Source organism: Vibrio sp. E150_018, assembly GCF_053544035.1.
This window is the reverse complement of the sequence record NZ_JBHGNY010000009.1, coordinates 1-57671: the sequence shown is the minus strand read 5'-3', so window position 1 is coordinate 57671 and position 57671 is coordinate 1. Positions and strand designations below refer to the sequence as shown.

Here is a 57671-nt window from a genome sequence, read left to right as displayed (position 1 = left end):
CCAGTCCTAAAATCTCACCGAGAATACCTTGTTGTTTTGATAGTGCATTAATTGCCGTTTTGTTCAGTGGCAAGGTCCCGACTAGTTGGCAAAGTGGTTGTTGAAGGAGCTTATCGATTTGAGAAAACATTCCAACGAAGTAAGCGTGTTCGGCATTTATTTTGAATTGTTCTAAGGCGGCGACTTGTTCACAGAAATGGGCTCGATGCATGGAGCTTAAATAATAATCCGATGGCGTCCATTTATGGGCCGCGGTAAGAGATAACTCAATAAAGAATTTGATTTTATCAAGGCCGAGAATATTAAAAGCATCTTCAAACGAGGTAAAGGTTTTGGATGAATGAGCATTGATAAATCGCATTAGCTTATAGGACATTGTAATGTCATAACGAATCAGTCTTTCGATTAACTGGTAATCAATAGGAGATTGATGAATGGCAATTTTTAGTTGCTCAACGGTGAATGACGATGATTCAATTCTTCGGTGTTTGATTATTTCTGGCTCATATAATGCGTAACCTTGGAAAAAATCAAAACCGGCTTTTTTTGCTTCTTCTAGTTCTTGTTGGCTTTCAATTTTCTCAGCTAAATAATAAAGATCATAGACTTTATGAGTTTCGATAAATTTGGCTGCATCGGAGATGCTTATTTGCTTAATATCGAATTTAATCGTGCTAATGTAAGGTAGGAAACGCTCCCAGTTAGGTGATGGGATAAAGTCATCAAGGGCCATTTTGTAACCTTGTTGATGCATGGCGGCTATCGCTGAGAATAATTCGTCACTAGGTTGACAATCTTCGAGAATTTCGATCATCAATAAATCCACAGGAAAAAGTGTTGGGACTTGCTCTATTAAACTTTGATAGGGAAAATTGACGAAAAATGTTTTTTCATGTCCTTGAACATTAGTAAGAAAAAAGTGCTCAATTAATAATCGGCTGGTCGCCAACTGTGGGTCTACCGAAGGGAATTCATTTTTAAATCCTTCACGAAACAATAACTCGTAAGCCACAATCTGCTTATCGGTATTTACAATGGGCTGGCGTGCAATAAAAGAATGCATCCTTGAATCTCTTTGCTTATTAACCAGAGTAACCTCGTATTTATTAGAGTCTCAGGTTTATTATTAATTAACCTAGTAACAATATAGAAAAGCTTTCGAGGCTTCCAGCTACAAAGTAACAAGTTTGTTCGTTGACTCATAAATTCACAATAAAAAATACGATATTCAAATAACTTACTATCAGAGTCACTATCTTCGTATTCCAATTATAAGAATAGGTGAAAAGTCTGTGAGTGGATTAAATTTGTGAAGATTTTCTAAAGATTAAAGTTTTTATCCAAGGGAGCGCTGCTGTAATTCGCAACCATTGTCATCACACACTAATATCGAGCCCTGAGTATACCAGTCACCAAGTACGATTCTGGTTGCACAGCCTTGATTAGTTTGATGTTTATGAGTGTTAGGACGATGTGTATGACCGTGGATCATATGAGTGACTTGGTTAACTTCAAGGACATTGACTACTTCTTCAGGCGTCACATCCATGATTTCCATTTGCTTAGAGTTTTTTTGTTGTTTGATTTTATTTTGTACGTTGGAAACGATCTTTTTTCGTATAAACAATGGGATACAGTTAAATAGGCGCTGTAGCCATTTTTGATGAACGGTTTTACGAAATTCTTGGTATTTCTCATCTTTGGTGCACAAGGTATCACCGTGCAAGATAACAGTAGGTGTTCCGTAAAGATCGATCACTGCAGTTTCTGGTAGTAACGTCATTCCGGTTTCTTTACAAAAACGGTGCCCGAGTAAAAAGTCACGATTACCTTGTATGAAATAACAGTCAACGCCTTTCGCCGTTAACGCTTTAAAGGCGTCTTTAATGGTGACATTAAAGGGGGAGTTGTCATCATCGCCAATCCAAAATTCAAATAAATCACCGAGTACATACAGTTTTTCTGCTTCTGGTGCTTCTTCTTGCATAAAACGAAGAAAACAGGCCGTAATATCTGGACGTAAGGGAGATAAGTGGAGATCAGCAATAAATAAGGTGGTCATGAATTATCAAATTGTGTGGGGAGAAATAAAAGGGGGACAGTGCCCCCTACAAACTCGATGCTTTTATATACTTCATACTTGAAATTGCAGTTTTGTTGACGACGTTCATTCACTTGTTGCCTCGCTGCAAATCTAATTACTTTGAGTATATTATGCTTCGATTGTTGTACCAGTAATCACAACATCTTCTAGTGGTACGTCTTGGTGCATACCGTAAGAACCGGTGCTTACTGTTTTGATTTTTTCTACTACGTCCATGCCTTCAACCACTTCAGCAAACACACAGTAACCCCAACCATTCATTGTTTCAGATTTGAAATCAAGGAAAGTGTTGTCATTAACGTTGATGAAGAACTGAGAGCTTGCAGAGTGCGGTTCCATTGTACGAGCCATTGCTAATGTACCTACTTTGTTACTTAGGCCATTATTTGCTTCGTTTTTAATGGTTGCGCGAGTTGCCTTCTCTTTCAAACCAGAAGTCATGCCGCCGCCTTGAATCATAAACCCATCGATAACACGGTGGAAAAGAGTGTTGTCGTAGAAGCCATCTTGGCAATACTGTAGGAAGTTAGCCGCTGTTTCAGGTGCTTTTTCTTCGTTAAGTTGAATTTTAATATCGCCGAAGTTGGTGTGAAGGATGATCATGGTTAGGTCCTTTATCATTGGATTTAATTGGTATTGCTTATTGAGAGTTAGATTTTATAGCAACTTATCTCTAAAGCAACTTTAAACGTTATTATACCCAAGGATAGCTTATTAAAGTTAGGCTTAATGTCGACTTAATTAGCTGATTCGGTATAATCAAAAAATTATAATTTTCATCAGACGCAGAAAGAGATCATGTTAAAAATATATAACACCTTGACCCGCCAAAAAGAGGAATTTAAACCTATTCATGCTGGAAAAATTGGCATGTATGTTTGTGGTGTGACCATCTACGATCTCTGCCATATTGGCCATGGGCGTACTTTTGTATCGTTTGATGTGGTGTCTCGCTACCTACGCTTTGTTGGTTATGATCTAACTTTTGTGCGAAATATTACGGATATTGACGACAAGATCATTAAACGTGCAGCAGAAAACAATGAAAGCTGCGATTCGTTAACGGAACGCTTAATTGAAGAAATGTACGCAGATTTCGATGCGCTCAATATTAAGCGCCCGGATGTAGAGCCTCGAGCAACCCATTATATTAAAGAAATCATCGAATTAGTGGAGCGCTTAATCGAGCGTGGATTTGCCTACGTTGCTGCTAATGGCGATGTGATGTTTGAAGTGAAAAAGTTCGAACAATACGGCAAACTATCTGGGCAGGATTTAGAACAATTGCAAGCTGGTGCTCGCGTAGATGTTGAAAGCGCGAAACGTAGCCCGATGGATTTTGTGGTTTGGAAAATGTCAAAGCCAGGTGAACCGACATGGGAGTCGCCTTGGGGCCCGGGTCGTCCTGGCTGGCATATCGAATGTTCAGCAATGAATTCATCGATTCTAGGTAACCATTTTGATATTCATGGAGGTGGTTCAGATCTGCAATTTCCACACCATGAAAATGAAATTGCACAATCTTGCTGTGCTCACGATACGCCATACGTAAACACTTGGATGCACAGTGGTATGGTGATGGTTGATCGTGAAAAAATGTCTAAATCTTTGGGCAACTTCTTTACGATTCGTGATGTGTTAAAGCACTACGACTCTGAAACTGTTCGTTATTTCTTAATGTCTGGTCACTACCGTAGCCAGTTAAATTACAGCGAAGAGAACTTAAACCAAGCGCGTGCTTCATTAGAGCGATTATACACTTCATTACGTGGCCTGGATTTATCTGTTGCACCAGCTGGTGGCGAAGAATTTGTTGCTCGTTTTAGCACCGCAATGAATGATGACTTTAATACGCCAGAAGCTTACTCAGTGCTATTTGATATGGCTCGTGAAGTAAATCGCTTGAAAACTCTTGATATGGGTAAAGCTTCGGCACTTGGCGCATTAATGCGAGAACTAGCCGATGTGATTGGTATTTTACATCAAGATCCAGAAGCTTTCTTACAGGGCGAAGCGGGTAGTGATGATGAAGTGGCTGAAATTGAAGCGTTAATTAAACTACGTAATGACTCTCGCGCTGCGAAAGATTGGGTAAATGCTGATCTAGCTCGTGATAAGTTAAACGAGCTTGGTATTGAGTTAGAAGATGGTCCAGACGGTACTACTTGGCGTCGTAAGTAAATAGACCTAAATAAAGGCAATTGATTAGATAGGGCTTGTGGTGTCACCAATATACTGCAAGCCTTTTTCTCGAAACTCGAAACTCGAAACTCGAAACTCGAAACTCGAAACTCGAAACTCGAAACTGACAACTAGAAAGGTTTTTTTCTTTGGCACAGATGTATTTTTATTACTCAGCGATGAACGCGGGTAAATCAACCACACTGCTTCAATCTTCTTTTAACTATTGTGAACGTGGCATGAACCCTGTGATTTTCACAGCTGAAATCGATAACCGTGATGGCATTGGTAAAGTGAGTTCTCGTATTGGTTTACAGTCAGATGCGCACTTGTACAATGACACCACCGATATGTTTAGTGCAATTAAATTATTATGTGAAAAGGAAAAAATTCACTGCGTCATGATTGATGAATGTCAGTTCTTAAATAAAGAACAAGTGTATCAATTAACCGAAGTGGTGGATAAATTACACATTCCCGTATTATGTTATGGGTTACGTAGTGATTTTTTAGGTGAGTTGTTTGAAGGCAGTCAATACTTGCTTGCTTGGGCTGATAAGTTGGTTGAGTTAAAAACCATTTGTCACTGCGGACGTAAAGCTAACATGGTGATTCGTATGGATGAATATGGTAAAGCGATTGCAGAAGGTGACCAAGTGGCGATTGGCGGTAATGATCGTTATGAATCAGTATGTCGCCTCCATTATAAAGAAGCACTAGGTAAATAATCTCAATTGAGGTTGAGTGATCGCCAATGCTAGGGATATAAAGCATAAAATTAGGGCCTATGACTCGCATTGAGTGATAGGCCCTTTTGTTATCTATACGCTGTAAAGCTATTCGTTGTACAACTAGTCTCAGAAAACTATTCTTTATAGGACTATTCTCTGAACAAACAAAAGCTTAGAACTGTGGTTTTGAGGCGAATTGTTTTGCTGCATAAGCCACACGTTCTTCTGGTGTTGGGTAATTTAACGGCGTACCTAGGTTTTCGATATGTTGCAGACGGGGCAGTAAACCGGCGCCATTAGCAATTTGGATTGCAAGGCCAGGGCGAGCATTAAGCTCTAATACCATCGGGCCTTCTTCCTTATCCAATACCATATCAGTACCCATATAACCTAATCCAGTCATTTCCCATGCGCTGGATGCTAACACTAATAGCTTTTCCCAGTTTGGTACGACTAATCCACTAAGCGGTTTGTCGGTATCTGGGTGATGGGTGATAGGGAGGTCAAACTGAACGGCTCGCACAGCACATCCCGTTGCAATATCTAAACCTACGCCAACCGCACCTTGGTGCAAGTTCGCTTTACCATCCGATGCAGCAGTAGAACAACGCATCATTGCCATAACAGGGTAACCTTTAAACACGATAACGCGAATATCAGGCACACCTTCGTAGCTGTAACCATCAAATGAAACATCATCGAATTTAATGAGGTTCTCAACAACCGCAACATCATTTTTGCCACCGAGTGAGAATAAACCTGCCAATGCATTACTAATATGGCGTTCCACATCTTGCTCATTTATCGCTTGACCTGATGGTTTAATGTAAACCCCATCTTTATGCGAAATAATGACCAAAATGCCTTTACCACCAGAGCCACGAGCCGGTTTAATCACAAAACCCGGCCAATCTTTAACCATGGCATGAATACGCTTTACTTCAGCTTGCTGGCCAATAACACCAATCAACTTAGGCACCGTTGCGCCGTGCTCTTGAGCAATAATTTTAGTCTTTAGTTTATCATCCACTAGTGGATATTTAGAACGGTCGTTATAGCGCCCAATGTAGGCGCCATTACGTTTGTTCATGCCCATAATGCCTTTAGCATGTAGCTTTTGGGGAGACGTAAACATTGAAAACATCGTTTAGTCCTCCGCTAATGGTTTGAATCTTTTCAGTTCTAATAGGCGATATCCTGTGTAGTTACCTAGCGATAAGATACACGCTAAAACGATGAACTGAGTACCGATGAAATTGAAAGTAATATGCTGAACATATGGGTTAGTCATGGCTAGATAGATAAGTACTGCAGTGAGTAGTGAGCCACTACCTTGCATAAATACTTCTTTAGCGCCTTCTTCTTCCCATAGGATAGACATACGTTCAATCGTCCAAGATAAAATGATCATTGGGAAGAATGTAATGGTTAAGCCTTGTGTCAACCCAATATTGAACGACACGATGGTGAAGATGGAAATAATTAAGATTACGGTAATAATCACCGCCGATATTCGTGACACCAGCAATAAGTTAAGTTTGGATAGGTAACCCCTGATGATTAAACCCGTACCGACAATAAGCAAGAAGCCAATGATGCCTGGTAGTAATTGAGTTTGAACAAAGGCGACAGCAATTAGTACTGGCATGAAAGTACCAGACGTTTTTAAACCGATAAGCACACGTAAGAATACAACGATTAACGCACCGATAGGGATTAACATGATGGTTTTAAACATCGCTTGTTCTTCTAACGGTAGGCTATGAATCGAGAAGTTCAATAAATTATCAGCAACCACTTTTTGCTTCGTTGCACTACTTGGTGATATATCTTGAGCTAGCATTGAGAAGAATACTTTACTGTTTTTACCACCAATAACATCGAGTAGTGAAACGTTCGATTCATCCCAAATTAGCATGTTACTTTGTTTACCCTGTTCAGTGCTGTCTGGGTTAAACAGTTGCCATACCTTACCATCCCATATTTCAATCATAGGAATGATCGATTGGCGACGACGACCATCTTCTAGTTCAATAACACCAACGGTTTTACTATAGATTTTAGATGACGATAAAATTTTACCAATCGCTTCAACTTTGCTGAAATCATCCAGAAGTAAAGAGGCGTTTTGGTTGTCAGGATCGTTGAATTGTTTGATTAACTCACGAGCAAATGTCGTGTTATCTGCCGAACGCTCAGAAGCTTGAGTAGTAATGGCATCAACTGCTGCTTGTTGTGGGCCAGTAAAGGTAGGAGCCACTAAGTCAGTTTCTAATGGTGGTAAAATTTCTGCTTGAGATTGAGGATCCACTAAGAACTGAGTTTTGTAGTAAATGGTTTGTGGACCTTTTGCATCACGTATTGACCATTCAGCACGGCGACCAGTATCAGTATTGATGTAAGATAAACCATAGCCAGGTGATGAAGCACTTTCATCAATCAGGGTAAATCCATCTTGAGTATGTGGGGCGGCTAGAGATAATTTAGCGGGACCTCCTGATGCTGTGAACTCTACACGAGCTTCAATATCCCATACTTGTCGAGATTCACCTGGCCCCCAAGGAACACCATAGTCTTGATGACGCATGACGCTCAAAGTGACCCCAGCGATAACAAGTATGGCAATGAGAAAATAAAATGGCACTCTAGACGTCATAACTTTTCCTTAACCAGTCTAAATTAATTGTTATTAAAATTATTTTTTTGAAGTATTCGATACTGCTTTAGATTCGATAAACTCTCTGCTTACATCGACATAAGCAATATCTTGAATAAATTCACGGCCCAATAAAATAGGATAATCCATTTGAGAGCGATCAGCTAAAGTGAACTGAGCTTTTTCATGTACACTACCAATCTTGATCCATAGTTCAACAACAGGTCTTCGTTCTAAAGAATTCGTGCTTGATTGTCGAATCTTTACATGGCGAACGATTGGTGCTTCTACCCATTTACGATCTTCGGGCGCAGTTTTATCGGATATATGAAATTTAACCCATTTTTTCCCATTACGTTCAAATTCTTGTAAATCAATGGCATTAATTGAAGAAGTTGTGGCACCGGTATCAACTCTGGCAATAAAAGAGCTTTTAACGATATCGATATTAACACTCTCTAATGACCCTAACGTTACCATGCCAGGGCGAGTTTGTGGTTCAAGGTTGGTTACAACAATATTTGACGTTGCCGATGGTGAAGAAGTCGTTTGTGTTTTACGCGCCGTAGTAATAAAACGTTGTTGATTGTGCTTTAAAACTTCAACTTCATTACTTAAGTTAATAACTTCTGACTCTAAGCTTGCAATATAGTCAGTCTGTTTATCAAGATTAGAATCGAGTTCTTCAATTCGATTGGAAAGCTTTTCTCCGTTTTTATTAATGGCTGCAATAGTTTGCTCAGAATAATGTTCTCCGGTCATGTATGCACAACCTGAAAGCGAACCTAGGGCAAAAACTGCAAGACCTAATGATTTTTTGAGCATATTAAACCGTTATCATCTATGTTAAGTGTTTGTTGTACAAAGTTTAGCGTATCTCGATCTGGCCGTGAAGCGCTTTCATTTCATGTAAGAAGATTCTCTGCTTATTTAAAGAACCATTTTTATTTTTTGTGATGAACTATCTTTTCATTATGAATTCTTGGCGATCAAAATAGCACGACGTGGGGCAGGATGGCCTTCAACTGTTTTGCTTGGATCGTTTGGATCAAGATAATCCGGTAATGAGTTATGGGTCATCCAATTGGTGCTTCTTTGTTCTTCGGTGGAAGTGACGTTTTCATCGACAATTTTTACATCAATAAAGCCGCACTTTTCTAACCACACTTTTAGTGCCTTGGCTGAAGGGAAAAAGTAAACATTACGCATTTGTGCGTAGCGATCTTCCGGTACTAATACCGCATTTTCGTCACCTTCAATCACTAAAGTTTCAAGTACTAATTCACCACCAGACACCAATTGGTTTTTTAGTTGAAGTAGATGATCAAGAGGCGAACGACGATGGTAAAGTACGCCCATGCTAAAGACAGTATCAAAAGCCTTTAGTTCAGGGAGTTGTTCAATCCCAAGCGGTAATAGATGAGCACGTTGGTCGCCGCCCATTAATTTACGGATCGCTTCAAATTGAATTAAGAATAAATGAGAAGGGTCGATACCAACGCATAAGCGAGCACCGGCACCAAGCATGCGCCACATGTGATAACCATTTCCACAACCAACATCTAAAACTGAACGATGCTTTAAATCAGAGATATGAGGTAGCACGCGATCCCATTTCCAATCTGATCGCCACTCGGTTTCAATATCTAAACCATGAACATGATAAGGACCTTTACGCCAAGGGTGGAAGGTACGCAGTAAGCTCTCAAGTTTCTTTTGTTCGCCTAATGCAAAAGGCTGGTTGTTAGTAATTCTAACTTGAGAAGTAATATCAATATTATCTGGTTTAATATCGGTGATTTTATTGAGAGCTTTCACCCAACGTTCAAAGTCGCCATGCTCAGCATTCTGCCAATCAGTCAGTTGTTGCGGTAAGGTATTCAACCAAGGTTGCAGACGAACATCTTGAGCAATCAGTTGATAAAAATTGGCAAAATTAAACATAATACTCTTTCTATTTTAAATATGGATATCGGGTATAGCTGAATCTTAAAGGCAGAAACAAGCTATTTGATGGCAAACATAGAACCAAAATTAAAGCATTGGAACCATACTTCGTAGCTACTGAAACCAATTTTGTTAAACCGTTTCTTATGGCTTTCAATTGAGTCTGGCCGCATCACATTTTCAATCGCACTACGCTTTTGGCTAATTTCTAATTCACTATAACCATTGGCACGTTTAAAATCATGATGCAGGTCAATCAATAATTCGTGCGCGGCTTGGTTGTCGAAAATGTACTTCTCCGACAAAATTAAAATGCCACCTGGACGTAGCCCAGCATAGATATTTTCGAGTAAAGAATAGCGGTCTTCTGGTGATAAAAATTGCAACGTAAAGTTCAACACCACAACGGAAGCATTTTCGATTTCAATGTCGCGAATATCGGCTTCAACGACATTAACCGGGGTATCTGAACGGTAAGCATTAATGTGTAATTTACAGCGTTCAATCATGGCTGGTGAATTATCGACAGCAATAATTTGGCAGTTTTCTTGTTCAATATGACGACGCATCGATAAAGTTGCCGCACCCAAAGAACAGCCTAGGTCATAAACATTCGAGTTTGGTTTGGCAAAGCGTTCCGCTAACATGCCAATAGCTGAAATAATATTGCTGTAACCCGGAACCGAGCGTTGGATCATATCGGGAAACACTTCGGCCACTTTTTCATCAAATGTAAAATCGCCCATTTTGTCTATCGGGGCTGAAAAAATCACATCACGCTGGCTCATGGCAACTCACTTACAATTGGTTTACTAGCCACTAGGTTAAGAGATCCTAATTAGTCATTGGCTAGGTGAAGATATGGTCTTATTTTAAGGGAAGTTGGCCTATATCGCTATTGCGTTTGTGGGTTATTTGATTTTATTTCAATTTACTGACCTAACCGAGTAACTTTTAACCATATTCGGCTTTTTTATTCGGCGTTGATTCGTGAATTAATGTTTTTGTTATACGTAAGCTTACTGATTCAATTGGATAACTTATGAGCGGTTAACACACCATTCACTCCTTTACTTGCGAAAAGCGAATAAATTGTGCTTCCGGTGGTCGATTTTTATCTGTTTTCCAAGTATAAATAGGAAAAGTTTTTTATACGGTGTCTCTGAGCAATCTGCTCCACCGGAAATCATTAATTATTTAAATAAGAGATTGGGAAATTCATTATGCGCACCCAGTATTGTGGTCACCTGAACAAGTCCCTAACAGGACAAACTGTCGAACTATGCGGATGGGTTAATCGCCGTCGTGATCTAGGCGGTCTGATTTTTATCGATATGCGTGACCGTGAAGGTATTGTTCAAGTTGTTATCGATCCAGATATGACCGAAATTTTTGCAGAAGCAAACCAACTGCGTAATGAATTCTGTCTCAAATTAACTGGTGAAGTACGTGCTCGTCCTGATAGCCAAATTAATAAAGATATGGCAACAGGTGAAGTTGAAGTTTACGCAACAGGCCTTGAAATCATCAATCGTTCTGAAGCGTTACCTTTAGATTTCAATCAAACTAACTCGGAAGAGCAACGTCTAAAATATCGTTATATTGATCTACGTCGCCCAGAGATGAGTGACCGTATTAAGCTACGTGCTAAAGCTTCAAGCTTTGTTCGTCGCTTCCTAGATGACAACGGTTTCCTAGATATCGAAACACCAGTACTGACTAAGGCAACGCCAGAAGGTGCGCGCGATTACTTAGTACCAAGCCGTGTTCATAAAGGCAGCTTCTACGCACTTCCTCAATCGCCTCAGTTGTTTAAGCAATTGTTGATGATGTCAGGTTTCGACCGTTACTACCAAATTGTAAAATGCTTCCGTGATGAAGATTTACGTGCTGACCGTCAGCCTGAATTTACTCAAATCGATATCGAAACATCATTCATGACGGCGGACCAAGTTCGTGGTGTGACTGAAACAATGGTTCGTGACATGTGGCAAGAACTACTGAACGTTGACCTAGGTGATTTCCCAGTAATGCCATTTTCTGAAGCGATTCGTCGTTTTGGTTCTGATAAGCCAGATCTACGTAATCCACTTGAGCTAGTAGATGTTGCAGACTTAGTAAAAGACGTTGAGTTCAAAGTGTTCTCTGGCCCTGCAAATGACGCAAAAGGCCGTGTTGCGGTTATTCGTGTTCCAGGTGGTGCAGCATTATCTCGTAAGCAAATTGATGAGTATGGTAGTTTCGTTAGCATTTATGGCGCGAAAGGTCTTGCTTGGATGAAAGTGAATGACCTTTCAGTAGGTGTTGAAGGTATTCAATCTCCAGTGGCTAAGTTCCTAAATGAAGACGTGATTAACGGCATTCTTGAGCGCACGGGTGCTCAAACAGGCGACATCATTTTATTCGGTGCAGATAAGGCAAATGTAGTCTCTGAAGCAATGGGTGCTTTGCGTATCAAACTTGGTCTAGATCTTGAACTTACTGATCTGCAAGCATGGAAACCACTTTGGGTTGTTGATTTCCCAATGTTTGAAGAAGATGATGAAGGGAACCTGCATGCAATGCACCACCCATTCACCTCTCCATTAGGCGTAACAGCAGAAGAGCTAAAAGCGAACCCAGCGGCAGCGAATTCGAATGCTTATGATATGGTATTAAATGGTTATGAAGTTGGTGGTGGTTCAGTTCGTATCCACAACGCAGAAATGCAATCAACGGTATTTGATATTCTAGGCATTGATGAAACAGAACAACGTTTGAAGTTTGGCTTTTTACTGGATGCTCTAAAATACGGTACGCCACCACACGCAGGTCTAGCATTTGGTCTAGATCGTTTGGTTATGCTACTTTGTGGTACTGATAATATTCGTGATGTGATTGCGTTCCCGAAAACAACCGCAGCGGCTTGTCCGTTAACCAATGCGCCAAGCTTAGCGAACCCAGCAGCGTTAGAAGAATTATCGATTGCGATAACCGCAGCTAAAGAAAAAGAATAATCGAGCAAGTTAAATTGAGCGATAAATAACGCAAATAAAACACCCACATTTAATGATGTGGGTGTTTTTGTTTTTATCGCTGGTTATACTTCCAACACTTACAAATATAAATAAAGAGAGAGTATGTCCATCATACTTGGAATTGATCCCGGCTCACGTATTACAGGTTATGGTGTAATTCGCCAAGAAGGTCGACATTTACATTATTTAGGCAGTGGTTGTATCCGCATGTCAGAAGAGACGCTACCTAGCCGTTTAAAGCAAATTTATGCGGGGGTGTCAGAAATTATTACCCAGTTTCAACCGGATGTCTTCGCGATAGAACAAGTCTTCATGGCAAAAAATGCAGATTCTGCGTTGAAGCTAGGCCAAGCGCGTGGCAGTGCTATCGTTGCAGCAGTGAATGCCGATTTACCGGTTTATGAATATGCCGCAAGGTTGATTAAACAAGCGGTGACCGGAACAGGTGGCGCAGATAAAGCGCAAGTTCAACATATGGTGAAAAGTATGCTCAAATTACCAGCAAAGCCTCAAGCCGATGCAGCGGATGCACTCGGTGTGGCGATTTGTCATGCCAACACCAATAAAACGCTTATTGCGTTAGCCGGTAAGGCCAGTGGTGCGAGGCGTGGTCGTTATCGATAACGCCATATTTTTTATCTGCACAATATACTGGATGTTTATCCAGTTAATTATTATCATATCAACATAAGACAAAATAAACCCTAAGCTTTGCTTAATTTTAGCTGAGCCATATTGAAAACGAGGAACATAAAGTGATTGGTCGCTTACGTGGAATATTAATAGAAAAACAACCACCAGAAGTTTTAATTGAAGTCTCTGGGGTAGGCTATGAAGTTCAAATGCCGATGAGTTGTTTTTATGAATTGCCGAATGTAAACGAAGAAGCGATTATCTATACTCACTTTGTGGTTCGTGAAGATGCTCAACTACTTTATGGATTTAATACCGTTAAAGAGCGTGCATTATTCCGTGAAGTGATTAAAGCCAATGGTGTTGGCCCGAAACTAGGTTTGGCAATTTTATCTGGCATGACAGCGTCTCAGTTTGTTACTTGTGTTGAACATGAAGATGTCAGCACTTTAGTGAAATTACCGGGTGTTGGTAAAAAAACTGCAGAGCGCCTTGTCGTTGAAATGAAAGATCGTTTGAAAGGTTGGGTGACGCACGATTTATTTACCCCAGCGACTGATGCAGCACCAATGGACTCAATGGCAGACTCACGCACTACGCATAATGCACAAGATGAAGCGGTTAGCGCATTGATTTCACTTGGTTACAAACCCCCAATGGCTTCAAAAGTGGTTTCTCAAGTGGCAAGTGCCGACATGACGAGCGAAATGATCATTCGTGAAGCTTTAAAATCAATGGTATAGGCTATTAGCCTGAGGTTAATTTAATGATAGAAGCGGATCGCTTAATTGCAGCAGATAGCCCGGTTTTTAAAGATGAAGATATCATCGATCGTGCGATTCGACCAAAACGCTTAGAAGATTATCAAGGGCAAGATCATGTCCGCGATCAAATGGAAATCTTTATTAAAGCGGCTCAATTACGTCATGAGCCACTTGATCACTTGTTGGTTTTTGGTCCTCCGGGCTTAGGGAAAACGACTTTGGCTAATATCGTTGCCAATGAAATGGAAGTGAATATTCGAACGACCTCTGGCCCTGTACTAGAAAAAGCTGGCGATCTGGCCGCATTGTTGACCAACCTAGAAGAAAACGACATCTTATTTATTGATGAAATTCACCGTCTAAGCCCTGTTGTTGAAGAAATCTTATATCCAGCGATGGAAGACTATCAATTGGATATTATGATCGGTGAAGGTCCAGCTGCTCGCTCAATTAAGATCGACTTACCACCTTTTACTTTAATTGGTGCGACAACACGTGCTGGTTCACTGACTTCACCATTACGTGATCGTTTCGGCATCGTGCAGCGTTTAGAATATTATAAGGTGAAAGACTTACAACATATCGTAAAACGCAGTGCTGATTGTCTAGGTTTATCGATGGAAGAAGAGGGTGCGCTAGAAGTTGCCAAGCGTTCTCGTGGTACGCCTCGTATTGCCAACCGCTTATTACGCCGTGTGCGAGATTATGCAGAAGTGAAAGGCAATGGCCATATTTGTCCTGATACGGCAGACAAAGCGTTGAACATGTTGGATGTCGATAATCAGGGGTTTGATTACATGGATAGAAAGCTTTTATTAGCCATAATGGAAAAATTCTCCGGTGGCCCTGTTGGGTTAGATAACCTAGCCGCTGCTATTGGTGAAGAGAAAGATACTATTGAAGATGTAATTGAACCTTACCTCATTCAACAAGGTTATCTGCAAAGAACGCCAAGAGGCCGGATCGCCAGTGATAGAGCCTACCTGCATTTTGGCTTAGATAGACCAGATCGCTAGATACAGAATGAATATCCTAAAGTCATTGGAATCATCGTGAGGCGATAAGAGAATGCAACCTCATGAGCATAGTTCGATGATGGCTTTCTTTATAAAGAGATGGGGTGAATGAATGTTGCTAACAAAACGGCTTCTTCAAGCGAGAAGACTATAAAGTACAAAAGGGTAACAAGTTGTTTGTTACCCTTTTTTTATCCTTGCAAGCCAACCTGACTACTCTAGAATCCACATTAATAACGTGTCACAAAAATTTCTACACTAAAAGCCAAATAAGAATATTTAAAATTTTTTCGATTTCAGTCACATTTATATGAACGCGAACTAAACTTTATAAGTTGGTATGTTTGATTTTTTGTTTTGTTCCAAAATTGTTTAGAAACCTTTTGAAACATCTGTATTTAATGCGTAATATTAGCACTAGCTATATTAGATAGTGCTTAACAAAATGATAACCATTTAGGCACATTTTTGTAACAAACCAAAGCGGTTTTTCTGAGTGTGTTTACTTTAACCATCCTAATCGTTGTATGAAGCTTGTTTTAGGCTCGGATAGCGACATAAAAAGGAGTTACCATGATTGATGTTGTTGATCTATCGCGGTTGCAGTTTGCAATGACAGCGATGTATCACTTCCTATTTGTTCCTTTGACTCTTGGTATGGCATTTTTACTTGCCATTATGGAGTCAGTTTATGTAATGACAGGAAAGCAAATCTACAAGGACATGACTAAGTTCTGGGGTAAGCTTTTCGGTATTAACTTTGCTCTAGGGGTTGCCACTGGCTTAACCATGGAGTTTCAGTTTGGTACTAACTGGTCATACTATTCACATTATGTAGGTGATATTTTTGGTGCGCCTTTAGCTATCGAAGCGTTGATTGCATTCTTCTTAGAATCGACAATGGTTGGCTTGTTCTTTTTCGGGTGGGACCGTTTATCAAAACGTCAACACTTAGTGGTCACTTGGCTCGTTGCGATTGGCTCTAACTTCTCTGCACTTTGGATTTTGATCGCGAATGGTTGGATGCAGAACCCAGTAGGCTCTGAGTTCAACTATGAAACCATGCGTATGGAAATGGTGAGCTTCTCTGAAGTGATCTTTAACCCAGTTGCACAAGTTAAGTTCGTTCACACCGTTTCATCTGGCTACACTTGTGGCGCGATGTTTATTTTGGGTATTAGTGCATACTACTTACTTAAAGGTCGTGATATTGCCTTTGCTCGTCGTTCGTTTGCTATTGCCGCTTCGTTCGGGATGGCTGCGATTCTATCAACGATAGTACTAGGTGATGACTCTGGTTACGAGCTTGGTGATGTACAACAAGCAAAATTAGCAGCAATTGAAGCAGAATGGCACACAGAGCCTGCTCCTGCGGCATTTACGGCATTTGCATTACCAAACCAAGATGAGATGAAGAATGATTATGCCATTCAAATCCCATATGCACTTGGTATTATCGCCACTCGTTCTTTAGATAAAGAAGTGAAAGGTATTACTGATCTTGAAGAAGAACACGAAGCTCGTATCCGTAATGGTATGATTGCTTATGATCTACTTGAGAAATTGCGTTCTGGTGATAAATCAGATGCAAACCTTACTGCTTTTGATGAAGTAAAAGACGACCTTGGTTATGGTTTATTGCTTAAGCGTTACACCGATGATGTTTCTCAAGCATCAGAAGAGCAAATTCAAAAAGCGGTAAAAGATTCGATTCCGCAAGTTTGGCCACTATTTTGGTCATTCCGTATCATGGTTGCCGCTGGTGTCATTATGTTAGGTGTGTTTGCATTCTCATTTGTTCAAACATGTCGTCAACACATCGAGAAAAACCGATTCTTGCTTAAAGCTGCCCTGTTCAGCATTCCATTACCATGGATTGCAATTGAAGCCGGTTGGTTTGTAGCTGAGTATGGTCGTCAGCCATGGGCAGTCGGTGAAATTCTACCTACAAACGTTGCAGTATCTGCATTATCGCGCGGCGAAATCTTAACTTCAATTTTTGCAATCATTGCATTTTATACTTGTCTGTTAATCGCAGAAGTATACTTGATGGTTAAATTTGCACGTAAAGGTCCTAGTAGCTTAAAAACAGGACGTTATCACTTCGAGCAAAATGACACTTCTTTAGAAGGTAAAGTTTCTCGTGAAGTTGAAGCATAAGCAGGGGATAATTCATGATTGATTACGAAGCATTACGATTTATTTGGTGGGTACTGATCGGCGTATTATTCGTCGGTTTCACTATCGCTGATGGGTTTGATATGGGGGTAGGTGCATTAGTGCCTATCATAGGCAAAACCGACACTCAGCGTCGTGTGATGATTAACTCTATTGCACCGCACTGGGATGGTAACCAAGTTTGGTTGATCACAGCGGGCGGCGCATTATTTGCTGCATGGCCTATGGTTTACGCAACATCATTTTCAGGTTTCTACCTAGCGATGATCGTAACATTGGCAGCGCTTTGGTTACGTCCAGTAGCGTTAGATTACCGTTCAAAAATTGAAACAACAAAGTGGCGTAATAACTGGGATATCTGTATCTCAATCAGTGGTTTCGTTCCACCGCTTATCTTTGGTGTAGCATTCGGTAACTTATTGCAAGGTGTACCATTTGAACTGAATGAGTTCATGATGTCTCAATACCACGGTAATTTCTTTGGTCTATTGAATCCGTTTGCACTCTTATGTGGTTTAGTTAGTGTATCTATGTTTGTTCTTCAAGGTTCAACATGGTTACAAATGAAAACCTCTGGTGATGTTTACAACCGTGCACGTACGGTTTCAACTATCACCGGTTTATTAGTGGCAATATTATTTGTTGCGGCTGGTTTTTGGGTTCAAAACATTGACGGTTATGTTCTTAAAAGTGTTATCGATCACAACGGTCCTTCAAATCCTCTTCTAAAAGAAGTTGCGCGTGAACCTGGTGCTTGGATGACTAACTTTGCGACTTACCCATTAATGTGGATTGCTCCAGTGCTTGGCGTTGTAATGGCATTGCTTGCAGTTGTTGCAACAAAAGTACAAAAAGGCGCGTTAGCATTCCTTGCTTCAAGTTTAACTTGTGCTGGTGTGATCTTAACTTCTGGTTTTGCAATGTTTCCATTCGTGATGCCATCTAGCTTAGATCCAAACGTAAGTTTCACATTATGGGATTCAACATCGAGCTTGTTGACTCTAGAAATCATGACAGGCATTGCTTTTGTTATGGTTCCTGTGATTCTTGGTTATACGACATGGACTTACTACAAGATGTTTGGTCGTCTTGATGATAAGTACATTGAAGATAATAAAAACTCACTATACTAAGGAGCAATCATTATGTGGTATTTTGCTTGGATTCTCGGCGTATTGCTTGCCTGTGCATTCGGTATTATCAATGCTCTTTGGTTAGAGCATTCAGAAATGATGGATGAGGATCGTGAATAATATTAGTCAAAAAATGACTGATATACACTCACCAATGGATAGGGCTCTTTTAAGGGCCCTGTTTTTTATCGTGGCCGTGTTTCATATCAGTTTGTTTATGTGGGAACCGCGTGTTTATGCTGAGCAAATCGGTGGTTTTCATTCTCTGCTAACGGTTTTGTTTATTTGGTCGTTATGTAGTTCATTAATCTATTGCGTTGGTTTCAAACCGATTTTATGGGTGTGGCAGATACTGTTTAGTCCGTATTTTTCTGGCGTGATTTTAGTCTACTTTACGGCGCTTTATTTTTTATAGGACTCTCCCTATTTTTGACATAGCGAGACTTTGTCAAAAATAGTGATGCAACAAAGAGAGCAATCTGTATTAATATTTTAAGTCACCATTATACACTTTGATAATGGTGGCTTTTTTATGTTCGAAAAACACCAATTAATACATATTTAAACAAAAAAATGCTGGAAGGTTATTATTCAACGTATTAAGTTGCTGTATAGTAATTTGAGTACTTTTTTAAACAGAACAACCGTTTTGGATAAAATCAGCCATAAATAGGTAACAACAGATAGGTAACAACGTGACAGAACAAACACCGATGACTTTCAAATGGCCTATCACCATTTACTATGAAGATACCGATGCAGGTGGTGTGGTATACCATTCGAACTATTTAAAGTTTTTTGAACGTGCCCGTACTGAATTATTACGCGCACAAGGGATTTCACAAAATACACTACTTGATCAAGAAATTGGTTTTGTTGTGAAACATATGGACATCGATTATATCCAAGGTGCGAAACTTGATGAGCATCTTGAGGTCTTAACCTCGATTGTCAATTTAAAAAGGGCTTCTATCTCATTCTGTCAGGAGTTAGTCAATCTTGAAGGGAGAATCTTGTGTAAAGCAACGGTTAAGGTAGCCTGTGTTAACATTAAACAGATGAAACCCCAAGCCATCCCAAGCACTATTATGTCGGAGTTTTCCCGTGTCAGCTGATATTTCAATTTTTGATCTTTTTTTACAAGCCAGCCTACTGGTTAAGATTGTAATGCTAATTCTACTTGGAATGTCAGTACTGTCTTGGGCCGTCATTCTAAAAAGAAGTAAAATCCTGAATAAAGCCGCTAAAAATGCAGCTTCATTTGAAGAGAAGTTTTGGTCGGGTGTCGATTTATCACAGCTGTACCATGAAGTAAAAGCACGTAAAAATACCCTTCTTGGCTCTGAACAAATTTTTTATGCAGGTTTTACTGAGTTTGCTCGTTTGCGACGGACTAATGGCGCATCGGCTGAATACGTAATGGAAGGGGCAGGCCGTTCTATGCGTGTGACGCTATCTAAAGAAATGGATGAACTTGAAAATCAATTACCATTTCTTGCAACGGTTGGCTCAATTAGTCCGTATATTGGTTTATTCGGTACAGTATGGGGTATTATGACAGCCTTTATTGCACTAAGTGAAGTTAAGCAAGCGACATTGGCAATGGTGGCACCAGGTATAGCCGAAGCATTGGTGGCAACGGCAATGGGTTTATTTGCAGCTATTCCAGCGGTCATGGCGTTTAATCGTCTAAGTAACCAAGTTTCTAAGCTCGAGCATAACTACGCAACGTTTGCCGAAGAGTTCCACAGCATTTTGCATCGTCAAGTAATGGCGGAGCATAAGGACTAAATTATGGCGGGTTATGTTCGTAAAAAACGCCAATTAAAAGCTGAGATCAACGTTGTTCCTTATATTGACGTTATGCTGGTATTGCTGATTATCTTTATGGTGACTTCACCTTTTGTTACTCAAGGGGTAGAAGTGGAGTTGCCTAAAACAGAAACTGCAAAACCAGCGTCTGATATCGCAGGAGACTCAGATGCAAGCTTTATCATCGTTGAAATTGATAAACAAGGTAACTTGGGTATCAGTGTGAATGATGAAGACATGGAACGTGGTTTATCGATGAGTGAAGTGATCACCCGAGTTAAAGCTGAGCGTTCGCTTTCTCCTAACTCACCAGTTGCGGTAGGTGGAGATCAACAAACCGCTTATGCTGATGTGGTCTTAGTGCTTGATCAGTTAAATAAAGCGGGCATCGAAAAAGTAGGTTTGCTCACAGATATTAAAGAGAATCGCTAATTTGTTAATGCTTAATAAAGAATACAAATCGGCTATATTGATCTCGGTTGTACTGCATATTATTTTGTTTGTACTACTTTTAGGGGGAGCATGGTTTTCTGATGACGATAAAAAGCCAAAGCATCAAATGGTTGAGGCCGTAGTCATCGATCCTAAAGCGATTGAAAAGCAAGCGAAAAGTATTCGAGACCAACGTGATGCGGCTAAGAAGGCGGAGCAGCAACGGGTTGAAAAGCTTCGTCAACAAGCGGAACTATTAGAAAAGAATCGCAAAAAAGAAGAAGAGAGGCTGCGTAAGCTTCAAGAGCAAAAAGTGCAGCAAGAAAAGCAAGCACGAGAAGCGGAAAAGCAGAAACAGCTAGCGGAAAAACAAAGGCAAGAAGCACAAGAAAAAGCTCGAATAGAAAAGCAACGTGCGGCGAAAGCGGAAGCAGAACGTAAAGCGAAAGAAGCGGCGGCAGCCAAAGTAGCTGCAGAGAAAAAAGCGGCTGAACAGGCGAAAGCTGCAGCAGAAGCCAAAGCCGCTGCACAAGCTAAGGCCAAAGCGGATGCAAAAGCGAAAGCGGAAGCAGAAAAACGAGCGAAAGAAAAAGCACAAAAAGAAGCGGCAGAAAAAGCTCGCTTAGCAAGAGAGAAAGAAGCACAGGAAGCGGCGCTCAATGATATTTTCTCTGGCTTAGAAGCAGAAAGTGCACAAATATCATCGGCACGACAAAAATACGTTGCTTCTGAGCTCGATCGTTATGGTGCGATTTATAAACAAATGATTCAGGAAAAACTACTGACGGAAGACTCTTTTAGAGGTAAGTCATGTAAAATTAACATCCGTTTAGTACAAACAGGTAGCGATGCTATTGTCAGTAAGGTGACACCTATTAATGGTGAGTCGGCTGTATGTTCAGCGGCAAAACGCGCAATAGCACAAGTGGGTAATTTCCCCATGTCGAAAGAACAAGATGTCGCCGACCAATTGAAAGACATCAATTTGGTTGTTGATCTGTAAATAAGGAATATTCAGTGATTAAACGATTTTTATTAGGATTATTTTGTATCACCATGGCTGTGAGTCAAACGGCCAATGCAGCATTGGAACTGGTGATCACAGAAGGGACCAATTCGGCCCGTCCTATTGGTGTTGTGCCATTTAAATGGGAAGGCTCAGGCAAGTTACCACAAGATGTGTCTGCGGTTATCGCATCGGATCTACAACGAAGTGGTAAGTTCAATCCAGTGGCGACGTCTAAGATGCCACAAACGCCGTACAATGATTCTGATATTGATTTCTCAGCGTGGAATAACCTAGGTGTTGATTCACTCGTGACAGGTAGTATTACACCAGCAGAAGATGGTCAATATGTGATTGAATATCAATTATCTGACATTGTGCGCGGCCAATTAACCAAGGGGCAAAATAAAGCGTTAAACGATAAAGGCCAATTAGTCTTATCGAAAGATTACTTATTATTTAGCAAGCGCGCAGTGGTTCCCGCTAAACGTTTACGTGAATATGCACACAGAATATCAGATCTCGTTTATGAAGAGTTAACTGGAGATAAAGGGGCGTTTTTAACTCGTATCGCTTATGTTGTGGTGAATAATAGCAGCAACTACCCATACGAATTAAGAATTGCAGACTACGATGGTTATAACGAGCGTTTAGTCCTTCGTTCTAAGCAACCATTAATGTCTCCAGCTTGGTCGCCAGATTCACGTAAACTTGCGTATGTGAGCTTCCAAACGGGTCGTGCACAGCTTTATATGATGGATATTTATACGGGGAAAACCGAGGTATTAACCGCTTTTCCTCGTCATAATGGCGCGCCAGAGTTTTCACCTGATGGTAAGAAACTAGCATTGGTTCTTTCTAAGACTGGTACGCTACAAGTGTATATCTTAGATTTAGAAACGCGTAAGTTGACTCAAGTTACTCACGATCGTGCTAATAATACTGAACCATTCTGGATGCCAGATGGTAAATCACTTATTTTTACATCGGATAGAGGTGGCTTGCCACAAATCTACAAGGTGGACTTGTCTAATAAATCGACCACTCGATTAACATGGCAAGGCAGTCAAAATCTTGGTGGGCAAATTACCCCTGATGGCCGATTCTTAATTATGGTGAATCGTGGTCAAGGTGGATTTAACATTGCAAAACAAGATTTAGAAACAGGAGCGGTTCAAGTGTTAACAAAAACACAGCTGGATGAGTCTCCAAGTATTGCACCAAATGGTAGTATGGTGATATATAGCTCTATGTATAATCGACAAAATGTTCTATCAATGGTTTCTATTGATGGTCGTTTTAAAGCTAGACTACCGGCAACCAATGGACGAGTGAAAGCTCCTGCTTGGTCACCATTTTTATAATAAAAGCAGTATTTAATCTAATAGATAGTTATTGACAATATAAGGAAGAAAAATATGCAACTTAATAAAATTCTAAAAGGGCTAGCAATTGCTCTACCTCTACTAACGGTAGCAGCTTGTAGTTCTAGTGATGATGCGGCAAATGCCTCTGATTCTCAAACAACTGCACAAGAAACAGCAGTTGCAACTCCAGTGGATGAGAGCACAGCACTATCTGAACAAGAGCAAATGGAACAACAACTTCGTGAAAACTCAACCGTTTTCTTCAAGTTCGATACGTCTGAAATTTCTTCTGAATACGAAGATATCCTAGCAGCTCACGCTAAATTCCTAAGCAGCATGCCTGATGTTAACGTGACTATCGAAGGTTATGCTGATGAGCGTGGTACACCTGAATACAACATCGCACTTGGCGAGCGTCGTGCTGAAGCAGTATCTAAGTACCTACAAGCACTAGGTGTTCAAGCTAGCCAAATCTCTATCGTGAGCTACGGTGAAGAGAAGCCTCTAGAAATGGGTCAAACTGAAGCGGCTTACTCTAAAAACCGTCGTGCAGTTGTCGTTTACTAATAGGCGATAATTATGTTTGGTAACTTAAAGCGAGTTATTACGCTTTCGTTACTAGTAAGTGCAGCAGGCCCAGTGCTTGCTGCATCTGCTCCAGTATCTGATCTCAATGACTCTCACATTTCATCTTCTGGCTCTTCAGAAACCAATGCTGAACGCCTGCAACGTTTGCTAGATAACAGCAACCGAGTACAAGCTCGCCTTCAACAACAAGTTGATAGCCAAGCGGCTGATCTTAGTAATCTACGCGGGACCATCGAACGTAATAATTACGATATGAAGCAAATGGTCGATCGCCAACGCCAATTATTTATTGAGCTTGATAAGCTTCGTACTGAAGTTAATGAGCTTAAAAAAAGTGGTGTATCAACCTCTACCACTGTTAAAACAAGTGGTGTTGCTGCATCTTCTGAAGTGATTAAAGCATCCGGTGATGAGCAAAGCGCTTATCAAGATGCCGTTGATATGATCTTAAAAGATCGTAACTACGATGGCGCAATTGTTGCGTTAAAAGATTTTCAAACCAAGTATCCAAATTCAGGCTATGCGGCCAACGCACATTATTGGTTAGGGCAACTGTATTTTGCGAAAAAGCAGGATGTAGACTCAGCGAAAAGCTTTGCCGCAGTTGTGAGTTATAAAGACTCCTCAAAACGTGCTGATGCTCTAGTGAAGTTGGGTGATATTGCCAAGCGTAATAATAACAATACCGCAGCGAATAAATATTACCAGCAAGTGATAAGTGAATATCCGAACTCATCAGCTGCAAAACTCGCGCAAAAGAATTTATAGCCTAAATTAAGCTTTCATATCGCTGATGACACTTAAGCCACCATGCTGTTTATAGTAACCAGAGTTATTATAATCAACAGGTGGCTTGATTATTTCTATCATGTGCCAATGTAATACCCAAGTCACTAGGGTATCGATACGCAGAAAAAGTCCGGTTTTAGTATTCCCCTTAATAGGTGTACAATAATCGAATTATTAAAACTGCGTAGAGTAAGAGCAATGGCGCATATCAACGATACAATCGATACCGTATATCCATTTCCCCCAAAACCGGTCGCTTTGACTGCAGAGCAACGTGAAAATTATATTCAAAAAATCAAAGCACTTCTGATAGAAAAAGACGCGGTACTGATCGCACACTATTACACCGATCCAGAGATCCAAGCACTCGCAGAAGAAACCGGTGGCTTTGTTGGTGATTCATTAGAAATGGCGAAATTTGGTAACCGTCATTCCGCTTCTACACTTATTATTGCCGGTGTTCGTTTTATGGGGGAATCAGCCAAGATCCTTACGCCAGAAAAACGCATTCTTATGCCAACACTTGAAGCAGAGTGTTCATTAGATCTAGGCTGCCCTGTTGATAAATTTACCGAATTTTGCGATGCCCACCCAGATCACACCGTAGTGGTTTATGCCAATACTTCAGCAGCAGTAAAAGCTCGCGCAGATTGGGTGGTGACCTCAAGTATTGCCAATGAAATCGTTGAGCACCTAGACTCAGAAGATAAGAAAATCATTTGGGGTCCAGATCGTCACCTAGGCTCATATATCAAAAAGAAAACCGGTGCTGATATGTTGTTATGGCAAGGGGAGTGCATCGTACATGATGAGTTCTCAGCCAAAGCACTGAAAGATATGAAAGCGCTGTATCCAGAAGCTGCGGTACTGGTTCACCCAGAATCACCAGCGAGCGTTGTAGAACTTGCTGACGCAGTAGGTTCAACCAGCCAATTGATTAAAGCTGCCAAAGAATTACCACATCAGAAAATGATCGTGGCAACCGACAAAGGTATTTTCTTCAAGATGCAGCAACTCGTGCCAGAAAAAGAACTAGTAGAAGCCCCAACAGCAGGTAATGGTGCAACATGTCGTAGCTGTGCACATTGTCCGTGGATGGCAATGAATGGCCTAAAAGCGATTGAAAGCGCATTATCAGAAGGTGGCAAAGATCATGAAATCTTTGTCGATGAAGACATTCGATTGAAGTCACTTATTCCGCTAAACCGCATGCTAGATTTTGCAGAGTCGCTAAATCTGAAAGTGAAAGGGAATGCGTAAGTAAACGGGACTCGTTGTTCGGGCGCGTTGCTTCTCGTGGCTTGGAATAGAGCCGAGGAGCGGGGACGCTGCGCTCGAGAGCCGAAAAGCAAGGAAAGGTCGCATTTAGATTTTCCGGCAGAGGTTTAATGAGTAATGAGCGGTAGGAGATTCCGTATCTTCTTCGCTTAGGCTCATGTACGGAATGACGGTGTTTTTCTGTTTCGAGTTGAGTGTGTCGTGAACGCTTCGCTACGTGTAAAAGCCAAATGAAATTAAACGTCATCCTGAAAAACGACGTAAGAGCGTAATTTAGGATCTCAGGCGGGTATCTGATGAGTAGTGTGGTAGGAGATTCTTTATCTTCTTCGTTTAGGCTCATGTACGGAATGACGATGTTTGGATTTTGAGTGGTGTGTAGCGTGAGCGCTTCGCTAAGTGTAAAAGCTAAAACTAATCAACCGTCATCCTGAAAAGCGACGTAGGAGCGCAGTTCAGGATCTCCTAACGTTTTCCCTATAACATTATAACGCACACAAATAAGGCCGATATAATCCAATATATCGGCCTTTCTTTGTTTTTTGCTCTAACACGTAACCCGAAGCGAAGCGTTCTCGGCTCTCGCAACAATCTTCTTCTATCCGAGCCACGAGAAGCGAAGCGCCCGAGACTCGAGACCCGCAATATTAATGATTCGTATCTTGCGCCAACTGATTACCACGTAGCGTTAAACCACACAGCATGACAGGCATTGCATTATAGATCTCAGCAAACTCATCCAAGCCCGTTAACCCTTGGTCAGATAGCGTCATAATAGCCGTTTCTGGATCATAAAGCATACTTACAGACAGCAATACGCCACCTAGTAATGCGTTATCTTCACTGTCTTCAGGCATCAAGTTTTCCCAATCATCACGGCTAAGCTGCCAGCCTTGTAATAAGCCTTCAGCAAAGTCACGAACCGATTCAGTTACCACTTCTTCTTCATCCAACGCGTAGCCTTCAGGCCAGCTCCAGGTGCCTTCAAGCAAAGCAGGATGAATACGGTTCCATTCCGCAATAACAAGTTCAGCATATTGCTCAAACTGATCAGCAGTCTCAAAAGGAGCCGTTTCTTCACCCCCCCATAAGAACGGAAGCCATTCAGAAGGATCAAGCAAATGTGGTGCAGCCGCCATGGCAGTGATAAAGCCTTGTGTTTGTGCGGCATTTAATAATTTGTTTTCAAGCTCAGGTTGGTTTAACAGTTCATCTAACGTCACGGTATTTACCTATTCACAAATGATGAGGTAATGATAGCAAGCTCATAGATGAGAACATACCGTTATTAGAAAAGTTTAAAACTCTTTGATAAAAACCCAACAAAAAGGCTAGTGAATCCGTTTGTATTTATTGGAATATATAGTTTTATATACTGGTTTTAACTTTAAAATATAACAATAAAAACCACTAAATAAATATTAAATAGTTTTTAATGCTTTGATTTAACTGGGTAGGTGTGAATATAATCTTCCTAAAGTGAGAAGGGGAGTGAATCACGACTTAACTCATCAATTTTATTAGATTTTTACTCTTGATAGGTAGGTAAGCAAATGTCGTTTTCAGGTTCAGCCCGCTTTCGCCAAGCCGCAGCCGATATGTTTGCAATGGTAGTGTTTAGCTTTATTGCCGGCATGGCGATAGAGATCTTTGTATCAGGCATGTCTTTTCAACAATCACTAGCCTCAAGAACCTTATCGATTCCAGTAAATATTATCATCGCCATTCCTTATGGTTTATTTCGAGATTGGGTGCTACGTAAAAGCCAATATATCTCTATAAGTCGCTGGATGAAGAAACTGGCCGATATGTGTGCTTATGTGACGTTTCAGTCACCAGTTTATGCCATGATTTTATTAGTCGTCGGAGCAACTCCAAATCAAATCCTAACCGCAGTGATCAGCAACGCCGTCGTCGCGGGTGGAATGGGGGTAGTGTATGGCGTGTTCTTAGATGCGTGTCGTAAGTGGTTTAGAGTACCGATGTACACATAAGGTCAGTGGTTGGATAACGAAATAAGTTAAATATTGACCACTTAACCACAAAACACCGGAAAAAGCCCCAAAGCGCTTGACCTTACCCAGCATAATCATTAAATTAGCGCCTCGTTAAGCAAAGCCTTAACAACAAAATTCGGTGAGTTGTCCGAGTGGCTGAAGGAGCACGCCTGGAAAGTGTGTGTACGGCAACGTACCGAGAGTTCGAATCTCTCACTCACCGCCACATTATAAAGGTCTGATTATTCAGGCCTTTTTTCATTTCTAGGCAGTGTGCTATTACCTCTAGGGGACAAAGTAGCAGACAATGAAGCCAAAAATATTACCTTATCAATCTTCTCGCCAATGTATTCATCGTATTTTAGAAGCATATCCTCAAAGCATTTACCAATTTAGCCCTAACTTCATTCGAGTTGTCATTCCATTTGCTAAAGGGTTTATTGACTCTCAAGAGACATTAAAACAAGCTACCCCGGAAGCTACCCCGGAAGCTACCCCGGAAGCTACCCCGGAAGCTACCCCGGAAGCTAACGATAAAGAACAAAGCGTACTCGAATTTTGCCAAACCCCTAAAAGTAGGCAAGAAATACAACAATATTTAGGTTTAAGTGACAATGAGTACTACGTGAGGAAGTCGATTGTAAAACCATTGATTGACGCTGCTAAGTTGGCTTTAACTATTCCTGAGAAACCAACCAGTCCAAAGCAAAAGTTTATTACTGTGCATACGGGACAATGATTTAGGCTTTATTTAAATCGTGTTTATTAATCACCCAGTGGTCTTGTTAGACAATAAAATAACCGGTTAAAAAACTGGCAACCATTATGACTGGGACAATGATGTTAAATTTCGTTTCACAGCTCATAAACCTTCCCGTTGTATAATTGATGATTAGCTAAATAGTTCTTATGATTCTAGCGTCTCATAGTAGAAATGTCATCTCTTAGGAAAGGTTTAGAGCTTTAATGCTATGCTAAAGGTGATTGTTAGAATGAACATATTTGTTAAGTAATAGGAGTCTATTATCATTATTAACTTATCAAGTAATAACAAACACTTAAAATCTCAAGTCGAAGACCTCACTCACTGCTACATTTAGAGCCTTAGCAGAAATGTTGGGGCTTTTTTGTATCGCAATTATAGAAATGAAAAATCAATTTAGATCACATAATAGTTTTATAGTGCAATTTATCCTAATTCTCAGAGTGTTAGCTCTCGACTCTAATCTGTTAACTTATTAGTATGTGAATTGTCATTAACTAATTAGGTGTAAAAGCATTGAAACTTGAGCAAGCTATAAGCATTTTTTCTAAATCTTCACCATACGCAGTGAGTACAGAAAGAGAGCATGATATCGATATGCTCAATAGTTACAAAAATTATATATATATAAAAACTGATATCGAAGAAGACTTTAGAAAGAAATTGTTATCAGCCAAAAGCAATGAAGTGATTTTTTTATGTGGTAGCAGCGGTGATGGTAAGTCTGAAATACTGACTAGATATAGTAAGTTGCACAAGTCTACACATGATTTTCATCTTGATGCGACACATAGCTTTACCCCAAGCCAGACGGCTATTCACGCATTAGATGAGCGATTCACACAATTCAAAGCAAATGAAAAGCCTCTTGTCGTTGGTATTAATATTGGGATGTTGGGTAACTATGCTGAGGAAGGTGCTCATCAGCATAACGATGTAAAAGCGTCGATAAAGGCTTTCCTAGAAAATAAAACGCACGTAATTCCAGCCAATCATACATTTCTAGACTTTGAACAGTATCCTAAATTTACCCTTGACCACGAAGAAAATACATCTGATTTTGCTGCTAAATTCCTTGCTCGCCTTACAGAGCCGACTTTGGATAATCCTTTTTTTGCACTCTACGATAGTGAAGTAAAAAAGTCTGGTCACAGCATGCTAACAACCAATTACGCTTTGTTAGGTTTGGGCTCAGTTCAAAAGAACATTATTGCTTTGCTACTAAAAACTCGTCTTATCAAAGATCAATTTTTAACCGCGCGTGCTTTACTGGATTTTATTTTCCAGATTTTATCAATGGACGGTTATCTATTTAATAATCTGTTTTCTGGTGCGGATAACGAGTTGTTAGAACATATTCAAAGCTTCGACCCAAGTAACATTCATACTCGCAAGATTGATGAGTTCGTTTTGCAATTTGGTTTAGGCATTGAAGATGGAGGTTTTACTCAGTTGAAAGAACAAGTGAAGCGCCTGGGTGTATTTGATGTATCAAATGCCGCTTCTTACCTTCGTATGGTTTACTTGCTTAAAGATGAAGAGCAGTTTGCAAATAGTTATATCAACAAACTGAAAGTCGACTTTGATAATTCTTTAGTGAATCAGTACGCGAATACTTGGCTGCTTCATCGTGAGTTTGATGGTTCGGGTAAACAGAAAAAAGAGCTAAACAAGTTCTATAAAGACATCCTAATTTCGGCGATTCATCGTTATTGTAATCGTCACTCCCCAACGCTCGATAAAGACCAATTTTTTATCTCAGAATACAACGGTTTTAAAACCGCAGCAGAGCTTGAGGTGAAACCTGATTTTACAGCGATAAAAACTCAAGGTGTTGGCAAAATTGGTTCTTTCAATGCGCACATCCGTGCTGATGATAACGCTCTGCTTCCAATGCCAATCAGTATTAACTTACTTGAGTTGCTAGAAAAGATTAATCAGGGGTATCGACCTAACAAGCACGATAAAAATGCGGTGCTTTTGTTGGATGAGGTGATTGAACAGCTCATCACTGTTGCAAACGAGAAGAACACCCTGTTTATCCTGAAAAATGATAAGCGCTACAAGATCGTTAATGAAGATGACGAGTATTTCGAAGTGAGTGGTATTTAAGATGACAATGGATAAATACATCAAACCGTTTAATCCGAAGTTGCCACAAACTGCGGAAGAAGTACCAAATAAAAATAGCCTTAATAGCTATTTACCTATTCGTACCAAAGGCAATGACTTTGATTTTAATGTGGTAATTGGGCTAGTACTGCGCGGGCTATTGCGTAAGAAGATTGAAGGTTATAAATACGAAAATTTTGTTTCTGATTGTCAGTCTGCGTTTGAAGAAAAGTTAGGTGAAGAAGAGTTCTGGGAAGTATTAAGAGAGATGTATTTTGATAACAAAGGTATTTTCTCTGTGAGCCCTGAACTATTGCTATTTCGAGCACAGAAAGGTGAATTTTCTGCAGGTGACGCTCGTGTTGCTTCTATGTTCAACAACTTACTTCAGAATATGCGCGTCGAAGAGTTCGATACAAAACTTAATTTTATCGAACGAGAAATGCTTTCGACTTTGTGTGACAAGATGAAAGCGGATTCATCAATGCAAGCAACTGAACACCCATACCTGCCATTCTTATCTAAAGCATTTCGTGATGATTTGAAATTCTTGTCAAGTCGACCTAAGTACTTATTGAGCGAAATTGAATCCTTCTTGTCTTTTTACGGTTTTGCTTACACTGCCCAGCTGAGTTTATCGCTCACCGATTGGCGATCTGGCGAAGAGCCAGCTGCGAAACCTCTGTATTTCATCATGGATCATGAACGTGCTAGTAATGAGCGTATGCACATCAAAAACCACGGTTATAAGCTATTTAATGAATCTGCAACTCGTTTATTTCCTATGTTGACGATGTTAGAGCTTTTGCAACCTAGTGTAGGTGACAAGAATGCAGTAAAAGTACCATTGTGGACTATTTCAAAAGGCATTCAAGAATCTAGCTATGAGCACCTAAAGAGTGAGTTAGAGAGCTTTGCCCGAGCCTTTAAAAAGCAACGTGATTTAGATACATCATTTGATGAGTCGGAATCTGCTATTGACTGGCTTGGTAACATCCTGAAGTTAGCCATGGCTCAGTTTAGTTTTGGTGAGCGATTCAACATCAATAAAAAATATGTTTCTGAAGTAGAGAAGTATCTCGCGTCTCACTTTATTCAAAGTCGAGGTCGTAGTGGCCGAGTTTTAGTACTTAACCAAGACTACATCATTTTATTAACCAACCTTGTTGTTGGTGAAAAGGACAAACTCCGTTTTCATGAGCTGATCGCCGCATTTAAACAGCGTGGTATTTTCGTTGATAAACAAACCGAACAAGAACTAATTAAATTCTATGAGCGCATTGGTAACGTTGAGCGTATGAGTGATAGTGGAGACGCAGTTTATGTCCGTAAAACAATTTGAGACCTTTCTAGTTGAACAGTTTCTTGCTGACGCTGAAACTCATATTAAGGCTGGCTTCCGCTACCAGTTCAAGTCACCAGATAGTGAAAACAGTATTCGTTTGTATCAAGCGATGATCGCGCATTCACAAGGGAATGTGAGTGCGAGTAATAGTATTGAGTTGCCGTTTATTTCACTATCTAATTGTAGGATAGTGCCAGTAATTCATAGTGAAGAGCCTGATGAATACCTGGGGTTTACTGAAAACTATATATCTCACCTACGCGATGAGGTTGCTAGTCAGTCAGGTTATCTAAAAGGTTGTGCATTGGTCATTATTCATAACAGCTTGTTGGATACTTTGATCAACTCAGCGGAAGATTTGGCTCAGCGTGGTCAGGTGTGGAGCCCAAGCAAAATCAAAGCGGCGATGAAAGGGTTGATTGATCAACAAGACAAAGGCCGTGATGTGTCTAATTGTCTATTGGATGACCAGTTTGATGCCATCCTTGAAGATGGCGCAACGATGTTTGGGTTTGAGTCACTTTACAAGGCGGTTGAAGACGGAGATTTACGCTTCAATGAACTGGGTATGTTTGAGGATCCACTTGTGGCTCAAATGAGCGGGAACCCAAAACAGATCAAAAGGCGTCTTGAAGATAACCGTGCTCTTTATGAGGAGCTCTCTTTTGAGGTCGAACATTTTGGTGATCAATTACATGACCGATTGAAGCTATTCGGTGAAAAATTCATTGATGAACATTTCGCTGAAACTGATGCGTGGAAAGATGTGGAATTTGAAGCGTTTCTTCAAGAGAAAAAACGTAATGCACAACAACAGCTCGTTCTTGAAGAAGAGCAAGCAAGTGAAGGCATGACCATTACTGCACGGAACCGTGCAGAGACCAAAGCTGGTATGCGAGATCGCCACCTTATTATTGAGCTAGATGATGGTGTCAATGATTTCGAATTGAAGCTGATTTTCCAAGGTGCAAGTAATCTAGAAAAGAGTCAGTTTAAAATCCAACCAGCTAAAGCGCTTGGTAATAAAGAAGTTATTTCAACACTAAATGGTCTTAAGACTACTAGAGCAAGTTTAAAAGGCACGTATAATAACGAACCCTTATTTTTCAATTTGGCATTAAAACGAGAGAACAAATCAGAAGTATATAACTTTCGTTGCCTAGTTATTCGAAAGGGTGAGTTTTATATAGAGCCGTTCAAAAACATCTTTTTGATAGAGCCTTCTCCTGCTAAACGGCGTTTAACGCTGAATATGGAAGAGAATAAGCTTCAAATCCAAGAAGAGAGTGGTGCAGTTTGTTCTCTAACTGACGCTAAACAAATCGTAGACGTCGCAGAGTACTCTGTGGTGGACTTTGAGGCACTTGCTAACGAAGCTGATGAAATTGATTTTGCAGTAAAATCCGCCGAAAACCAACTCAAATTTAACGTTGAAGGGGCTGTGGCAACAGACTCATTAAGCTTACCGTTGCTGCTCAACCGAGGACGTTACCATAAATTGTTCAAAGATGAATACAATGGTGAGTTTTATTCTCAAAAAGGTAAAGTTGGTATCGATAACAGTGAGTTTTTTGTACCTGGTGTCCGTTTAAAGCTGTTGCGATGGGAAGAGACCTTTATAAATGACAAAGTCGTTTCTATTTCTAACACTGACACTATCAAGCTAGGAGACGTACAATCAATCGACGATGCTATACACTCTTCATATACGGAACTATATGACTACCTTGAGCTACGCCGTACTACACCATCGCTAGCTTCCTGGGGGGATGACTTTACGGCACTTGTACAAAATGTTGTCGATGCGTGTCTCTCTTATTTTGAAGGGATCCCAACGGGCAGTATGCTTACGAAAGAACAAAAAGTAGCACTACAAATCGGTTTAGTTAAGTCAGAAGACGACGAATATTACTCTCCGTTTCACCCGTTAATCTTGGCTTATTACCTAAACCTGCGCAAAGTGATCTGTGAAGATGATAGTTTTGTCAGCTTGCCTGATGTGACGTTTGAGCGCTTATCGCCAAAAGGTTTGCTGCCATACGTCTATCATCCTCAGCATGAGTTTGCTTACAACCAACAATTGAAAGAAAACGCATTTTGGATCAAGAGTGTCCCTCAAGAAAAGAGCTCGCTTACGTTCGTACGTAAACTCGTCAAAGAAAAAATCGATGAGTTCCAAACCGCATTTAGTCAATTATTTACAGGCTCTGAGAAGAGCATCATCATTAATGCTGTGAATCAAGACAGCGCAGAAGAACTGTTTATGGGGCTGGTGGATTACATCCGTAACAATCAAGAACAATCCGCTTCGGTTCATATCAATCTTTATGATGACAAACTTACGTTTAATGCGTTTGATCGCTTTGCAGAGACGGCAAATTACGATGAGCTGAAAGAGTGGTTAGAACTAAATAAAGGTAAAGTACGTGAAGTGGCGGATACCATCATTGATATCCTTCGTACCCGTTTAACCTACAGCAAGTTTACTAATGAGCAAGCGAATAAAGATGGTCAGTCATACGCGCATCTTTCATTCTTCCGCAATAACGGAAAAGTGGATTGCTCAGATATTGCAGTCGAAGATATGGCTTCTGGCATAGCATGTGATGGTTTATTAACAGGCGATGCGTCTGAGAGTAAATCTGGCTCTTACTTTACTGGCTTTGGTTTAAAGGGGACGGATTATCAAGATTATCCACACCTAATGATGGCTAAGTACGTTGGTGCCTTATTAAAACCTGCTCTAAAGCCAAACACACCATATAACGGAACTAATGCGATAGCGCTTGCTGTGTGTGAAGATTTCAAAGGACTGTTAGAGCGCTCATACGATAGTTCTATTTGGACAACTATCATTGATCCAAAAGTGACATTAGATTTCTTCCACAGTAATGAAGATGTCGTTTTGATTCACTATTCCGATCAGTATACCAGTTCATCTAGTTACGATGCCATTACCGTAACGGCGCAGCGTGGTTTGTTTGAGAAAGTCGTCAAGCAGGGGGACGGTGGTCAAATCAACGAATTCAATGCTTTTAATGGTGATTGGTTGTTGAAGATGATGACGTGCGCACCAACGATCAATAAAGAACGTAAAGGTGTGATTGGTGCCTATAAGTTTGTCACTAGTTTAGTGCACAACTCAGATATTACATGGGTTCCGCTTTCTGTGGCAGAAATGATCCGTGTTTCTGGCAACATTGGTCTGAAGATGTCAGACAGTGAATTCTCCCGTAACATTCAAGGTTATAAAAAAGGTGCGATCTCTGATGATGTACTGCTCGTTGGTCTTAAAGGGCAAGACATGTACTTGCTGCCGGTGGAAGTAAAAACAGGTTCTATTCCTGACTACAAAAAAGCAGTCAAACAATCAAAAGAGCTCTTACGCTATCTGAGTGAAGATTTGCTTGGTAATGACAATCTAGCAAGCAAACTTTACCGCGGCTTGTTCATGCGACAAGTTTTGATGCAAGTAGATAAATACCGTTTGTACAATGTGTTTGCCCCAGATTATTTTGATTTATTGTTAGCTCACAAAGAAGAGTGGCTAAAAGGCGACTACTCGTTAGCAACAATCGCTGATTATCCAGACGGCTTTGTCATAAGTCATCTTGAAGGGGTAGGTTGCTTGCAACCTGAATATCAAATGTTGGAAGGTGTGTTAAAAGTAGACCTGCCAATGGGGTTGCTTCCTCATTTGGTAGATACGCCCCTGAAAAAAGTGCTTAATGAGTTAGATGTCGTCAAGCTTTGTCACGTACCAGCACAGTATATTCTTGGTGAAAACACTCAAGCAGAAGCAATTGAAGGAAACAATCACAATGATGCAATGAGCGATAACAACCCTAAAGAAGTTGCTGATTTTGAGAGTGATCTAAATATCGAAGCTGAAGTGCCTTACTCTGACGTAGAGGAAGGACACATAGCTTCGGGTAAAGATGTTCCAGGACAAGGTGCTTTGGAAGACGGCACCTTAGAGGTAAAGTCATCGAGTACTAACTTAAGTGTCCTATTTGGTCATAATGCTTTGACGCAAGCCCCGTTGAATTGGGAACCAACCAATACGGCTAAGTTTATGAATACCAACACCGGCATCATAGGCACCATGGGTACAGGTAAAACCCAGTTCACTAAATCGGTGATTACACAGCTTTATCGCAATCAGACAGATAATGTGAATAGTGCATCAATAGGTATGCTGATTTTTGATTATAAGTCCGACTATGTAGATGATAAATTTCAGCAAACGACTGCAGGTAAAAAGTTTAATCTTCACAAATTGCCATATAACCCGTTGAGTCTATTCGGCGATATGCCAATGCTGCCAGTACATACTGCCCGAGGTTTTTCTGAAACTATGGGTAAAGCTTTTGGCTTAGGACAAAAACAGCAACTACGTCTTCGTAAGTTGGTGGGTGAAGCTTATGAGTTAGCTGCTATTCGCAAAGCGGATCCAAGCACTTGGACAAAACCAGCACCGACAATCTCACAGGTGTGGGACTTGTTTATTGAAACAGATCCAGATGAAGATTCGTTATACGCGGCACTTGAAAGTCTATATGAGTTAGAGATCTTCGAAGACGACAACACCAAGTGTATGAGCCTTTACGATCTTGTTGATGGCATCACAGTCGTTGAGCTTGCAGGTTATCCATCAGAAATTCAAAACCTTGTTGTTGCACTTACGTTAGACCTTTTCTACTCACAAATGCAGAAGAAAGGTAAGCCCGAAGTACAGGGAGACTTCCGACAAATAACCAAGATGGTTTTAGTGGACGAAGCCGACAACTTTATGTCTCAAAATTTCCCAAGCTTGCGCAAAATCTTGAAGGAAGGCCGTGAGTATGGTGTCGGTGTAATTTTATCGACACAAGACATTACACACTTCCAAACTGGTGAGAACGATTACTCAAGTTATGTACTGACATGGGTAATTCACCGGGTTGCGAAGATTCGTCCGCAAGAGCTTAAAGCCATGTTCGGTGTAAATGAAAGAGCAGAACAAGAGAAACTAATGGAAACTATCAATAAGCTTGAGAAGCATTACAGCTTATACATCAATGGTGCTAAGAAGATAGTCAAGATGCGAGATAGAGCATTTTGGGAGTTATAAAAATAATCTAAGGATTAAAATTAAAACAAAGGTAACATTTAATGGATAGTAAATACAGTACTCTAATAAATATTCTAGATAAGATTATTTCTGAAGCTCCGGCTAAATATAAGAAATTATACAGTACCAGTGATGACAAAAAACTTGAGCAATCTAGGTCTCGAGCATATATACATCTTTATCTCATGGCTAAGTTTGGCATGTTGGATTTTTCCGAGAGAGAGTTGTTGATACTGGACGGTTCAAATGATGGTGGTATAGATGCGTACTATATCGATACAGATAGTAAGTCTATCAACATTATTCAATCTAAATTCAGACATAATAAAAAAAACTTTGAATCAAAAGAGATTGAAATTGATGAACTGCTAAAGATGGATATAACTCGTATTCTCGACGGTGAGAAAATTTGTGAAAATGGCAATAAATACAATGGTAAAGTTAAAGGATTTCAAGATGCACTTGATAAATTAAAGCATAAAGCCAAGTATGAATATAACGTAATTATTTTAGCTAATTGTAAACACGACAAAAATAAGTTAGAAAAACTGACTGGCGGTTATGAGAGTAAAGTTATTGACTTTAATTTAGCATATGATGAACTTGTATATCCTGTAGTCAGTGGTAATTACTATAGCCGTGATGATCTTGAGGTTAGCATTGATTTATCTAACTCTCAACATCCTAGAATTCAATATAATGCTGACTTGGGTAGTGTAGATGCAAATATTACGGTGTTATTTGTACCCACTATCGAAATAGCAAAAATAATGAATAAGTATAAAAATGCCATACTTCACTATAATCCAAGAAGTTATCTGGATATGCGAAAGAACTCCGTAAATAGTGAAATTGTTAACACTTTAAAAGAAAGCAAGAATAATGAATTTGCTCTCTACAATAACGGTCTAACGATAGTATGTAGTGGTTGCTATTTTACTGAGAAGACTGGAAGAAAAAATAAAGCTTCCTTATCTATAAGCTTGCCACAGATAATAAATGGTGGCCAAACAGCATTTACTTTAAGCAAGATTTATGAAGAAGTAGAAGGAGACGAAGACAAAATAAAGGAGTATTTTTATGGTAAAGAAGTCTTGGTTAAAGTTATCTCTTTTGAAGCTGATGAAGAAGATGAGGAAGAAGACAAGCTTTCAGGGTTTCTTCCTGAACATTTAAAAATAGTAGAAAATGTTAGTCAAGCTACCAATCGACAAAATCCTATTGATGATGCGGACAGAAAAGCAAATCAAGAGAGCCAGGTTAGTTTCCAGAAGTATGCATTTAAGCACTCAGGTTTGTATTATGAAAGAAAAAGGGGTGAGTTTGGAGATGGTATAGCTAAAGGTTATTTAGATAGAAGTATGCTCATAAAGAGAGATGATCTCGTGAGATGTTGTTTTGCCTCTATTATTGAGCCTGGCTTAGCTAGAAGCGGAAGCAAGAAACTATTGTTTGGTAGTGATGGTGTGGATAATTTTTTATCTGATGGCGAAAAGTATGAATCCTACATATATGCTGTGAAAGCTTTATTTAACTTGAAAGATATGGAGAAACAGCATCGTACATCGGATGATAAGTATAGTGTATCTAAATTTGGAAGTGCATTTAGGTACGGTAAATATGCAGTTATTTCTGCAATGTTTTCTAAATATTCACTTGATGAGATTCGCTCAGATTTAACAGTTGTCGTTGAAGATATAATGATTAATTGGATTGATTTTGAAAATTGGATTAGAGATGAAGGTTTTAAAGATAGCTTCCAAAATGATAATAATATGCTGAATTTCTATAAAGGTGCAAAAATAAAAACTGCTATAGAGCAATACTTCCCTAAAGTCAGCTAATAATAGTATATGAAAAAATCCCCGGAATATTAATTCTGGGGATAGGTTTGTTTAAAGCGATTTTGAAAGGTCCGACAAAGATTTGTGGTTTCGAATCGACGCAATCCCATCTTCAACATGTGCTGCCCAAGCTTGTTCGTATTCTTTTGCATCAAGCTCTGGGTAGTACATTTTTAATACCAACTCAGTTACATCACTAGTTTCACCTAGCCAAGTGTACTTATCCAAAATTAATGAGCCATCTAATTTAGCTTCTTTACCAATATAGCGGAAATCACTTTCAATCGATCGGAAGAAAGCGATACGAGCTGATACGTTAGGAGTTATCCCTGTATAGCCCTTTAACTTTTTGAGTTGTTCTTCTGTTGTGCGAGTTAAGCTCATTCGGTTAGGTAACATTATATCGTCTCCTTAATGGCTTCTTTCCAGAAGTAACCTGGTTTTAATTTTGATGACTTGGTTAACCCATCAAAGCTGATCTCGTAGGTCTTGGCAATATCATCCTGGATCAAGTCGATATAGTTTTTATCAATTTCAGTATCGGTCGATAAGATGATGACTTGATGGCTTGCAGTCGGGAAGTAATTCTCAACCAGTTTGTCACGATGATGTGAATCGAGTCTACCCAGTGGGGTATCAATAATAATAGGTAATTTACGACCAGATGTTTTACCTAAAGCTTCTAGTATTGAAATAGCATAAATTTGTTTTTCACCTGCAGACATTGCTGAACGGTTAATTTTTATTCCATGATCATCCAGTAATTCCACATCAAAAGTTGCAGGATTGATTGAGGCGGTAATTTGTAAATCCTCTTTACGTGCTAGTTTAGTATATGAGGCAACAAATTCCTTTTCCAGTTGTTTAACTCGTGATTTGGTTAGTTGCTCGCTAAACTTATCCACCAGTAACATCGAGTTTTGAGCATTAGTGATACTATGATCTTTCGCTGATTGGTCTTTATATAAGTCATGCATTTTTTGGATTTTTCGCGCCGTCTCTAAAGCTAAGCGTAATTCTGATTTTGCTTTATTGAGCAATTCATAATATGAATTAATCAATGATTGCTTCTTTTTATCTAGAGATCGGACTTTAGAGAATAATTCTTGAACCTGCTCTTGTTCTGGAGCACGAGCAATGTTGTTGGAGGCATTATCTATGTCTTCTTCCACTTGTTGTAAACGTACTCTTGCAGTATCAAAGCGTTCAAAGGACTCCTTAGAAAGATTTGATACTTGATAGTCGATAGTATTGGCTTGGCGATCAGATATATCGAGTAGAAGATCAACCGAGTCTAAATTACCCACATGCGCTTTAAAGCTATTAGAAATTGCAGTTTTAGCATCATCAGTCCCAAAGCCCGGATATTGGGATTGTAGAGTTTCTAAAAAGGCATCAAGTTCATTACTAAAATTTTGTTTCTTTTTAATTTGTTGCTCTTGCTTAATTTGGTTTTGAAGTCGTTTCATCGCATTTGGTGCGAGCGAAAAAGGGAGACTAGTCTCCATTTCCATTCGAATTTGCTTTTCTAACTCTACTTTTTCTTTTAGTAATGCGTCGACTTTTAACGTTTCTTCTTCTCGTGTTTTTGCCCATGCACCACCATTTTGTGTCAACTGGTTTTCATAACTTATAATATCGTTATTAATAAGGTTGATCTGCGCATCGACTAAGTCGGCTTCACTACGTAATTTTTCTGCATTTCTTTCATGCTGAATTCTATCTGCTTCTAAGGACTCCATTTCAGCACGAACATCTTTTGCTAGCGCTTTGTTTCCCTGATTTTTTAGATAGATATTTAAGTCACTTTTTAGCTTACTTAAGATATCTAAGCCTAGCAGACGACGTACGGCGGTTTTTAGTACTTTGCCTGATTCATCTTCCGCAAGATCCGCGATTTTTTCACCATCAAAGAAAAATAAGTCGGCGATTCCTGTCGGGATGAGTTCACTTAAAAAGCCTTGGCATTGATCGTAGCTTAACTCTGATAAGTGCTGATTGTCCTGCTCAAGGTGCAATTTGTCCTTTTGGCCTTTTTTCCAGCTACGAATCACTTTATAAGTATTCGTTTTACCATTTTGGCTGTATTCAAATTCGAGCTCAATGGAAGCTTGATTTTGGCTTCCTCCAAGACCTACTCCTCTATGGATAAGGTTTGATAGTGATTCGATATACTCATTATTACTTAATAGCTTGTTGAAAGATTGACGTCCAAATAGGGCCAAACGAACAGCCGATAGGATTGACGTTTTACCAGCCCCGTTTAGACCACCGAATAATATGATAGGGCGAGGATCTCGTTGAGCTATTCCGTTTGAGTCTAAAACAGCATCCACTGGGCGCAAGTCAATTTCATGGATACCACGAAATACACGGAAGTTGTTTAATGTTAATTTTGTAATAAGCATAACGCTATCTAAAACTCTTTTTGTAATTGGACGTCCAGTTCAGCGAGATCTTTATTATATTTTTCAATCTCTTGCTGATGCAGGTCGAATTCAATCTTACTTTGTAGTGATGCTTGTTTTTCTTGAATACTTTCCAAGCTTCCCCAGTCACGTTTAAGTAATGATGCTATTTTGTTATTGATGCCCGTCCTACGATTTAAGCCTTCCATGGATACTTCTAACTCGATGAGCTTAAGGACCATTTCAGGTTCAACATCAAATTGTTCCGTTAATTCAACGATGAGTTGGGCATCATCCTTACCAAAACTTACATTGTCATCGTAAACCCAATTTAAATCGTAACCATAAACTTCTCTAAATATCGTAGGTAAGGAATCATTCCAATCTGGCTCGTTAGGATCGTGTATCCACTCTTGACGAATAACATGAAGCTCTGGCTCAGTAATTAATTCAATACCTCGCTCTTCAGATTTATATTTTTTGTCGAGTTCAAGTAGCTCGCGTAGCCATTGCTTACGGTACTTTAACCAATAAGGGCCGGGAATAAATTTGCGTTCGGCATTGATATCTTCGCCTTCTTTGGCGTTTTGATAGCTGACTTTCCCAGTACGACGTTTATAGTTACGATACTCTGCTTTATTAGCTGGATCTGTCGTCATGGATAGCTTGTTTCTGAACTCAAGTAATGGGGCCATCCACTGTTCACCATTTTGGATTAAGCTTTCCATTGCTCTATCTTTTGTTACTACAGTGCAAGTCCAACAGCCGAAGCGTGAGTTACCACAAGATGGCGTTGTCTCATCAATGACCATTGGGCATTCACCTTGGCCTGATGAATCCTTATATAGATTCCATAGAACTAAATTTTTGCCACCCCATGGGTTTTCCCACTCTAGATCGTACTTATTGCTCCAGATGTTTTTGGTTCCATAAGGGGTTTCTTTTGTCTCTAAATGGCAAAGACGTAGTATTTTCCAAACATCATCAACAGCCCATGTATCAATAGGGGTAAAGATAAATGCATTTGATAATGTGGTGTGTCGGGCAAGGCGTGAACCATCAATTTTATGTTTCGCAATTACCTGAGCACGTGAAGCGCTCTCTTGACTACGAGAGCCTAAAACGACAATTACCTCATCAAATTGCGAAACTTTTGATTTGATAAAATCACTTACAGGATCGATCTTCATCCTTTCTGTACACCAACGAAAAGAACGAGTAGGGGCCGGATATCCCTTACCTAATAGGCTAGACCAGAATGTTTGATCTGATTCCGGTACAACCTTGTGGCAGGTAATAGGCAGCTCATCTCGCTTCGCGCCTTTTTCTATGGCCGCTAATGAATCTTTTATATGATTAACAACGACTGGCGTTTCAACCAATGTATCTGATGATACGACAAATACAGGCTTGTGGCGGTCTTTGGCTTCTAAACCTAATAATGCAAGGTAGATTAAACTCATTACTGCTGACGAGTCTTTACCACCACTATAGCCAATTACCCAGGGGCGATTATCAGCGCAGTAAACACGCTGTACATCGGCGATGTAGTGGCTTAAAGGATGATTTGAGAAGAGCTCATTATTGATGAACTCTTCGTATTCGGCTAAGTCTTCAGCCAGTTGTAATTGATGTGTCATGATAACTCTTTTTCTAGCGCTTTTTCTTCGGGAGTAAGTGGTAAACCAAGCTCCATTTTCAAGGCGTTAGCGGTTAATTGAATATTAATAGTCGACTTACTTAACTTTCCGAGGTTCATGCTGCGCATCATCCAAGTTGGGTTGGTTTTGCGCCAGTCGATATTAGCTAATTTTGATAATTCTTGTTTCCAGCTTTCAGGCTTCTGACAGATAAGATGCTTTCCAAGCAGGCCAATAGCATGATGACCGACGCCATGCGCATGAATATACTCTTGACGAAGTTGGGCTGGTGATACCTCTTTATTGATTACCATTTGCCAATCTTTTATGTGTTTTGTCACTTCTTGCCAGAACTCTATCGCAAGTTGTTTCTCTTGATCGCTAAAACCATCTTTGGGGCCTTTACCAAGTAGTGCTCGGGTTGATTGTTTAATACTGCTTAAAGTGAATAACTTGTTGGATTTAGGGCTGATATTGGATTTTTCCATTTCAACAAAGCCAATAAACGGTTTGCATGTTGTTGCAAGTAACCTAGCTAATTCAGAGCTTTCATCGCGTTGGTCATACAGTGTACCTAATGAAGGGCTAGGTTTAACGGCATATTTGTTCAAGTCTGCAAACATTTGTTGGCTACGATCCAAACCTTCATCAATGAAAAATAAGACCGGGATATTGTCTTGTCCTAAATCGGGGTTTTCTTTTAATGCTTCTTCGATTGCTTTACGACGGTGCTGACCATCATTAATAAGAATTTGAGCATCCATAGGTATTTTTAACATACCTAGGTTTGGTGCGGCTTCGTGATCTTTAAACGAGATATCGACACCAACTGATGCTGTCAGTGCTGAAAATACATATTCTTTCGGATTATCAAGTAAGTAACGAACCATCTCTGGGATGCGTGTTTTGTTTAAAGTACGCTGGGCCCGAAGTTCTGGCGGAACATCATCTTCATTGTAACTGAAGATTTTAGGGATGATTCTGAGGGGGCAGGTCGCTATATAGAAAGGGCGCCCTGCTTGTATTCCACGTACTGCTGGGAATGAATAGCAATATCCTGAGTCTTGATTTGACATAATAAGTTACCGGCTTTTTCATTTAAGTACGTTTATTTTAGTTGGTATGTCATTTTTTAACAAACCAAAATTAAGGTTTGTTATTTTTAAGTATAAAGTGTGTGAAATATTACATTGATATGGCAAAGAAGTGAGGCATTTTACATGTCTATATGCGAGATTTCCATGGTAAAAGGAAATTTTTAATTTTTGAGTAAAACAGTTGAATTAGTTAAATGACCTTTAATGATTTAGCGCATGTATACAACTACCTTCACTTTTGCCACCACGCTCACATTCTCACTTTCTTTTCTATCAATAAAACGCAAGTTGTCGACAATCTCTTTGACATACCCCTACTTTATCGCTTAATTTATCACCATAAAATTTAGATTGTTGACACTTTGGTGTTGGAGTAAGTGTAAATGGATAGCGTGACAGACAGCGTAATAAGCAATATTTCTGATGCTAAAGAGCATACCAAATCAGAAAGCCTGACCGAGTATTTAATCGAAGCGATTGTGAATGGTGAGCTTGAGCCGGGGAGTAAGATCTCTGAACCTGAGCTGGCTAAGCGTTTCTCGGTCAGCCGTGGGCCGTTGCGTGAAGCGATTATGCGGGTAGAAGCTTTGGGGTTAATTGAGAGAATCCCACATGTTGGGGCGAGGGTGACGACGTTCTCGCAGCAAAAGCTTATTGATTTATATGCGGTGCGTGAAGCATTGGAAGGCATGGCGGCTCGCTTGGCGGCACGTTGTATGACCGATGATGAAATCGATGCGTTAGAACAGGTATTGTCGACACATTCAGAGCATATCAATCAATCGGATGGTCAGTCTTATTTTCATCAACACGGTGATTTTGATTTCCACTACTGCATTATTAAAGCCAGCCGTAATACTCAATTGATTACCTTGCTGTGTGATGAGTTGTATCACTTATTACGCATGTATCGTTATCAATCCCCACGTTCGCATTCCCGTCCGGTTGATGCGCTCAATGAACATCTATTTATTTTTCAGGCGATTAAGAATCGTGATGAGGAATTGGCGGAAATGCTGATGCGTCGACACATTTCAGGTAGTCGTAAGTTAATCGAACAGCAAATCAGTTAGAGAAACCTATTCAAGTTAAGGAGAACGACCATGGTGACATTAAGCCAGAGGCAACAATTGAGTCAAGGACAAAAGTTTCGGCTCGCGGTAGAGCAAAATGATCCGTTGCAAATCGTCGGTACGATAAACCCTTATTGCGCCATGATGGCAAAGAATATTGGTCATCAGGCGATCTACCTTTCTGGTGGTGGCATTGCTAATGCATCTTATGGCTTGCCGGATTTAGGCATGACTACCTTGAATGATGTGATGGTGGATGTTGAGCGGATTACCAATGCGTGTGATCTGCCTTTGCTAGTGGATATCGATACTGGATTTGGTGGGGCGTTTAATATTGCGCGCACCATTAAGGCAATGGAAAAAGCCGGAGCAGGGGCGGTTCACATGGAAGACCAAGTGGCGCAGAAGCGTTGTGGTCATCGTCCTAATAAAGCGATTGTGAGCCAACAAGAAATGGTCGACCGAGTAAAAGCCGCGGTAGATGCTCGCAGCGATGAAAGCTTTGTGGTGATGGCTCGTACCGATGCGCTAGCGATTGAAGGCATTGATAAAGCCATTGAACGTGCGATTGCTTGTGTCGAAGCGGGGGCGGATATGATCTTCCCGGAAGCGATGAACCAGCTAGAGCAATATGTCCAGTTTTCTGAGGCGTTGCAGTCAGCGGTTGGGCGTCATGTACCGATTCTGGCCAACATTACTGAATTTGGCCAAACACCATTATTTAGCGGGAAGCAATTAGCAAAAGCCAAAGTGGATATGGTGCTTTACCCATTAAGCGCATTTCGAGCAATGAACCGTGCGGCAGAAAATGTCTATAAGCATTTATTGGTTGAGGGTAATCAAGAAGCGTTGCTTGACCAAATGCAGACTAGGGCGGAGTTGTATCAGCATCTTAAATATCATGATTATGAGGATAAGTTAGATAGGCTGTTTTCGGAAGAATAAGAAAGATTGTTTTGAGTTGCATGTGACGTGAACGCTTCGCTACGTGTAAGAGCTGAGCCGGAAGAGCGCTAATTAACAAAACCGTCATCCTTGAGGAGCCTAGGCGACAGCGAGGATCTAGGTATATAAGGTGTGGTGATTAGATTCCCGCTCTCGCCTAGGCTCGGCAGGAATGACGGTATTTTCAGTTTCGGGTTGTGTGTGACGAGTAGCGAGAAAAGGCTTTAAATCGTAGCTCAGAGCGTACTAGCCAATCAAGTCGTCATCCTTGAGGAGCCTAAGCGATATCGAGGATCTAGGTATATAAGGTGTGGTGATTAGATTCCCGCTCTCGCTTAGGCTCGGCAGGAATGACGATATTTTCAGTTTCGGGTTGTGTGTGACGAGTAGCGAGAAAAGGCTTTAAATCGTAGCTCAGAGCGTACTAGCCAATCAAGTCGTCCTCCTTGAGGAGCCTAGGCGACATCGAGGATCTAGGTATATAAGGTGTGGTGATTAGATTCCTGCTCTCGCTTAGGCTCCTCAGGAATGACGACTTAAAAGAATGTGACAGAAATGACGGTGCTTTTTTCGAGCTACGAGAAACGAGAAGCGAAGCGCCCGATATTCGATAAACCAATAACGTGAAAACCATATCGCTGCCCACTAAGTGCAATAAGCACGATGCCAACAGAGCAAACGCAGTGATATCGAAAAGGAGTTCTAAATGACAAACAAAACTTTATCTGGAGCCGGTTTACGTGGACAAAGTGCAGGCACGACTTCGTTGTGTACTGTCGGTAAATCAGGCACTGGATTAACTTACCGCGGTTATGATATTACCGACTTAGTTAATCACGCCCAATTTGAAGAAGTAGCGCACCTATTACTAATCGGGCATTTGCCTAATCAAACAGAACTCGATGCTTATAAAACCCGTTTAATTGGTCTACGTGGGCTGCCAGATGCGCTTAAACAAGCATTAGAACTGATTCCGGCGGATGCTCATCCAATGGATGTAATGCGTACAGGTTGTTCTGTGCTTGGCAATCTAGAACAAGAAACGGATTTTACCCAACAGCAAGCGGCGACAGAACGTATGTTAGCACTGTTTCCTGCAATTATTTGTTACTGGTATCGCTTTAGTCATGATGGCGTGCGAGTCGATACTTTCGAGCAAAGTGAAGATTCCATCGGCGGTTATTTTCTCAAACTCCTCACCGATAAAGCTCCCAGTGAACTGCATAAACAAGTCATGCATTGCTCGCTGATTTTATATGCGGAGCATGAACTTAATGCTTCAACTTTTACCGCGCGAGTTTGTGCTTCAACCTTGTCTGATATTCATTCTTGTATTACTGCGGCGATTGGTAGTCTGCGTGGGCCGTTGCATGGCGGTGCCAATGAAGCGGCGATGGAGATGATTCAAGATTGGAAAACGCCAGATGAAGCGGAAGCTAATATTCTGAAAATGCTAGCCAACAATGACAAGATCATGGGCTTTGGGCATGCGATTTATCGGGAAAGCGATCCTCGTAATGCACTGATTAAACAGTGGTCGAAAAAGCTTTCTGAAGCGGTAGGAGACACGAATCTTTATGCGGTTTCAGAGCGTGTCGAAGCGGTAATGAAGCGTGAAAAAGATTTGTTTTGTAATGCCGATTTCTTCCATGCTTCGGCTTATCATTTCATGGATATTCCCACCAAGTTATTCACGCCAATATTTGTCATGAGTCGACTCACTGGCTGGGCGGCACATGTGTTTGAGCAGCGAGCTAATAATCGAATTATCCGTCCTAGTGCTGATTATGAAGGGCCAGAGCATCGAGAGTGGTTGCCTATTTCGCAACGAGCATAATCAAAGTCTGCAATATCAAGGTTTGGAGAACATGATGAACAATCAATATCGAAAGGTATTACCTGAAACTGGGCTGGAGTATTTCGATGCGCGCGCGGCGATAGAGGACATTCAAGCTGGTGCTTATCAAGGTTTACCTTATACCTCACGCGTGTTGGCAGAAAATTTAGTGCGCCGTTGTGAGCCTGAACATTTACAATCGTCATTGCGTCAGCTTATAGAGCGTAAACGAGATTTGGATTTTCCCTGGTATCCGGCGCGAGTCGTGTGTCATGATATTTTAGGTCAGACAGCACTAGTGGATTTAGCTGGCCTGCGTGATGCAATTGCTGAACAAGGTGGCGATCCGGCCAAAGTGAATCCGGTCGTTGAAACCCAGTTGATTGTCGATCACTCATTGGCGGTAGAACATGCCGGCTTTGAAGGCGATGCGTTTGATAAAAATCGCGCAATAGAAGATAGACGTAATGAAGATCGTTTTCATTTTATCGAATGGTGTAAAACAGCGTTTGAAAATGTCAGCGTGATCCCAGCGGGTAACGGGATTATGCATCAAATTAACTTAGAGAAAATGTCTCCTGTTATTCAAGCTAAACAGGGGGTTGCCTTTCCTGATACTTGTGTAGGAACCGATAGTCATACGCCGCATGTGGATGCATTAGGCGTGATTGCGATTGGTGTCGGAGGGCTAGAAGCGGAAACCGTGATGCTTGGACGTCCGTCGATGATGCGCTTGCCAGATATTGTCGGCGTAAAGCTGGCCGGTAAGCGTCAACCGGGTATTACCGCGACCGATATTGTGCTGGCAATAACCGAGTTTCTGCGCAATCAAAAAGTGGTGTCTGCCTACCTAGAGTTCTTCGGCGAAGGAGCGCGTGATTTAACCATTGGTGACCGCGCGACGATTTCTAATATGACGCCTGAATACGGTGCGTCCGCGGGCATCTTTTATATCGATGAACAAACCATTCAATACTTAAAACTGACTGGACGTGATGAACAGCAAGTTGCTTTGGTCGAACAGTACGCCAAAAAAACGGGTTTATGGGCCGATGATTTAACTGAGGCTGAATATGAGCGAGTACTGGAATTCGATCTCTCTAGCGTACAACGCAATATGGCTGGGCCGTCTAATCCACATCGTCGTTTACCGACTAATCAATTAACAGAACGTGGCATAGCCAGCGCGTGGCAAAAGAAAGAAGGTGAATTGCCAGATGGCGCAGTGATCATTGCCGCCATTACCTCATGCACCAATACTAGTAATCCTCGCAATGTCGTCGCGGCTGCGCTTGTTGCTAAAAAAGCCAATCAACTCGGTTTAGTGCGCCAGCCTTGGGTGAAAACCTCTTTTGCTCCGGGTTCTAAAGTTGCCAAGTTATATCTTGAGGAAGCAGGGTTACTATCGGACTTGGAGCAACTAGGTTTTGGCATTGTCGGCTATGCTTGCACCACTTGTAACGGTATGAGTGGCGCGCTTGATCCGACTATTCAGCAAGAAATTATTGAACGTGATGTCTATACCACCGCGGTGTTATCGGGTAATCGTAATTTTGATGGACGTATTCACCCTTATGCCAAACAGGCGTTCTTAGCTTCTCCACCATTGGTCGTCGCTTATGCGCTTGCAGGGACTATTCGTTTTGATATTGAGCGAGATGCGTTGGGGCATGATGGGCAAGGAAACCCTATCTACCTTAATGACTTATGGCCAACAGATGAAGAAATCGATCAGGTAGTCAATCAGCATGTGAAGCCAGAACAATTTCAGCAAATTTATGTGAAGATGTTTGAAAAAGATACTGGCATTTATCAAACCAAGCCGCTGTATGACTGGCGTGAAATGAGTACTTATATTCGCCGCCCGCCGTATTGGGAAGGCGCGTTAGCCAGAGAATGTACTTTAAAAGGCATGAGGCCGCTGGCGATTCTCGGCGATAACATTACTACTGATCATCTATCCCCATCCAATGCGATTTTAGCATCCAGCGCAGCAGGGGAATACTTAGCCCAAATGGGACTTCCAGAACAAGATTTTAACTCTTATGCGACTCACCGAGGCGATCACTTAACGGCTCAACGTGCGACGTTTGCTAACCCGAAACTGTTTAATGAAATGGTGCTGGAAAATGGTGAAATCAAGCAAGGCTCTTTAGCGAGAGTGGAGCCGGAAGGTAAAGTCACTCGCATGTGGGAGGCAATTGAAACCTATATGCAGCGCAAGCAGCCTTTGATTATTGTCGCGGGCGCGGATTATGGCCAAGGTTCATCGCGCGATTGGGCAGCCAAAGGCGTGCGGTTAGCCGGTGTTGAAGCGATTGTAGCCGAGGGCTTTGAACGTATTCACCGTACTAACCTTGTTGGGATGGGCGTACTACCGCTGCAATTTAAGCTGGGTATGAATCGACATACTTTGGCACTGGATGGCACCGAGTTGTATGACGTGAAAGGGGAAATTACCCCAGGTTGCGATTTGGTTTTAGTGATTACTCGGGTAAATGGTGATCAAAAAGGCGGAATAGTCGAAGTTGAGGTGACTTGCCGTTTAGATACCGCGGATGAAGTGTCGGTGTATCAAGCAGGTGGTGTATTACAACGTTTCGCGCAAGAGTTTTTAGCGCACTAACTGGTGTAGTTGCAGGATATAGAGGGTTTTAAATATGAATCATTCAGTGACGGTGTCACAACCATCTGGTGCGCAACAAATAAAAGTTCCCGCCACCTACATGCGCGCCGGAACCAGTAAAGGTGTGTTTTTCAACTTAGCGGATCTCCCAGAAAGCGTTCAACAAGCCGGAGAAAGCCGCGACCGATTTTTACTGCGGGTGATTGGTAGTCCAGATCCGTACGGCAAGCAAATTGATGGCATGGGCGGCGCAACCTCAAGTACCAGCAAAGTGGTGATTTTATCTCAAAGCGATAGCCCAGATCACGATGTCGACTACCTGTTTGGTCAAGTATCTATCGATAGTCCTTTTGTTGATTGGAGTGGTAACTGCGGCAATTTGTCCTCCGGTGTTGGTGCTATGGCGCTGCATATGGGGTTAATTGATGAAAGTAATATCCCAGAGCAAGGGGTGCTACCAGTTCGAATTCGCCAAATGAACATTCATAAAACCATAGTCACTCACGTACCGATTAAGCATGGCCAAGTACAAGAACTCGGGGATTTTGAGCTTGATGGCGTAACCTTTCCAGCGGCGGAAATTCAAGTCGATTTTATTGATCCGGCTGACGGTGAAGGATCCATGTTCCCTACTGGCAATGTGATCGATGAGCTTGAAGTGCCAGGAGTGGGTTGTTTTCATACGACCTTTATTAATTCTGGCATTCCTACCATGTTTATTGATGCGCAGGTACTTGGCTATCAAGGCACTGAATTGCAAGATGACATCAATAATGATGAAAAAGCGTTGGCGATGTTTGAAACTATCCGTGCTCACGGCGCAGTTAAAATGGGCCTAATTGAACATGTTGATCAAGCCAAGCAGCGGCAACATACCCCTAAAATTGCTTTTGTTAGCTCGCCCAAAAGCTATGCGACTTCTAGCGGTCAGCCGGTGAATGCCAGTGATATTGATGTATTAGTCCGCGCGTTATCAATGGGGAAATTGCATCACGCTATGATGGGCACTGCCGCAGTGGCAATTGGCTCCGCAGCCAGTGTGCCGGGTACTATCGTGAATCTTGCCGCGGGTGGTGGCGAGCGTGAATCAGTGGTGTTTGGTCATCCATCTGGCAGCTTAAAAATTGGCGCTAAAGCTAGCTATACATTGCTTGAAAATGGTGCGCGAGATTGGAAGATAGAAAAAGCCAGCATGAGCCGCAGTGCACGGATATTAATGGAAGGCTGGGTGAGGGTATCAATCACTGTTGAATGGTGAAGTAGATAAATACCCTTATACTTTAATAATAAAGGTATTTATCTTTTTAGAATCAGAGATACATATTGTTTATTGTGGATATTCTTGCCATGTTTGGCCATCCAACGAGACATAAGGCTTATTGTTGTATTCCAATACTGTAGTACCAGAGTTTTGGGCCACCATTTTTGTTTTTGGTAAATCTTGGGTTAATGCTTTTGGATCAAAGTTCCCTTTAGCATAAATATTTTGATCTAATAAACGACTAATGAGTGCCGATACTGCTAGATAACTTGACGGTTCTTCTATGTGGTAAATATCCCCGTTTCGTTGCATATTGGGTCCAAATACCTTCATCGCAACTGGAGTATGAACAATAGTCGCAGCAGGAATTTCTCGCATTCCTGATATTTGCATTTTATCGCCACGTATACCCGCACCGTGTTCAGGGACTAACATTACCACGATATTACGGTTGGACTTTTTCAAGGTTTCAAAAAACGAATACAAATCATCGAGTAGATTCTTTAATCGATGTTTGTAACTGACGATCCCTGTTTCTCCACGATCTTTAATGATGCGATTACCATCGTGTAAGGAAATCGTATTATAAAGGGCGGCAACTTTCTCTTGTTTATCTTTCTCTCTATTACCTAACCAGCGGTTTAGAATATCTTCATCACGGTATATGTTTGAGCCATCAAAAGCAGCTTGGTAAGGTTTTAACCCATCTTTACTCATAATGGTTGCTTGAAGATGACCTTCATCTTTTAATAAACCCGTGAAATTATCAAAGGCACCATTGTGATTAAGCAGCAAGTTTTCTTCATAACCGAGCTTGGCTAAATTATCAAATAAATAGCATTGCTGGTTAGGAGCATCAGAAAAAAGTTCTTCATGTTGCTCTTGACCACAACTGGCTCGTAATAAACGTACTAGGGCAGGGCCACTATAAGATGTGGCGGCACTAAAGTTGTCAAACATGATATCAAACTCTTTAAATAAAGGATGATCCTCTAATCCTGCCATTTTAATATCATCCCAAGCAACGGAACAGATACTAAGAAACAGCAAATCAAACGGTGCAGATTGTGCGCTACTGTCAGTAAACGTTGAAATACGATTTGATTCATTATTAAAAAAGTTTTGTTTGGTTTCATTTAATACAGCGTCATTCACTGGACCGCTTTCATCTACTGTTGCGGATGCTGTACTTGTGGCGGAAACAGGGGCAACGGCAACAGGAGCGATTACTTCAGGACTGGATTTTGGTAGACTAAAATAAACCATTGCGGCAATAACAAAGATACTTACTCGGAAAATCCTATTTAGAAAGTAGTAAGCGAAAAATAATACAACAATCGCCAATAAATCTTGAACAGAGACAAAACGAGAAGCAAGTTCGATTAAATAATTAAGCTCGAAATCCATGATAGCTCCTATTTGACGCCACAGTCGCTCAAGTGGGGGAAGAAATGAATCATAGTGACCTAGATAAAAAGCAATAGGGATCGCGAAAATAGTCTGCGTTAATCTTAATAATTTATGACGAAAAGGAAGCAGCAAGTAAATAACAAATGCAAAGTTTTCAATAGGGTGAAAGTCAATCTTGCCTTGTGAAAATAAGACTAATTTAATAATGAAATAGAGGTTCCACCAACCAAGACCGAGCAACACGGGTTGCTCTGTTGTTGTGTTATATTTTTTCATGTGTTTGATTTCGGCTTATTAGTCGGTTCTTGAGGTTGCATTTCAAGGTTATCAAAAGTAACACATTGAAAATGCTTAGGTTTACGAATATACAAATTGTATAAATGGAAAATAAAGTGAATGATATCTCTTAAAAAAAATCCACAAAGTAAACCAATAATGGTGCTAATACTAGCGGTTAAAATAAAATCATCAATATTCATAATGAAAACTCAAGAGGGTTGTGAGTGGCATATAGGATCTCATTTTCGTTTGCTTCACTTTGTGTTGTAAATAGAGACCCAGTCTGGTTTTTCGTACTCTCATCGAGCACGACTGCAGTTGTAATTATTTCTGGGAGCTGAGATTTAATTCTACCTACGGTGGTGTAAATAGTATTACTTTGGAACATATCTACAATCGGAAGGTTAAAAATATGATTTAAAGCAATTTGTACATCATTTTCACGCACGGAAGAAAGTAATACATATAACGCATCGTTACATGCGGTGATCAGGTCTCCATCACGCTTAATATGGCACATACTTAAGCAAGAAGTTAAGTCAATACCCGGTATGAGTGATAATTTCACTAAGGCAAACTTCAATGAGGTTTTTTCATATTGTTGTATCAATTGGTGACAACGATTCACAAAAAGGTGGTTGTTAATGTAGCCTTTCTTGTCATAAGTGTTGGTGGTATCTAAAGCTAGTAAGTCGTCAATGGTATTGGGTATTTGGCAGGTAACCTCTTGCTTTTGGAGTGTTTCTAGCATGCTTAAAAAACGAGAATAACGAACGCTAGAAGGAATAATCAAGTTAATACCAGATTGTGATAAAAATGTTTCATCAGAATATCGAAGGCATTGTTGCATTTCTCTTACCACTACTTTGAATTCAAAGCCGAACTGACGACGCAAACGATAGGTTTGTAGTGCAATATTATGTACTTCTGATTGTTGATTAAGGCTTAATACAATGGTTCCGGTGTTGATTTTATCAATGCCACCAAATAATGCTTGGTTATCGACATACTTGAACATGGTTTGTTCACTGTTCTGATTGGAGTCGATAGCATGTTCAGAAATATAAATAAAATGGTCATCATGTAAAGCTATAGTTTCATTACTTTGTGTTTTGATAGAATTAAGAGCGACCGAAAATTCACCGTTCTCCATTTGAATAACGTCATATTCATAATTTGCACTAATCTCGCCCTGTGAAAGCCAGTAATAAATTTGATAGATGTACCGTGTTGTATCGACTTTATATAGGTTGCTAATACCAAGGAAAAATTGTGGATTATCCATTAACCAATGGTTGAGATTATTACTTTCTTCGCCAAAGCATAGTATTTGAATGCTGAGGTTATGCAACTGTGATATTTTATTTAATTCTTTGAAAAATTTAACGATATCTTTATTTTTCGATGAGAATATAGAGCGATCTGAAAGATATAAAATAACATTTTTTTGACTATTGAATTGGAATTTTCTCAAGTCCTTAGTGAGTTTATCCAGATTTAAATGGGACTTATTTTTAGAAATAAAAAAAGATTGGCGTGATTGAAGTATCCCTTTTAACTCAATTTTTAAGTGTTGTTCAATGTTTTTAAATAATGAGGGTAAGGTTTCAAAGGATATAAAAAGACTTTTAGAGGTCGATTGTAAAAGCGCTTTCAAGTAATTAATTGAAGCATCACCACTTCGACTGGTTGTAACATAAACACCTGATGAGGCTGTTACTTGGTGCTTAGGACTTAAATGGTGGATACCAAACATTGATGAGTTACCTAATGAACGTTAACTATTTCTGTGAACAATAATACAGAGTATATACCCAAGTTTTGATGTTCTTCTGATATAAATTTCAGCGTAACCTTTGACTGAAATATTATATGTTTATATTATATTAAAGATTTTTCAAAAGAAACACTGTCTATACTAAAGAAAAGGTATCTACTTTCTTTTGCAAAGTTTCCTTGGCTTAAGATTTAGCTGATGCTTTTCATCAATACCTTAAGAACACATGGTAGATAATTGTTCCGAATAACTTCGGGTGTATTCACATTTTTAAATTTGAGTTGATATGACGCAAGAGTTGAGTAAAGACATCAGTAGTTTATTTGATGCTTATCATGTTAGTGATCCAAGGTATAAAGAATTATCAGAAAAAGAACGCTATTATAAAGTAAAACAGAAGTGGCCAGCCTTAAAAGGTGTCGTTTGCACGCTTTTAGAAGAAGACGCTACCTCTATTAGTTCTAACCGGAGTGATGTGGTTCCAACTAATGTTACAACGAATCATCCGGTACCCTCACTAATGGATAGTAAAAAAGGATCATTTGAATGAAGCGCATCGTCATCACTGGGATTCGTGGTGGTGTTGGCGCTACCACAGTAGCGGCAAATATAACCGCAGCTTTTCATTCTATCGATCAGCAGGCACATATCATTGATATGAAAGCAGATAATCTAATGCGATTACATTTTTGCATGGATCCTATGAATACTGATGGTTGGATGGTTAGACGACTAAATGGAGAAGCTTGGACACAGGCTGGCTATCAAACTAATCGTCAAATACCATTTGTTCCTTTTGGTCAGGTGACGAAAAAACAAAGTTTTCAATTAACGAATGAATTACGAGAAGCCCCTAATGGTTTAGCAGAAGCCTTTGAGATAACGAATGCAACACCAGAATGGAACAAACATTGGCAAATTATATTACTGCCAAAGTTACCGGCGCTAGAGGTTTACCATTATCCTTTAATTCAACAGGCAGATTTAGTTATCTGTGTGACCCGAACTGATATTCAAAGTTACCTTTCTATCCAACAAAGTTCACATTACCAACATTTATTAAAAATGAGCCAACCTAAGCTGTTGATCAATCAGTTTCAACCGACAAGCTCTATCAGTAGAGACCTACAACTTGTGATGCAACATGAGTATGAAAACAATCTTGTTCCTATTGTGTTGCATTCCGATACTGCTATAGCAGAAGCCATTGCAAACTTGAAGTCGGTTTTAGAATCTGCGCCATATAGTCAAGCGGCCCAAGATTATCATTCACTGGCATTTTGGTGTTTATCTCACCTTAACCAAAGCTCGTTGGAAACAAACCATGTTTAGTTGGTTATCCTTATTTTTTCAGCCAGTATTTTTTCGCCAATTTCGTCGCCAACTAGGGTTTTATGCTGGTGAGTTTCCTGCAAGTCGATGTGGTAAAGTGATTTTGTCTGCATGGTTTGTGTTCGCCTTTATTGTATTCAAGCCGGTTGTATTTGGTGTTAAAAGTTGGAAATTACCATACTTGTTATGCCCCAATATCGATTTTGCTCACCCTAGATTATTGGATCCTGTACGCTTTTTAATTCAAGCGGTATGGGTAATGTTCGTTCAGCAATCACCATCGATTAATAAACCTATTTCTATTTCACGTATTTTCTCTAAAGTGTTTTCTTTTATTAAGTATTTGTTTTATTTGCCATTAAATTTAGTGGCTAAGTGGACCTATTGGCTTGAAAAGAAAGCTGAAGATCTCGCTTATGCTACATCGGTTGCAACCAATAAAGCATCATCAGTTAAGGGTAAGGTTAGCTATTCATTTAACTTAGTCTTAGTGGTTTTTACAGGGGCATTAGCCATTTTTTGCTTTACGGTTCCGTTTAGTTTAACGGCACAAGCTTTCTTTATTCTTGCTTTATGGGTTGTCTCAATGATGTTCCGAAAAATTACGGGACGCTTTGCGACAATGTTGATGATTATTCTGTCTGTCACTGTATCTTGTCGTTATTTATGGTGGAGGGTGACATCAACCTTAAACTATGATGACCCTCTCGCTTTATCTTTAGGTGTTATTTTATTAATTGCTGAAATTTATTCTTGGTTAGTTTTAATGCTTGGCTATTTCCAAAATATTTGGCCATTGAAACGTAAGCCGGTTGCCTTACCTGAAAATGAAGAAGAATGGCCAACGATTGATCTAATGATCCCAACTTATAATGAAGATTTAGATGTCGTTAGAGCAACTGCCTACGCAGCATTGGGCGTTGATTGGCCTAGTGATAAAATTAATATCTATATATTGGACGATGGTAAGCGTGATAGCTTTCGTGATTTCGCACTTGAGGCTGGGGTAGGTTATATCCGTAGGCCTTTAAATAATCATGCCAAGGCGGGGAATATTAATTAACCTCAGATCTGCATAAGAAATTGTTTTTCTAGCCGAGTAACTTTAATACTCGGCTTTTTTTCTTGAAAACTATAAGCAATTAATCCTGCGACTAAATTCACCATGAAGCTGATACAG

At 40.4% G+C, this 57671-nt stretch carries 47 protein-coding genes, 1 tRNA gene and 1 pseudogene (1 of these 49 running past the window's edge); 33 read left to right on the top strand and 16 right to left on the bottom strand.

Annotated features, from left to right (window positions below; all coding sequences use genetic code 11):
- The 3 genes from ACE3G9_RS10395 to ACE3G9_RS10385 form a co-directional block, all read right to left on the bottom strand.
- Window positions 1-1063 carry the 5' portion of an EAL and HDOD domain-containing protein gene (locus ACE3G9_RS10395; protein ID WP_449219087.1) on the bottom strand. The gene continues 164 nt to the left of window position 1, outside the view, so the window shows 1063 of its 1227 coding nt (coding positions 1-1063); the start codon lies at window positions 1061-1063; its stop codon lies off the left edge, out of view.
- Window positions 1064-1336: 273 nt separating this feature from the next.
- A complete protein-coding gene (lpxH, locus tag ACE3G9_RS10390) occupies window positions 1337-2062 on the bottom strand; it encodes a UDP-2,3-diacylglucosamine diphosphatase (RefSeq protein WP_417879084.1) in 726 nt (241 codons plus the stop codon).
- A gap of 150 nt (window positions 2063-2212) precedes the next feature.
- Window positions 2213-2707, bottom strand: a complete 495-nt coding sequence (locus ACE3G9_RS10385) for a peptidylprolyl isomerase (protein WP_089123141.1) — start codon at window positions 2705-2707, stop codon at window positions 2213-2215.
- A 195-nt stretch (window positions 2708-2902) separates the two neighbouring features.
- Between ACE3G9_RS10385 and cysS the strand changes: the two genes are divergently transcribed.
- Window positions 2903-4285: a cysteine--tRNA ligase gene (cysS, locus tag ACE3G9_RS10380; protein ID WP_417879083.1), complete on the top strand. Its 1383-nt coding sequence runs from the start codon at window positions 2903-2905 to the stop codon at window positions 4283-4285.
- A gap of 149 nt (window positions 4286-4434) precedes the next feature.
- Complete coding sequence (locus tag ACE3G9_RS10375) at window positions 4435-5013, top strand: thymidine kinase (protein WP_417879082.1); 579 nt, start codon at window positions 4435-4437, stop codon at window positions 5011-5013.
- Between the two features lie 175 nt (window positions 5014-5188).
- Here ACE3G9_RS10375 and ACE3G9_RS10370 read toward each other — a convergent pair whose 3' ends face one another.
- The 5 genes from ACE3G9_RS10370 to cmoA form a co-directional block, all read right to left on the bottom strand.
- Window positions 5189-6160 carry an alpha-L-glutamate ligase-like protein gene (locus ACE3G9_RS10370; RefSeq protein ID WP_449219086.1) on the bottom strand — a complete coding sequence of 324 codons (972 nt, stop codon included), beginning with the start codon at window positions 6158-6160 and terminating at the stop codon, window positions 5189-5191.
- A 3-nt stretch (window positions 6161-6163) separates the two neighbouring features.
- The gene (locus ACE3G9_RS10365; protein WP_449219085.1) at window positions 6164-7672 is read right to left on the bottom strand and encodes an inactive transglutaminase family protein; all 1509 of its coding nucleotides are present in this window, start codon (window positions 7670-7672) and stop codon (window positions 6164-6166) included.
- Window positions 7673-7711: 39 nt separating this feature from the next.
- Entirely contained in the window at window positions 7712-8497 is a 786-nt protein-coding gene (locus ACE3G9_RS10360; protein WP_417879079.1) for an ATP-dependent zinc protease family protein, read from the bottom strand.
- A 147-nt stretch (window positions 8498-8644) separates the two neighbouring features.
- Window positions 8645-9616 carry a tRNA 5-methoxyuridine(34)/uridine 5-oxyacetic acid(34) synthase CmoB gene (gene cmoB / locus ACE3G9_RS10355; RefSeq protein ID WP_449219084.1) on the bottom strand — a complete coding sequence of 324 codons (972 nt, stop codon included), beginning with the start codon at window positions 9614-9616 and terminating at the stop codon, window positions 8645-8647.
- Between the two features lie 62 nt (window positions 9617-9678).
- Window positions 9679-10407 (bottom strand): carboxy-S-adenosyl-L-methionine synthase CmoA, encoded by a 729-nt coding sequence (gene cmoA / locus ACE3G9_RS10350; protein WP_417879077.1) that lies wholly within the window; start codon window positions 10405-10407, stop codon window positions 9679-9681.
- A 435-nt stretch (window positions 10408-10842) separates the two neighbouring features.
- On the opposite strand from cmoA, the gene aspS reads away from it, so the two are divergent.
- The 16 genes from aspS to nadA all read left to right on the top strand — a co-directional run bounded on the left by aspS (window position 10843) and on the right by nadA (window position 25614).
- A complete protein-coding gene (aspS, locus tag ACE3G9_RS10345) occupies window positions 10843-12615 on the top strand; it encodes an aspartate--tRNA ligase (protein ID WP_417879076.1) in 1773 nt (590 codons plus the stop codon).
- Window positions 12616-12738: 123 nt separating this feature from the next.
- Window positions 12739-13260 (top strand): crossover junction endodeoxyribonuclease RuvC, encoded by a 522-nt coding sequence (gene ruvC, locus ACE3G9_RS10340; RefSeq protein WP_417879075.1) that lies wholly within the window; start codon window positions 12739-12741, stop codon window positions 13258-13260.
- A gap of 131 nt (window positions 13261-13391) precedes the next feature.
- Window positions 13392-14012 (top strand): Holliday junction branch migration protein RuvA, encoded by a 621-nt coding sequence (gene ruvA, locus ACE3G9_RS10335; protein WP_449219083.1) that lies wholly within the window; start codon window positions 13392-13394, stop codon window positions 14010-14012.
- A gap of 23 nt (window positions 14013-14035) precedes the next feature.
- On the top strand, window positions 14036-15049 hold the full coding sequence (gene ruvB, locus ACE3G9_RS10330) for a Holliday junction branch migration DNA helicase RuvB (protein ID WP_417879073.1): 1014 nt from the start codon (window positions 14036-14038) through the stop codon (window positions 15047-15049).
- Window positions 15050-15622: 573 nt separating this feature from the next.
- Window positions 15623-17209 carry a cytochrome ubiquinol oxidase subunit I gene (gene cydA, locus ACE3G9_RS10325; protein WP_417879072.1) on the top strand — a complete coding sequence of 529 codons (1587 nt, stop codon included), beginning with the start codon at window positions 15623-15625 and terminating at the stop codon, window positions 17207-17209.
- Window positions 17210-17223: 14 nt separating this feature from the next.
- Complete coding sequence (gene cydB / locus ACE3G9_RS10320) at window positions 17224-18360, top strand: cytochrome d ubiquinol oxidase subunit II (protein ID WP_417879071.1); 1137 nt, start codon at window positions 17224-17226, stop codon at window positions 18358-18360.
- 12 nt (window positions 18361-18372) lie between these two features.
- The gene (gene cydX, locus ACE3G9_RS10315) at window positions 18373-18480 is read left to right on the top strand and encodes a cytochrome bd-I oxidase subunit CydX (protein ID WP_027697179.1); all 108 of its coding nucleotides are present in this window, start codon (window positions 18373-18375) and stop codon (window positions 18478-18480) included.
- Window positions 18473-18775 (top strand): cyd operon protein YbgE, encoded by a 303-nt coding sequence (ybgE, locus tag ACE3G9_RS10310; RefSeq protein ID WP_449219082.1) that lies wholly within the window; start codon window positions 18473-18475, stop codon window positions 18773-18775. The genes cydX and ybgE overlap by 8 nt, the downstream gene beginning before the upstream one ends.
- A gap of 298 nt (window positions 18776-19073) precedes the next feature.
- Window positions 19074-19475 carry a tol-pal system-associated acyl-CoA thioesterase gene (ybgC, locus tag ACE3G9_RS10305; RefSeq protein WP_417879485.1) on the top strand — a complete coding sequence of 134 codons (402 nt, stop codon included), beginning with the start codon at window positions 19074-19076 and terminating at the stop codon, window positions 19473-19475.
- Window positions 19465-20151: a protein TolQ gene (tolQ, locus tag ACE3G9_RS10300; protein WP_449219081.1), complete on the top strand. Its 687-nt coding sequence runs from the start codon at window positions 19465-19467 to the stop codon at window positions 20149-20151. Before ybgC ends, tolQ begins: the two co-directional genes overlap by 11 nt.
- A 3-nt stretch (window positions 20152-20154) precedes the next feature.
- Window positions 20155-20604 (top strand): protein TolR, encoded by a 450-nt coding sequence (gene tolR / locus ACE3G9_RS10295; protein ID WP_417879068.1) that lies wholly within the window; start codon window positions 20155-20157, stop codon window positions 20602-20604.
- Window positions 20605-20611: 7 nt separating this feature from the next.
- The gene (gene tolA / locus ACE3G9_RS10290; RefSeq protein ID WP_449219080.1) at window positions 20612-21607 is read left to right on the top strand and encodes a cell envelope integrity protein TolA; all 996 of its coding nucleotides are present in this window, start codon (window positions 20612-20614) and stop codon (window positions 21605-21607) included.
- Window positions 21608-21660: 53 nt separating this feature from the next.
- Entirely contained in the window at window positions 21661-22974 is a 1314-nt protein-coding gene (gene tolB, locus ACE3G9_RS10285; RefSeq protein ID WP_417879484.1) for a Tol-Pal system beta propeller repeat protein TolB, read from the top strand.
- A gap of 54 nt (window positions 22975-23028) precedes the next feature.
- Window positions 23029-23544, top strand: a complete 516-nt coding sequence (pal, locus tag ACE3G9_RS10280; protein ID WP_417879066.1) for a peptidoglycan-associated lipoprotein Pal — start codon at window positions 23029-23031, stop codon at window positions 23542-23544.
- Between the two features lie 12 nt (window positions 23545-23556).
- A complete protein-coding gene (gene ybgF / locus ACE3G9_RS10275; RefSeq protein WP_417879065.1) occupies window positions 23557-24333 on the top strand; it encodes a tol-pal system protein YbgF in 777 nt (258 codons plus the stop codon).
- Window positions 24334-24552: 219 nt separating this feature from the next.
- Window positions 24553-25614: a quinolinate synthase NadA gene (gene nadA, locus ACE3G9_RS10270; RefSeq protein ID WP_417879064.1), complete on the top strand. Its 1062-nt coding sequence runs from the start codon at window positions 24553-24555 to the stop codon at window positions 25612-25614.
- Between the two features lie 665 nt (window positions 25615-26279).
- On the opposite strand, the gene ACE3G9_RS10265 is transcribed toward nadA, so the two are convergent.
- Window positions 26280-26855 (bottom strand): UPF0149 family protein, encoded by a 576-nt coding sequence (locus ACE3G9_RS10265; protein WP_449219079.1) that lies wholly within the window; start codon window positions 26853-26855, stop codon window positions 26280-26282.
- Window positions 26856-27185: 330 nt separating this feature from the next.
- On the opposite strand from ACE3G9_RS10265, the gene ACE3G9_RS10260 reads away from it, so the two are divergent.
- The 7 genes from ACE3G9_RS10260 (at window position 27186) to ACE3G9_RS10230 (ending at window position 38806) form a co-directional block, all read left to right on the top strand.
- The gene (locus ACE3G9_RS10260) at window positions 27186-27626 is read left to right on the top strand and encodes an L-alanine exporter AlaE (RefSeq protein ID WP_449219078.1); all 441 of its coding nucleotides are present in this window, start codon (window positions 27186-27188) and stop codon (window positions 27624-27626) included.
- Window positions 27627-27767: 141 nt separating this feature from the next.
- Window positions 27768-27855 (top strand) — tRNA-Ser (locus ACE3G9_RS10255).
- A gap of 81 nt (window positions 27856-27936) precedes the next feature.
- Window positions 27937-28368 (top strand): Fic family protein, encoded by a 432-nt coding sequence (locus ACE3G9_RS10250; protein WP_449219077.1) that lies wholly within the window; start codon window positions 27937-27939, stop codon window positions 28366-28368.
- Between the two features lie 540 nt (window positions 28369-28908).
- Entirely contained in the window at window positions 28909-30504 is a 1596-nt protein-coding gene (dptF, locus tag ACE3G9_RS10245) for a DNA phosphorothioation-dependent restriction protein DptF (protein WP_449219076.1), read from the top strand.
- Between the two features lies 1 nt (window position 30505).
- The gene (gene dptG / locus ACE3G9_RS10240) at window positions 30506-31846 is read left to right on the top strand and encodes a DNA phosphorothioation-dependent restriction protein DptG (RefSeq protein ID WP_449219075.1); all 1341 of its coding nucleotides are present in this window, start codon (window positions 30506-30508) and stop codon (window positions 31844-31846) included.
- Window positions 31827-36962: a DNA phosphorothioation-dependent restriction protein DptH gene (gene dptH / locus ACE3G9_RS10235; protein WP_449219074.1), complete on the top strand. Its 5136-nt coding sequence runs from the start codon at window positions 31827-31829 to the stop codon at window positions 36960-36962. Before dptG ends, dptH begins: the two co-directional genes overlap by 20 nt.
- A gap of 41 nt (window positions 36963-37003) precedes the next feature.
- Window positions 37004-38806, top strand: a complete 1803-nt coding sequence (locus ACE3G9_RS10230; RefSeq protein WP_449219073.1) for an AIPR family protein — start codon at window positions 37004-37006, stop codon at window positions 38804-38806.
- 51 nt (window positions 38807-38857) lie between these two features.
- On the opposite strand, the gene dndE is transcribed toward ACE3G9_RS10230, so the two are convergent.
- Genes dndE through dndB form a run of 4 tightly spaced genes read right to left on the bottom strand, consistent with a single transcriptional unit; the run spans window position 38858 to window position 43930 of the window.
- Window positions 38858-39205: a DNA sulfur modification protein DndE gene (dndE, locus tag ACE3G9_RS10225; RefSeq protein ID WP_449219072.1), complete on the bottom strand. Its 348-nt coding sequence runs from the start codon at window positions 39203-39205 to the stop codon at window positions 38858-38860.
- The gene (gene dndD / locus ACE3G9_RS10220; RefSeq protein WP_449219071.1) at window positions 39205-41214 is read right to left on the bottom strand and encodes a DNA sulfur modification protein DndD; all 2010 of its coding nucleotides are present in this window, start codon (window positions 41212-41214) and stop codon (window positions 39205-39207) included. The genes dndE and dndD overlap by 1 nt, the downstream gene beginning before the upstream one ends.
- Window positions 41215-41222: 8 nt before the next feature.
- The gene (locus ACE3G9_RS10215; protein ID WP_449219070.1) at window positions 41223-42854 is read right to left on the bottom strand and encodes a DNA phosphorothioation system sulfurtransferase DndC; all 1632 of its coding nucleotides are present in this window, start codon (window positions 42852-42854) and stop codon (window positions 41223-41225) included.
- Window positions 42851-43930, bottom strand: coding sequence for a DNA sulfur modification protein DndB (gene dndB / locus ACE3G9_RS10210; RefSeq protein WP_449219069.1), 1080 nt, complete (start codon window positions 43928-43930; stop codon window positions 42851-42853). Before dndB ends, ACE3G9_RS10215 begins: the two co-directional genes overlap by 4 nt.
- A 404-nt stretch (window positions 43931-44334) precedes the next feature.
- On the opposite strand from dndB, the gene ACE3G9_RS10205 reads away from it, so the two are divergent.
- From ACE3G9_RS10205 to prpF, 5 genes are all read left to right on the top strand, one after another.
- Window positions 44335-45024 carry a GntR family transcriptional regulator gene (locus tag ACE3G9_RS10205; protein WP_449219068.1) on the top strand — a complete coding sequence of 230 codons (690 nt, stop codon included), beginning with the start codon at window positions 44335-44337 and terminating at the stop codon, window positions 45022-45024.
- Between the two features lie 30 nt (window positions 45025-45054).
- Complete coding sequence (gene prpB / locus ACE3G9_RS10200) at window positions 45055-45969, top strand: methylisocitrate lyase (RefSeq protein ID WP_449219067.1); 915 nt, start codon at window positions 45055-45057, stop codon at window positions 45967-45969.
- Window positions 45970-46675: 706 nt separating this feature from the next.
- On the top strand, window positions 46676-47806 hold the full coding sequence (gene prpC, locus ACE3G9_RS10195) for a bifunctional 2-methylcitrate synthase/citrate synthase (protein WP_449219066.1): 1131 nt from the start codon (window positions 46676-46678) through the stop codon (window positions 47804-47806).
- Window positions 47807-47840: 34 nt separating this feature from the next.
- Complete coding sequence (acnD, locus tag ACE3G9_RS10190; RefSeq protein WP_449219115.1) at window positions 47841-50432, top strand: Fe/S-dependent 2-methylisocitrate dehydratase AcnD; 2592 nt, start codon at window positions 47841-47843, stop codon at window positions 50430-50432.
- Window positions 50433-50466: 34 nt separating this feature from the next.
- Window positions 50467-51690, top strand: a complete 1224-nt coding sequence (gene prpF, locus ACE3G9_RS10185; RefSeq protein ID WP_449219065.1) for a 2-methylaconitate cis-trans isomerase PrpF — start codon at window positions 50467-50469, stop codon at window positions 51688-51690.
- A 69-nt stretch (window positions 51691-51759) separates the two neighbouring features.
- On the opposite strand, the gene bcsG is transcribed toward prpF, so the two are convergent.
- Together bcsG and bcsE are read right to left on the bottom strand one after the other, a co-directional pair.
- On the bottom strand, window positions 51760-53379 hold the full coding sequence (bcsG, locus tag ACE3G9_RS10180) for a cellulose biosynthesis protein BcsG (protein WP_449219064.1): 1620 nt from the start codon (window positions 53377-53379) through the stop codon (window positions 51760-51762).
- A gap of 199 nt (window positions 53380-53578) precedes the next feature.
- The gene (bcsE, locus tag ACE3G9_RS10175; protein WP_449219063.1) at window positions 53579-55138 is read right to left on the bottom strand and encodes a cellulose biosynthesis protein BcsE; all 1560 of its coding nucleotides are present in this window, start codon (window positions 55136-55138) and stop codon (window positions 53579-53581) included.
- 307 nt (window positions 55139-55445) lie between these two features.
- On the opposite strand from bcsE, the gene ACE3G9_RS10170 reads away from it, so the two are divergent.
- The 3 genes from ACE3G9_RS10170 to ACE3G9_RS10160 are packed head-to-tail and all read left to right on the top strand — an operon-like array spanning window position 55446 to window position 57554.
- Window positions 55446-55709 (top strand): hypothetical protein, encoded by a 264-nt coding sequence (locus ACE3G9_RS10170; protein WP_449219062.1) that lies wholly within the window; start codon window positions 55446-55448, stop codon window positions 55707-55709.
- Window positions 55706-56491, top strand: a complete 786-nt coding sequence (bcsQ, locus tag ACE3G9_RS10165) for a cellulose biosynthesis protein BcsQ (protein WP_449219061.1) — start codon at window positions 55706-55708, stop codon at window positions 56489-56491. Before ACE3G9_RS10170 ends, bcsQ begins: the two co-directional genes overlap by 4 nt.
- Window positions 56484-57554 (top strand): glycosyltransferase, encoded by a 1071-nt coding sequence (locus ACE3G9_RS10160; RefSeq protein ID WP_449219060.1) that lies wholly within the window; start codon window positions 56484-56486, stop codon window positions 57552-57554. Before bcsQ ends, ACE3G9_RS10160 begins: the two co-directional genes overlap by 8 nt.
- A gap of 2 nt (window positions 57555-57556) precedes the next feature.
- On the opposite strand, the pseudogene ACE3G9_RS10155 reads toward ACE3G9_RS10160, so the two are convergent.
- Window positions 57557-57671: pseudogene (locus ACE3G9_RS10155) on the bottom strand (IS982 family transposase); the annotation flags it as partial.

Bases quoted from the DNA above. Each gene is read 5' to 3' on its own strand.
- acnD (WP_449219115.1), top strand. From the start codon at position 47,841: ATGAACAATCAATATCGAAAGGTATTACCTGAAACTGGGCTGGAGTAT.
- ACE3G9_RS10250 (WP_449219077.1), top strand. From the start codon at position 27,937: ATGAAGCCAAAAATATTACCTTATCAATCTTCTCGCCAATGTATTCAT.
- cysS (WP_417879083.1), top strand. From the start codon at position 2,903: ATGTTAAAAATATATAACACCTTGACCCGCCAAAAAGAGGAATTTAAA.
- ACE3G9_RS10370 (WP_449219086.1), bottom strand. From the start codon at position 6,160: ATGTTTTCAATGTTTACGTCTCCCCAAAAGCTACATGCTAAAGGCATT.
- tolA (WP_449219080.1), top strand. From the start codon at position 20,612: ATGCTTAATAAAGAATACAAATCGGCTATATTGATCTCGGTTGTACTG.
- tolR (WP_417879068.1), top strand. From the start codon at position 20,155: ATGGCGGGTTATGTTCGTAAAAAACGCCAATTAAAAGCTGAGATCAAC.
- ruvB (WP_417879073.1), top strand. From the start codon at position 14,036: ATGATAGAAGCGGATCGCTTAATTGCAGCAGATAGCCCGGTTTTTAAA.
- aspS (WP_417879076.1), top strand. From the start codon at position 10,843: ATGCGCACCCAGTATTGTGGTCACCTGAACAAGTCCCTAACAGGACAA.
- bcsE (WP_449219063.1), bottom strand. From the start codon at position 55,138: ATGTTTGGTATCCACCATTTAAGTCCTAAGCACCAAGTAACAGCCTCA.
- pal (WP_417879066.1), top strand. From the start codon at position 23,029: ATGCAACTTAATAAAATTCTAAAAGGGCTAGCAATTGCTCTACCTCTA.
- cydA (WP_417879072.1), top strand. From the start codon at position 15,623: ATGATTGATGTTGTTGATCTATCGCGGTTGCAGTTTGCAATGACAGCG.
- ACE3G9_RS10230 (WP_449219073.1), top strand. From the start codon at position 37,004: ATGGATAGTAAATACAGTACTCTAATAAATATTCTAGATAAGATTATT.
- nadA (WP_417879064.1), top strand. From the start codon at position 24,553: ATGGCGCATATCAACGATACAATCGATACCGTATATCCATTTCCCCCA.
- prpC (WP_449219066.1), top strand. From the start codon at position 46,676: ATGACAAACAAAACTTTATCTGGAGCCGGTTTACGTGGACAAAGTGCA.
- ACE3G9_RS10205 (WP_449219068.1), top strand. From the start codon at position 44,335: ATGGATAGCGTGACAGACAGCGTAATAAGCAATATTTCTGATGCTAAA.
- prpF (WP_449219065.1), top strand. From the start codon at position 50,467: ATGAATCATTCAGTGACGGTGTCACAACCATCTGGTGCGCAACAAATA.
- bcsQ (WP_449219061.1), top strand. From the start codon at position 55,706: ATGAAGCGCATCGTCATCACTGGGATTCGTGGTGGTGTTGGCGCTACC.
- bcsG (WP_449219064.1), bottom strand. From the start codon at position 53,379: ATGAAAAAATATAACACAACAACAGAGCAACCCGTGTTGCTCGGTCTT.
- prpB (WP_449219067.1), top strand. From the start codon at position 45,055: ATGGTGACATTAAGCCAGAGGCAACAATTGAGTCAAGGACAAAAGTTT.
- ybgC (WP_417879485.1), top strand. From the start codon at position 19,074: ATGACTTTCAAATGGCCTATCACCATTTACTATGAAGATACCGATGCA.
- dndB (WP_449219069.1), bottom strand. From the start codon at position 43,930: ATGTCAAATCAAGACTCAGGATATTGCTATTCATTCCCAGCAGTACGT.
- ACE3G9_RS10385 (WP_089123141.1), bottom strand. From the start codon at position 2,707: ATGATCATCCTTCACACCAACTTCGGCGATATTAAAATTCAACTTAAC.
- ACE3G9_RS10215 (WP_449219070.1), bottom strand. From the start codon at position 42,854: ATGACACATCAATTACAACTGGCTGAAGACTTAGCCGAATACGAAGAG.
- ruvC (WP_417879075.1), top strand. From the start codon at position 12,739: ATGTCCATCATACTTGGAATTGATCCCGGCTCACGTATTACAGGTTAT.
- tolB (WP_417879484.1), top strand. From the start codon at position 21,661: ATGGCTGTGAGTCAAACGGCCAATGCAGCATTGGAACTGGTGATCACA.
- ybgF (WP_417879065.1), top strand. From the start codon at position 23,557: ATGTTTGGTAACTTAAAGCGAGTTATTACGCTTTCGTTACTAGTAAGT.
- ACE3G9_RS10260 (WP_449219078.1), top strand. From the start codon at position 27,186: ATGTCGTTTTCAGGTTCAGCCCGCTTTCGCCAAGCCGCAGCCGATATG.
- cydX (WP_027697179.1), top strand. From the start codon at position 18,373: ATGTGGTATTTTGCTTGGATTCTCGGCGTATTGCTTGCCTGTGCATTC.
- cmoA (WP_417879077.1), bottom strand. From the start codon at position 10,407: ATGAGCCAGCGTGATGTGATTTTTTCAGCCCCGATAGACAAAATGGGC.
- cydB (WP_417879071.1), top strand. From the start codon at position 17,224: ATGATTGATTACGAAGCATTACGATTTATTTGGTGGGTACTGATCGGC.
- lpxH (WP_417879084.1), bottom strand. From the start codon at position 2,062: ATGACCACCTTATTTATTGCTGATCTCCACTTATCTCCCTTACGTCCA.
- dptH (WP_449219074.1), top strand. From the start codon at position 31,827: ATGTCCGTAAAACAATTTGAGACCTTTCTAGTTGAACAGTTTCTTGCT.
- dndD (WP_449219071.1), bottom strand. From the start codon at position 41,214: ATGCTTATTACAAAATTAACATTAAACAACTTCCGTGTATTTCGTGGT.
- dndE (WP_449219072.1), bottom strand. From the start codon at position 39,205: ATGTTACCTAACCGAATGAGCTTAACTCGCACAACAGAAGAACAACTC.
- ACE3G9_RS10360 (WP_417879079.1), bottom strand. From the start codon at position 8,497: ATGCTCAAAAAATCATTAGGTCTTGCAGTTTTTGCCCTAGGTTCGCTT.
- ACE3G9_RS10170 (WP_449219062.1), top strand. From the start codon at position 55,446: ATGACGCAAGAGTTGAGTAAAGACATCAGTAGTTTATTTGATGCTTAT.
- ACE3G9_RS10160 (WP_449219060.1), top strand. From the start codon at position 56,484: ATGTTTAGTTGGTTATCCTTATTTTTTCAGCCAGTATTTTTTCGCCAA.
- dptG (WP_449219075.1), top strand. From the start codon at position 30,506: ATGACAATGGATAAATACATCAAACCGTTTAATCCGAAGTTGCCACAA.
- cmoB (WP_449219084.1), bottom strand. From the start codon at position 9,616: ATGTTTAATTTTGCCAATTTTTATCAACTGATTGCTCAAGATGTTCGT.
- ACE3G9_RS10365 (WP_449219085.1), bottom strand. From the start codon at position 7,672: ATGACGTCTAGAGTGCCATTTTATTTTCTCATTGCCATACTTGTTATC.